A 57310-nucleotide genomic window follows, 5' to 3' on the forward strand; every position below is an offset into this window, starting at 1 on the left:
ACCGGGAAGGGCCGAGCACGCTGGGCCACCCGCTGGAAGCCAGCCCTAAACGCCTTCGCCATCACCTTCGAAGGACGCCTCAACTAAAAAAGCGCCAGACCAGATACACCGTTAATCAGACACTCCCTACCTCGAGACCACACCGAATGTAGAACCCCGCTCTCAATGTCCTTGCATCCCTAGTAAAACCTGGCGGTCGCGGAGTGGAGTGGGAGGAGACCGTTACCCAGGGCGATGTTCTGTTGAATGAGGGATGAGTTCGTCAGTGGGGTCGACGACCCACGTGGTGGCACACCCATGAACCATTCAAGTAGATGATCAGGTGGAGTCTCGGTCGATCAGTTGCGGGCGCAGCGTGGTCTTGGAGAGGGCATTGGTGGGCTTCCGCATGCGCTCGCGCAGGAGCCGGAGTCCTTCAGCACCGCTGTGGGAGAGCGGTTGGCTGATGGTGGTCAGTTTGAGGGCGTCTGCTGTCTCGGTGTCGTCGTAACCGATGACGGCGAGGTCGCCGGGCACAGATAGGCCGAGTTGGTGTGCCGCGTGGATGACTGCGGCGGCCAGCAGATCGTCTGAGGCGAAGACGGCGCTTGGCTTCTCGGGATGGTCAAGGAGTTCTCGTGCGGTTCTTCGGGCTGCGTGGAGGTCTCGGGGAGCCCAACGAGTCAGCTCAGATTCGAGGCTGCACCCATTATCGCGCAGTGCCTGGCGGTAGCCGTTGAGTCTGCGGCGGGCAGGAGGGGTGTAGGCGTCTTCCGTCTGTGCTTCGCCGAGGAACGCCAGGCGACCATGTCCGAGTTCGAGAAGGTGGTTCCCGGCGAGCTTGCCGCCGGCTTCGTCGTCGATAGTCACAGAACTGAGCCGTTCATGTTCAGTGTCGATCAGGACGGCCGGAAGTTCGAGCGCGATGATGCGCTCGATGATCACGTCATCGAGCGGCAGACTCACGATGAGCAGACCGTCCAGACGCCCGGTGCGCGGCAATCCGGCCAACAGCGGGGCAGGACTCGTCGCGGCTGAGGGCTCATCGAAGACTACGACGTCCACAGACTCACCTCTGGCTTTGGTGAGGATGCCGGACAGTCGTTGCATCGCAGCCGGATAGCTGGCGAACGGGCCGATGACGCCCACACGTTTCGCGCTGCGCCGAGCGCGGGCGATCGCCTGCTCCTTGGGAACGAACGACAAAGCGTCGGATACGGCCAGAACACGTTCCCGGGTGGCGGCACTGACGCGATCGGGGTGATTCAGCGCGAGTGAAACCGTGGACACGCTCACCCCGGCTCGTGCCGCCACGTCCCGGATAGTGATTTTCCTACTTGGCCGAATCATGCCGTTAGACTAGCATTCGAACTGTTTCGATCGAAGTGAGGACTCATTCGGAGATGAAGAGAAGTGGCGCGACTCATGCGTGGCCTGCTGCGGTAGCGTTCGCGGTCAACGGCGGTCTTTACGGCGGGATGCTGAGCCGCTACGCCGAGATCGCCGCAGGCGCCCACGCCGAGGCGGTCGCCTTCGGGGTGGCGTTGACTACAGGGGCGCTCGGCGGGCTGGCCGGGTCGATCCTGGCACCGCTGGTCATGCGAGTCTGCAGCGAGCAGATCACTATGGTGATGGTGGGTCTGGCCTATGCGGTGTTCAGCGTGGCGCTTCCGCTTGCGCCCAACCCAAGTGTGCTGGCGGCGGCGTTCTTCATGATTGGCGCCGCTGACGGTGCCCATGACGTGTCGATGAACGCGCTGACGGTGCGTTATCAGCAGCGACTCCGACTGCCGTTGATGGGACGCTTGCATGCCCTGTGGTCGCTGGCCCTGGCCGCCGGGGCGGCCCTTGGCGCCGCTGCAGCAGCGCTCGGCGTCGCCCCGGCCCTGCATCTGGGGATCGCTGCGGCGATTCTCGGCACCACTCAACTACTCGCTAGCCGTTCCACACGCTGCACCGGCAGCATCATCGATGAACCCGGCGCGGCCATAGAGCCCGGGGCAGGCAATGCTCACCGTTTCACTCTGGCGGGCGCACGCGGGCTGCTCGTCATGATCGTCGTGGCCGCGATCGCTGCCAGCTACATTGAAGGACCGGGGCAGGACTGGAGCGCCATCGTCCTTGCCGATGCCTTTGCCGCTGACACCGGGACCGCTGCAGCTGCCCCGTTTGCATTCTCTCTGGGACTCCTCATCTCTCGGCTCCTGCTAGACCCCCTACGCCGCCGTTTCAGCGCATCACGGATCGCGACCGCTGCCGCGGCTTTGGTAGCCGTAGGCGGTCTCAACGGACTTCTCGCCGCTCACCTGCACGCACCCGCACCGCTCGCCCTAGCGACACTGGTGCTGATCGGGTTCGGCGCCGGACCCATCTATCCGATGCTCTTCGACACCGCCAACACTCTCGGCTCACGCCACCGCATCAGCCCGGCGACCACCGCCGGCATCATTTCCACCTGTTCTCGCATCGGCGCTATCACCGCGCCCGTCCTCGTCGGCCAACTTGCCCACACCGCTGGCCTCGGGGTCGTCCTGACCGTCATCGCAACAGCCGGCATCCTCTCCCTCATCACACTTCCACGAGCCCTACGCCCTTGACGCAACAAGGACGGCAATCAACCACTGAACCGCTCCGTTTGGCGGAGACTCTCCACAAACCCCGGCGCGGTTCACACAGTGAATACTGCGAGCACTCACATCCCATCAGGCGCATGCACCCGCCTTTAGAATCGGTTGGTGAGCGGACCGAACCCCATGCACTTCGAAAGCGTCGCTGTTGAGTACGCAGCAGCTAGGCCGCCGTACCCGGCGTCGCTGTGGCGAGACGTCATGTCAACCGGTCTGGTCGCGCCCGGCCGCCGAACTCTTGATCTCGGTGCCGGCAGCGGACAGGTCACGAAAGTGCTGCTAGAGCATGGGATGGATGTCGTTGCGGTTGAGCCTGGCGCCAATTTGGCGGCGATCATCAGGCAAGAGCTCCCGCGCGCAGCGGTGATCCAAGCACGCGCCGAGGACATCGAGCTCGAAAGCGAGTCGTTCGATCTTGTCACTGCCGCAACTGCGGTGCATTGGATGGATCTGCGCATCGTTTTGCCGACAGTCCACAATTCGCTGCGGCACGGCGGTCGACTACTCGTGTGGCGCAACGTATTCGGTGATGCTTCGGCCCAGGTCACCCCGTTCCGCCGCGAGATGCAGCGCATTATCGAAGGCCGCAAGGCACCGCGAGCAGGCAAGCCTGACGATGCCCAGGCAAATGCAGACGCGATTGCTCAGACGGGACTGTTCACGGTTGAGCGGGTCATCCGGTACAGGTGGGTGGTCGAGCTCACGACGGATCAAGTCAGTGCCTTGTTCGGCACCTTCAGCGATTGGACAGCGGCTGAGGTGGAGGAGGTGGCCTCTGCCGCGGACCGGCTCGGTGGATCCGTGTGGGAGCATTACACTTCCTGGCTCATTTCGGCCGCCCCTCGACGGTCTCAGTAGACTCCGCACCTCCAGCCGGAACAACCGGACGCCGCCGAAGAACTTCAGAACCAAGGCCGCGTCAACGGACGTGCTCTACGCACTGGGGAGAATCGGCAGCCTGAGAGTTTCATTGCGGTATCCAGGCAAACGCGTGGCACAGCAAAAGTACACCTGCTTTTCACAAGTACACGGCGTTATATGGACGTGTAGATGTGATTTCGGGGTGTAGTTGTGGCTGGTTCCGTGCAGACTCAGCGGGTCTGGCTGATCTCGGAGAACTCCAGGCGCTTACCGCGCGGGAACTGGGCCTGCTCATCCTCGGGGTTCGGAGCGTGGCCCACGTTGACCACGGCAATGGCCTTCCAACCGTTCTCAGTGTGGAAGGCGGCATCGATCCCTGCGGCGTCGATCCCGGTCATCGGACCAACCTCCAGGCCGTAGGCGCGCAGGGCCAGCAGCAGGTAGCCGAACTGGATGAACGCATTGTCCCGGCCCATCGCATGCCGATTCTCCGGCTGGGAAGCCAGGTTCTCCCTCACCCCAGGTACCGCAGGGAACAGCTCGTCCATGTTCAGGTGCCAATCGGGGTCATAGGCCACCACAATGCTCAGCGGGGCCGCCTCAGTCTTGGCCTTGTTCCCGTCCATCATGTGCTCCACCAACTTCAGCCGGGGCTGCCCCTTCTCCACCAGGGTGAGCCGCAGCGGCTGGGAGTTCATGGAGATCGGGGCGAAGCGGGCGTCGTCGTAGGCTGCCTGCACCAGCTTGGCATCTACCGGAATGTCGGTGAAGGTGTTGGTGGTGTGCCGACCGGCGAACAGGGAATCAAGGGCTCGGCGGTCAAGAGTCTTCTGCACAGTCTGAGTGGTCACAGGTGCTCCTTCATCAGGGACGTCAGGGGGTCACCACTGCGAACTTCAGCAGTTGCCCGGTTCTTCCGCAGTGTCAGCAGGATCACAACGACGCCGCCCCTGCCCTAGCTCTACCGGTAGGCGCGTTCATACTGGCCGGGAAGGTAGTCCGGCTTATAGCCCAAGTGCTGGGCAGCGTGCAGCGCGAAGTGCGGATCGCGCAGTGCTTCCCGCCCGATCAACACCACATCGGCCTGGCCGGTGAAGACGATGTGCTCAGCCTGGGTGGGATCGGTGATCAGCCCGACGGCTGCCACGGGAATCCCTGCCTGTTCTCTGATGCTGGTAGCCAGCGGCACCTGGTAGCCGGGGCCGATGGGGAACCGTACCGGGGCGTTGCCCCCGGAGGAGACATCGATCAGGTCTACGCCGCGGTCCTTGAGCCAGCCCACCACCTGTACGGTCTCACCGAGGCTGAGACCCTGCTCAGTCCAGTCAGTGGCTGAGACCCGCACCAGCAGCGGGATTTCCTCCCCGATGCGGGCGCGGACCGCTTGGCTGACTTCCAGCAGGAACCTGGCCCGGTTCTCCAGGGAACCACCGTAGGAGTCAGTCCGCTGGTTGCTCAGCGGAGAGAGGAACTCGTGGAGCAGATACCCGTGTGCGGCGTGGATCTCGATCAGGTCAAAGCCGGCCTGAACGGCACGTTCGGCAGAGTCGGCAAAAGCCTGGGTGATGGCGGATATTCCTTCCGGGCCCAGTGCCTGGGGCTCGGCGAGTCCGGGGTAGGCCACAACCGAGGGCCCCACGGTGGTCCAGCCGCCCTGGTCCTGCGGGACATTGCCTGATTCCTGCGCAAAGGGCCGGTAGGTGGAGGCTTTGCGTCCGGCATGGGCCAGCTGGATACCGGCTGCCGCGCCCTGGGAGTGCATGAAATCCACAATCCTGGCCAGAGCCTGGGCCTGCGCATCGTCCCACAAACCCAGGTCCTCCGGGGAGATCCGCCCCTCCGGACTCACACCGGTGGCCTCCACAATCACTGCCCCGGCCCCTCCCCGGGCGAAGGTACCCAGATGCGCAAGGTGCCAGTCGGTGGCCACCCCGTCCCGGTCTGCAGCCGAATACTGACACATCGGCGGGATCCAGATCCGGTTGCGCACAGTGAGACTGCGCAGGGTCAGCGGCTCAAACAGTGCAGGCACAGAGTGCATCGCAGAGTGCTCCTTCCGTCTTGGGGCTCCACCCAGGTCTAATCGCCTCCGTGCTGTCTGCATTCCCGGGCGGAAAGCTCAGAACCTTCGAGCAGCCGGCAAACGGCTGGCGCAACCTGGTCGGTGAGCAGCGGAGCCAGATCCTCGGCCGGGGCCAGCTCAGCCAGAGGAATCCAGCGCAGCTGGGCAATCTCGGCAGCCGGCTGCAGCTGGTTCAGGAGGTCGGTAGCGGCGTCGTCGTACTTCACCAGAAAGTTGCGGCAGACCACAGTGGTGTCCGATTCGTTGGCTGCCGGGGCGGTGAACTCTCCCATATCGGTGAGCTGGTACGGTGCGATGGTCAGCCCGATCTCCTCGGCCACCTCGCGGAGAGCAGTCTGGGGCGCGGACTCCCCCGGCTCGGGCTTGCCGCCAGGCTGCATGAACCGCTGTGTGCCACGTTTGCGGACGGTGAGCACCCGATGGCTGCGGTCCAGAATGATGACTGCTGCCACAGTGACTGTCTTCTGCTCTGCCGGCGGCGCCATCTACAGCCCCTGGCCGGCGTCCCAGAGGCGCTCAGAGGTGCCGGTGAGCAGGGCGTCCAGGGAGGTGGCCTGAGCGTCGGTGAGCGAGGCCACGTAGTCGATGATGCCCCGGCCCACTGCCTGGCGGCGCAGGGTGGGCTCATCGGCGGCGTCCAGCAGCTCAGGGGACTGACGGCGAAGGCGGAAGATATCCAGCTCGGCCAGCTCTACCAGGTCCAGGAGCCGGCGGGGTGCGCGGCGGATATCGTGGGAGTCCTCCAACCAAGCAGAAAAGCCGCGGACGATGCGCTCCAGCAGGCGTGCCTGGCCGCGCTGATACACGGTGAGATCGGGCCGGTCCAGGATGAACCGCTCATGCAGGAACTTCAGTACCGCCACCTCATGCCAGGCCGCCTGGCTGAGTCTGATGTGCCCGGAACGCACATGCGGTTCGGCATGGACCTCCACCGAGCTCTGCAGGCGGTTGATCCAGGTGGCGGTGAAGGCGCCCAGCGCCCGCTCCGACTCCCGGGACCCGTCGAAGGTGACCGGCAGCAGACCCTCCACCACATCTTCGTTGACCTTCTCCACCGCTGCCGCGAAGGCCTCCGGATCAGCGATCCAACCATCCTTGGTGTGCAGCCGACGCCAGAGCAGCTCCAGGGAGCGGCCGGGGATCCGCATAGTGCGCACCAGCTCAGCGCGTTCCAGCACAGCAAGCTCGCTGCTCTCAGTACGCCAAGCCTTGAACTCTGCGGAAATCGCGGCCTGGTTGAGGAGTCCGGCCCGATAGAAATCGTCCAGGTCGTGCAGGGAGTAGGCGATGTCATCGGCGATGTCCATCACTGAGCACTCCACGGTCTGCTGGTGTTCGCTGATACTGGGATAGGCGGAGCGGGCCTGAAGCATCTGATGCCGGTCCAAGGTGTAGCAGGAGAACTTCCGCGCCCCGGCCTCATCTGGGGAGAGCCCCCGCTCGGTCTGCGGGCCCTCAGCACGGCCGATGCCCTCGGCACGGATCCACGGGTACTTCAGCACCGCAGAACGCACCGCAGCAGTGAGGTTCAGCCCGGCATCCGCCCGGTGGTGCTGGTCCAGCCGGGTCAGGATCCGGAAAGACTGGGCGTTGCCCTCGAAGCCCTCGGAGAGCCCGAACAGCTCCCGGGCCAGCCGATCCAGGGTCTGCTCCCCCAAGTGCCCGAACGGTGGGTGCCCCACATCATGGGCACAGGCCGCAGCTTGGACCACCACCGGGTGGCAGCCGCCCAGAGCGTTGAGGATCTCACTGGTCTTGCTCTGCGCAGCCGAGAGTGAGACGGCGACCGCCCGGGCTACTGCGGCCACCTTCAGCGAATGGGTCAGACGGTTATGGATGGCCAGCCCAGCACCAGTCTGCGAGATAACCTGAGTGACTGCTGAGAGCCGTGAGAAGTACGGGGAGAACCGGATCCGTTCCAAGTCGGCGCGGAACTCCGGGAGGCGCTCCACACGCTGCAGCTCATCAAGAGTCTCCGGAATATGCCGGGCAAGGCGGGCATCACTGTGCTGATCACTCATCACCTCACGAGTCTATGCGCTGCCCCCTGTGCTGCTGGATGTCTGGCTACTGTAGATCCATGGGACAGCGAATCTACGTGGAGACTCTCATCCGTGCCCCGCTGGAGCAGCTCTGGGAGCACACCCAGGACCCTGCCGTGCACGCCCAGTGGGATCTGCGGTTCGGCCAGATCGTCCCGACCGGGCACGACGCCGCCGGGCAGAAGCATTTCAGGTATGCCACCACTGTGCTGCCAGGAGTCACTGTGGCCGGTACCGGTGTTCACGCTGGCCAGCGCCGCAAGCCCGATGGTTCCGCCACCTCAGCTCTGCGCTTCGGCTCCGAGCAGCGGCTCTGCCTCATCAAGTCCGGCTCAGGGTACTGGCGGTACATCCCGCAGCACGAGGAAGCGGTGAGTTTTCTGACCGGGTACGACTACACACCCCGCTGGGGGTGGGCCGGAGAGCTGATCGACTCGATGATATTCCGGCCGACCATCGGCTGGGCCACCGCATTCAGCTTCGACCGGCTGCGGCTCTGGCTGGAGTGTGGGATAACACCTACGCGCTCGCGCAACCAGGCAGTGGCTGAGGCTGCAGCACGGGCGCTGGTAGTGGGCGGCGTCGTCCTTCTCATCAATTGGAAGGTGGGACTGGCGGCTGGTGCTGCCGCGGTACTGGTGCCGCCACTGCCCAGCACTGCGGCGGCGAGGAGGTGCCGGCGCAGACCGACAGGACAGGAGCCGAGGGTGGATGTCTCTGCTTTGGGCAAGGATGGGAAGGGCGCGGGAGAGGAACGGAAATGACATCAGCAGATGCTGCATCTATGTTCGAGCGAGTGATGGGCGCTGAGTTCTATCGGCTGCATCCGCAGCTGCAGCGCCGGTTCTCGGTGGGCCTGGGCTCCGGCGTTGCTGGGATCGGCACTGGGGTGATGGAGGAGGTCTGGCATACCGCCGGGTGGGTGCGGCCCTTTCTGCTGCTGGGCGCCACCAGGAATATTCTGGCCCCGCGGCGCGGCAAGAATGTGCCGTTCCAGATTGAGAACGTGCCCTATACCGACAGCTTCGGGCGGGAGACGGTGAGCTTTGTGCGCACCTTCGGCTATCCGCGAGGCACCAAACGGTTCGACGCCCAAATGGTGATTGCTCCCGAGCAGACGCACATCATCGACTATCTGGGCACCCATCAGCATCTGGAGACTCCCCTGTACTTCTCTGCGGAGGAGGACGGGTCACTGACCATCCGATCGCAGGGGCTGCGCTTCCGCGAAGGCCCGGTGGATGTCACAGTGCCCGGATTCATCTCCGCCGACGCGACGATCCGCGAGCAGTTCGAGGAGCAGACCGGGCGGCTCAGGATCTCGGTCACCGTGGCCAATGACCGGATAGGACCGCTGTTCGGCTACCGGGGCTGGTTCGAACAGGAGTACTTCGAGGTGGCCAAACTCAAGGTGCGCCCGGGGCTGCGGCCCAAGCGGGAGCATAACCCCACTGATCGGTGGTGAAACATACCGGGAATCCCGGCTATGGGAGCATGAACGGATGACTGAGATGTATGTGGGCTCTGAGGTGGGCCAGCTGCGGCAGGTGATAGTGCACCGGCCGGGCACTGAACTGCTGCGGCTGACTCCGGAGACCAAGGATCAGCTGCTCTTCGACGATCTGCTGTGGGTACGCCGGGCCCAGGAGGAGCATGACCAGTTCTCTGCGGCACTGGAGTCCGCCGGGGCTGAGGTGCTGCATCTGGATGCCCTGCTTCGCCAGACACTTGCAGTGGCTGAAGCTAAGGACTTTGTGCTCGACCACACCTTTGACGAACGGATCTACGGGCCGGCTGCCGCACCGCTGCTGCGCCAGGTGGCCGCCAGACTCGACGACGCCGCCCTGGCTGAGCTGGTCATCGGCGGTCTCACCAAGCGAGAGCTGCTGGAGCTGACCGACGAACCACGCTCAGTGATGCTGCACTCCCTGGGCCCAGATGATCTGGTGGTGGCCCCGCTGCCCAACCACCTCTTTGCTCGTGACGCCTCCTGCTGGATCTATGACGGGGTAGCGGTGAACTCCATGCAGAAGCCGGTCCGGATGCGGGAGGCAATCACCTATGAGGCGGTCTACCGGTGGCATCCGCAGTTCGCCGCAGCAGAGTTTGCTCGCTGGTCCGATGGGCTCAACGATGGGCAAGCCACGGTGGAGGGCGGCGATGTACTAGTGCTGGGCAACGGTGCGGTGCTGGTGGGAATGAGCGAGCGCACCACCCCGCAGGGTGTGGAGCGCCTGGCCAAGCAACTCTTCGCCGCAGGCTCCGCGGACCGGGTAGTTGCCCTGGATCTGCCCAAGGCACGGTCCTTCATGCATCTGGACACAGTGATGACCATGGTGGATAAGCGTTCCTTCATCGAGTACGCCGGGCTGGGTGAGCTGGCCTCCTACACGCTGACCCCGCGCAACGGGCAGGCTGATCCGCAGCAGGTGGAGCTCAATATTGCCGATCATCCACCTGGCGGAGCGCACCGGGCGATCGCGGAGGCGCTGGGGTTGCACGGGCTGCGGATCCTCACCGCGGAGCAGGATGTGCATTCTGCCGCCCGGGAACAGTGGGATGACGGCTGCAATGCCCTGGCAGTAGCCCCAGGAGCAGTGATCACCTATGACCGCACACCAACCTCGAATGCATTCCTGCGCGAATCCGGGATCGAGGTCATTGAGGTACCCGGCGGGGAGCTGGGGCGCGGGCGCGGCGGTCCTCGGTGCATGAGCTGTCCTACTCTGCGCGAGCCGCTGAAGTGAGAAACCACGCAGATTCACAGTAAAGTCACAGAAACTAAGATCACAGGATGATAACGCCCTTGGATCCCTGTGATTCCGGGGTTCTTGTGGTTTCCACCGAGTCTCCTGCACAGTTGACGTGATCATTTTGAGACTCTTTACTGGACTGCGGACATTCCGAAGTGATGTTTATGTGACCTTCCCGTCGCGTCACAAGCACCACTCAGCAGTTTCAACAACCTCAGTGAGGAACCAAAGACTTATGAAGAACACCAAGACTTTCAAGAAGCTTCTGGGCAGCTCCGTGGCCGCCGCGGCTCTGGCCGGCGGCGCCGTAGTGGCCCAGGCTCCCATGGCCAATGCCTCCAGCGACTGGGACCGGCTGGCCCAGTGCGAGTCCGGCGGAAACTGGTCCATCAACACCGGCAACGGCTTCTACGGCGGACTGCAGTTCATGAAGGCCACCTGGGATTCCATGGGCGGCCAGCAGTACGCCGAGTACCCGCACCAGGCAACCCGGGACCAGCAGATCGCTGTGGCCACTGAGCTGCAGGCGCGCTACGGCTGGGGCCAGTGGCCGGCATGCTCGGCCAGCCTGGGTCTCTCCGGCAGCCCGAACAGCGGCGGCAGCAGCACTCCCGCCCCGCAGCCTCAGCAGCAGGAGACTCAGCAGTCCCAGCCGCAGCAGCAGGAGACTCAGCAGTCTCAGCCTCAGCAGCAGCAGTCCCAGCCTGCCCCGCAGTCAGCACCTGAACCTGAGCCGGAGCCGGAGACCCCCTCCTGGCAGTGGGCCGGGGCTTACTCCGCTGAGCCCAACACCGATGTGGAGGTCTCTGAGGAGACCTACGAAGTGGAGTCCGGTGACTCCCTGGCATCCATCGCTGAAGAGCTGGAGATCGACTGGGAAGACCTGTGGGGTGCGAACTACGATGAGATCGAAGACCCCAACCTCATCTATGTGGGTGACGAGCTCAAGCTCCCGGTCCTTGATGATGAGGATGACGAAGACGACGAGTCCGAGGAGGGCTGAGCCCTCACCGGCTGATTGACTCAGCCTCCAGCAGCCCCTCACCGGTCAGGCTGAAGACCACGGTGCCGTGCAGATCGGTGCGGTACACCGAGGCTTCCAGCTGGTGGAGCATCTGGAGAATCTCCTCTGCCGGATGTCCGTAGCTGTTCTCTTGGCCCACCCCCATCAGAGCAGCGCCAGGGGCTGTGTGCTCCAGCACCTCAGTGCCGCCGTTGGCCGCCCCATGGTGGGCCACCTTCAGCACATCGACATGCTGAGGGAGCCCGTTCCGGGAGACCATCAGCCCAGCGATCTCTTCTTCGAGATCACCCAGTGCCAGCAGGCGCAGCGGATTGTTCGCGGATCCGACTGCGCCTGCTGGCATCTGTACATCCCAGAGCTCAAAGACCACTACCAGTGAATTGTCATTGGGGTTGCGGTGATAGTCCGGCGCTGACCACACAGTCCAGCTGACCGGATAGCGGCCCTGGTGCTGGCCGGTCTGGCCCAGCTGGGCTCGGTGCTCAGACACATCGAGAACACTGTCCGCTGTCTCCTCCACCGCCTCCAGGACGCTCCAGCCTGCTGTACCTGAGTAGAGAATCTGGTGGGTCTGGGCGGCGTCGTACACCCCCGGGGTCCCACCGTAGTGGTCCAGATGGTCGTGGGTGATCATGAGAGTCTCCACCTGCTCGATCTCCAGGTGCTGCAGGCACTGGGCAGCAGCCTGGGGTTCCTCCCCGGCGTCCACCACCACTGCGGCGTTCTGAGCGGTGCGGATCACCAGCATGTCGCCCTGGTCCACATCGCAGAGGGCGAATCTCCAGTCCTCCGGCACTGCGCCGGCTGTCAACCAGGCCCAGACTGCGGTGCTGGGGATGATCACGGCGGTCAGCCCGCCGCAGGCCGCACTCAGCAGCAGGCTCTCCCCTGCTGCCGGACGCCGCCGGGAAGCGATCACCAGCCGGCAGAGCACCACCGCTGCTGCGGTGTACAGCCCTGCAAGCGCCCATCCCCATTGCCCCTGAGGCCAGGGGGCCAGCGCCTGAGGAAGGGCTGCAGCAGCTCTGCCCACCACAGCGATCCCGGCTGCCGGGAAACCGGCCAGCCACAGCAGACTGAGGGAGAGCCAGGGCAGGGCGGTGGAGACCACCGCAGCTAAAGTGCCGGGCACAGTGACCAGAGGAAGCAGCGGGCCGGCCAGAATATTGGCCGGGATGCTGTAGAGAGTCACTCCCTCAGCCACCGGCAGCAGCACCGGTGTGACGAACAGTTGGGCCGAGACGGCCAGGGCCAGCGGCCCGGAGACGAATCCGGGCAGCTTCTGCTTGAACCACTCGTTGAGCCGGGCACCGATGAGCACAATGCCTAAGGTGGCTGCCACCGAGAGCTGGAATGCCGCCTGCACCGCGAACCAGGGTGAAGCGATGAGCAGGATGATCACGGTGAGGAACAGCAGTGCCGAAGAGGCCCTGCCGCGGCCGGCGAAGACAGCCAGGGCGCCGATCGCCCCCATCACCGAGGCGCGGATGACACTGGGCGCTGGCTGCACCAGCATCACGAAGAGCACCAGCCCGGCCAGCAGCAGCGGTACAGTCCCCCAGCGGGGCATCCGCAGTATACGGGCGATACCCAGCAGGGCACCAAGGACCAAAGAAGTATGGGTTCCGCTGACTACGGTGAGATGTGTGAGCCCAGAGACCCGCATGGCTTCGGTCAGTTCTTGGCTCATCCCGGACCGGTCGCCCAGGATCACCCCGGGCAGCAGAGCCGGTGACTCACCGATACTGTGCCTGGATTGGTCCCTGGTCGCACTGCGCAGCTGATTGAACAGCTCATGTGCCCGACTGCGAGCATCTGGGGGCAGCTGCTCGATGTGCCCAGCCCCGAGACTGCGCAGCAGAGCTGTGCTGCGGTCTCCCGCATCGGTGGGCGAGGCGGTGACCAGTGCCCGGTAACGCTGCCCGGCCTGCAGCTCAGTCTCAGTGAAGATGGTCACCTCGGCCCTGACAGCCTTTTCCTGACCGGCGGCTGGGCTGCGATGGGTATGCACCACGGCCTCGGTGCGATAGTGCTGTGGCTGCTCACCCCGGGGAGCAAAAGGGTGAGGGTCGCGGGTCACCCGGAAAGTGACCTCCATCGGGGCTTCAGATTCCACTGCGGCGTTCCAGCCGGAGGCCTGATGACTGTGCTGGGTATGGACTGCCGAGAGCACCACCGCCGCGGCGAGGCCAGCACAGAGCAGAATCTGCAGCAGCACTGCGCTAAGCCGTTTTCGCCTTCTGCCCAGGGGTAGGCAGAGCAGGCCCAGAACGGCTGCGGCTGCCAACCCAGCTGCCGTCTGAAGAGCGCCGGAGGCTGTGCTGTGCACCACCAGCAGGGCTGCCGTCCAGCAGGTGATGGCAGCCGGCAGCAGGCGCAGGTCCAGGGGCTCTCGCTGGAGGGTCATCACCAAGTGACCTGATCGGCGATGTTCTCAAGGATGGCCGGGCCGATCCCGCTGACCGCCGCGAGCTCCTCCAAAGAGCTGAACTCCCCGTTGGCCTGCCGGTAGGTGATGATCCGCTCTGCCAGCGCTGGACCGATGCCCGGCAGCTTCTCCAACTGGGCAGCCTCGGCGGTGTTGAGGTTGATCAGCTCGGCTTGGCCTGCTTCCCCCGACTGGTCCTCCCCGTTGCCGGTGGCCGGTGGGTGGTCTCCGGATTCCAGCTCCTGCTCCGTGGGCACATAGATCAGGGAGCCGTCCTGGACCTCAGCCGCCAAGTTGATACCGTGCCGAGCGGCCTCATCAGTCAGTCCCCCGGCAGCATCCACAGCATCGGCAGCCCGGGCACCGGGAACCAGCTCCACCACCTGGGGCTCTGTCACTGCCCCGGCCACGTGGACCATCACCGTGCTGGGTGCCTGCGTTCCATCTTCGCTACTGTCTGCTCCAGCATTTCCGGGATGCTCCCGGGGCCTGATCTCTGAGGAGCTATCCAAGCCCGGCGGATCAGGCAGCGGCTCGGTGCCACCACGCCCGGTCACCCAGGAGACAGAGGTCCAGCTGAGAGCGGCAACAACCACCACGGCGACTGCACCGGCGCGCAGGCCGATGCGTGCCGGTGCAGCATGATCACGCATCCGCTCGGCACGCAGCCGGTCACGACGAGTCAGCAGTTGGCCAGAATCAGGATCTGCAGCGCCGAAGTCCTCGCTGAAACGGTTCTCCTGCATGGCCCATACGCTAAGGGCGCCTGGGCGGGCCGTGCCGCGAAGTCAGCGTTCTGTGGATGCCCCGGCGTGTCCCAGCATGGCAGGGCTCAGCTGGGGAAAACTCTAGCTGCTGGTGTTCCGCGGCCCTGGCAGCTCTGTCACGGAGATTCCCAGAGCTCCAAGCCCCAGGTGGGCGGCCAGTCCGGGGGGCAGCTCCACCACCGGGACCGGTTGGGTTGAGTGCGGCTGCAGTGCCTGGGCCAGCTCTGCGGCCGCCTCCGGGTTTCCGCAGCAGTGCACCCCGATCACCGCTTTCTCCGAGCTGCTGGCCCGCTCTGCAGTCAGCGCCTGCATTCTGGCCGAGGCCCGCGGCATGGAGTGTGCTCGCTCCAGCAGCTGGATCTCTCCCTCACACAGCTGCAGGACGGGCTTGACCCGCATCATGGTGCCGAACAGGGAGGCCAGCCGATTGATCCGCCCGCCCCGGCGCAGCTGCTCCAGACTGGGCACTGCGAAGACTGAGTTCGACGCCGCGGCCGCAGCTTCAGCAGCCTGAGCCACCCCCTGCAGGTTCCCGCCCAGCCTGGCTGCCAGCGCTGCCTGGATCACCGCCTGCCCTAAGGCCAGGCCGGCCTGCTGGGAGTCCAGTACGGTGACCGGCAGCGGTGCCTGCTCTGCGGCGAGCCGGGCGGCGTCGTAGGTGCCGGAGAGCTTAGCGGAGAGGTGCACTGAGACCACCCCGTCGAAGCCTTCGGCGTGCAGGCCCCGGTAGGTCTCAGCGATCCGTCCAGGGGAGGGTCTGGAGGTGCGCACCGGCAGGCCCTGAGCCAGGGCCAGTGGGAGGTCCCGGGTCAGCTCAGCGGAGTACTCCGGGTACATCTCGCTGCGTTGCCCGCCCTGCGGTCCCTGGTCAATCATCACCGGGATCGGCACCACTTCAACCTGCTCACCGAGCAGACCCAGCCTCAGCCTGCCGGTGGCAGCATCCACCGGCAGTGCACAGGCGGCGTCGGTGACCACAGCGATCCGGCCCCGGGTGCGCCGCAGGTGAGGCTTCCGTCCCGGCAAGGCAGCACGCCGGGCATGCAGCTCCGCGTCCAGCGCCTGAACCCACTGCTCAGTACGCATAACTGCACTCACAGGACCACTCAACCGGTCACGACGTTGATGAGTTTGGGAGCCCGGACGATCACCTTGCGGACCCCGCCGTCCTCGTCGATATAGCGCTGGATCTTAGGCAGAGCCAGTGCTTGGGCCTCCAGATCCTCAGCACTGATATCGACAGGCACCTCCAGCTTGTCGCGCAGCTTGCCCTTGACCTGGACCACCGCGGTGATGGTGTCCTGAACCAGCAGCGCCTCGTCATAGGCCGGCCAGGAAGAGTTCGCCACCGAGGGCTGGTGGCCCAGCATCTGCCACATGTCCTCGGCGGTGTAGGGGGCCACCAGGGAGAGGATCTGGGCGGTGACCTCCGCGGCCTCCCGCACGGCCGCATCGGCGGCCCCGGCACCGGAGTCGATCTCCTTGCGGGCAGCATTGACCAGCTCCATGATCCGGGCGATGACCACGTTGTACTTCTGATCCTCCAACAACGCCTGGGACTCCGCAATGGTGCGGTGGGTGACTGCCCGCAGTCCGGCAGCACTAGTGGACGGATCGGTCCCCGGTGCGCTGGTGACATCCTGGGCCAGGCGCCAGGCGCGGCCCAGGAACTTCTGGCTGGCAGCCGGTGAGACGTCTGCCCAGTCCACGTCATCGGCTGGCGGTGAGGCGAAGACCATGGTGAGCCTCACGGCGTCGACCCCGTATTCATCCATCTGCTCGGCCAGGTCCACCCCGTTGCCCAGTGACTTGGACATGGCTTTGCCGCCGTTGACCACTTGGCCCTGGTTGGTCAGTGCGGTGAAGGGCTCGGTGAAGTTCACCAGGCCCATGTCGTAGAGCACCTTGGTGAAGAACCGGGAGTAGAGCAGGTGCAGAATGGCATGCTCTACCCCGCCCACGTACTGGTCCACCGGCAGCCACTTGTTGACCGCCTCAGTGGGGAAGGCAGCATCGGTGCCCTTGGGGTCCAGATAGCGCAGGTAGTACCAGGATGAGTCCACAAAGGTGTCCATAGTGTCAGTGTCCCGGGTGGCGGGCTTGCCGCAGGCGGGGCAGTCCACGGTGACCCAGTCGGCCAGTCCGGCCAGCGGGGCCTTGCCCTTGGGGGTCAGATCCTCGCCCTTGGCCTCGGTGGGCAGGGCCACCGGCAGCTGGTCCTCGGGCACCGGGACCTCACCGCAGTCGGGACAGTGGATCACCGGGATGGGTGCGCCCCAGAACCGCTGGCGGGAGAGCAGCCAGTCACGCAACCGGTAGTTGGTGGTGGCTCGGCCGGCTCCCTGGGACTCCAGCCAGTCGATGATGGTCGACTTGGCCTCCTCCACCTCCAGCCCGTCCAGGGAGATCTCGGCATTGGCGGAGTTGATGGCCGGACCCTGGCCGGTGTACGCCTCGCCCTCGAAGTCTGAAGGGGGCTGCACAGTGCGGATGATGGGCAGATCGAAGGCGGTGGCGAACTCCCAGTCGCGCTGGTCCTGACCGGGAACACCCATCACCGCGCCGGTGCCGTAGTCAGCCAGCACGTAGTCGGTGGCGTAGACCGGCATCTTGGCCCCGGTGGCCGGGTTGGTGGCGTGCACGCCCAGGAAAACCCCAGTCTTCTTCCGGTCAGCGGACTGACGCTCGATCTCAGAAACCGATTTCAGCTGCTCCCGGTATTCCTCCAGGGCTGGCCGCTGCTCCTGGGTGACCAGCTGTGCAGCCAGCTCGGCGTCGGCGGCCACCACAAAGAAGGTGGCCCCGAAGATGGTGTCGGGCCGGGTGGTGAATACGGTGACGGTGTGCCCGCCTTCTACCGGAAAGTCCACATGGGCGCCCTCGGAACGGCCGATCCAGTTGCGCTGCATGGCCAGCACCCGCTCGGGCCAAGTGCCCTCCAGCTGCGCCATATCGTCAAGCAGCCGATCGGCATAGTCGGTGATCTTGAAGTACCACTGGTTCAGCGACTTCTTGGTCACCGGGGTGCCACAGCGGTCGCAGACGCCCTCGCCGACCACCTGCTCATTGGCCAGCACGGTTTGACAGGAGGGACACCAGTTGACCGGAGAGTCCTTGCGGTAGGCCAGTCCCCGCTCATAGAACTTCAGGAACAGCCACTGGGTCCACCGGTAGTACTCCGGGTCGGAGGTGTGCAGCCGGCGGGTCCAGTCCGTGCTGATTGCGTAGCGCTTGAAGCTGGCGGCCTGGGTCTCAATATTGGTGTAGGTCCACTCCGCCGGATGCGCATTGTTTTTGATCGCGGCGTTCTCCGCAGGCAGCCCGAAGGAGTCCCAGCCGATGGGGTGCAGCACGTTGTATCCGCGCAGCCGGGCGTAGCGGGCGGCCACATCACCGATCGCGAACGCCTCAGCATGGCCCATATGCAGGTCACCGGAGGGGTAAGGGAACATATCGCAGACATACTTCTTAGGCCGCTCGTCGGCGGTGTTGACCACAAAGGTCCCGTCCTGCTCCCAGAACGGCAGCCATCTGGCCTCGATAGTCCGAAAGTCGTAGGACTGCTTTTCAGCGGTTTCGCTCACAGGTGCCCACCTCAAAGATTCACGGAAATTTCAACTCACACAGTCTAGTGCTTCAGCGGAGTCGTTACCCTGATCCTGATGGGAAATACACCAACGACGCCGCCCCACCCCCGATTTCTGCCCACTGAGGGAGCCGCGACATCCGGGACCCCTGAAAGTGCGGACCCCCTTTTGCGGGCCATGTCGGGCAGGGTAGGGTATCCGCACCGGGAGCCTGAGCAGCTCACTGTGCCGGTGAGTTTTCAGCTGCACGGACAGCAGGTGGGCACCGAGGCGGCCGTATGGGTATATGAGCCCTCCGCGGCGTCGTTTCGCTCACGGCCTTCAATCGCCTCGGAAGACTCGCGGCCATCTCCAGTCTCCTCACGGCACAATCGGGCGTCGTCGTTGTCTGCTCCCCGCATTCTGATGGTCCACGGGTTCCGGGGGGATCACCACGGGATGCAGCTGATCGCTGATGCGCTGCCGGAGTTCGCAGTCTGGGTCCCGGACCTGCCCGGCTTCGGGATCACCGCCCCGCTGCATACCCCCGCCGGGGAGCGGGTGGAGCACACAGTGGAGGTCTATGCCGAGTTCGTGGAGGCGCTGGCCGGACAGCTGGGGCTGGGCGAGGGGGACACTCTGCTGGGTCACTCCTTCGGCACCATCGTCTGCGCGGCCCACCTGGCGCAGCATGGGCGGGGGTGGTCCCGCCTGGTGCTGAGCGCACCGATCAGCGATAGCGTGTTCCGCGGCCGGCTGCTGCCCGGCGCGGCCGTGGTGGAGGCCTACTACCGGCTCTGCCGGCTGCTCCCGGAGTCTGCGGCCGATGCTGTGCTGCGCTCCGCCGCTGTGCTTCAGGTGATGAATCTCACTCTGGGGGCGGGCTGGGACGCCGGGCTGCGGGCCTTTGTGGAGGATCAGCACCGGCGGTTCTTTGGGCGCTATTCGGACCGGCAGACGCTGTTGGAGGCCTACCACGCCTCGAGCAGGCATACTGTGGCCGACTACGCAGGGCAGCTCCGACTGCCAGTGCTGCTGGTTCCCGGGGCTAAGGACAATATGAGCACTCCCCCGGGTCTGCGAGCACTGCGGGGCACGCTGCCTGATGGGCGACTTGAGGTGATCCGCGGCTCCGGTCATCTGATCCACTACGAGAAGCCAGCTCAGCTGGCCCGAGCGGTACGCCGGTTCCTCAGCTAAGTCCGGTCAGCTAAGTCCGGTGACCGGTCCGCGCGGGTTCCCTCATCGTCGACGACGCTGGAGATGTCGCGCCGAGCCGCGCTGGTGGGACTGCACAACATGGTCATGGGGCTGATGTAACTTGGGCTCAGCCCGCGGCCTCTGGTGCGTAGCAGAAAGCTCAGAGCAGCCCAGCGGCACGAAAGGCACGGTCGTAGATATCGCGGATAACACGCTCTTTGCGGGCGTTGTACTGCATCACATGCTCGCCGGCGTCGTTGGCGGCCTCGGCAGAGGAGAGCTTGGCCTGCTCATAGAGTGCACGATCGTCCGGATGCTCGATCAGCCAGTCGCGGAACATCCGCTGCCGCACCGGTTCGGCAGCGTCGGGACCGTAGACGTGCAGGTTCGACCGCGGCTCGGTGTGCACCAACGCCCTGTGCTCGTACCACCATGGTTCACGGATGACCAGGTCGAATCCTGCAGCCTCCAAGTCAGGGACCCAGGCGTCCTCCTCCGCGGGGTCGGCGACGATCAGCGTGAGGTCTATGACCGGTTTCGCCGCCAGCCCTGGCACCGCCGTCGACCCGACATGGTCGAGGGCAAGCACGCGACGGCCGAGTGAAGCCCGCACACGCTGCTGAAGCACCTGGTACGCCTCTGGCCAGCGGGAATCGTACCGCACCACCTCAACCCCAGGCCTCGGCTCCTTGCCGGGGAGGAATGGCGACTGTCCGTGCGGCGGTTCAGCGGGTTTGTGCTCGACGATCTCATGTGCAGTGGGCATCCGTACCAGTATGCCCACCTCGGCCGACGACGACCAGTTCGGGACCACGGCTCAGACCTGGAGAGCGGTGGTGTCGTCGACAGCGATGCGCAGGGCGCGGCCTGAGCCGGAGTGCTGGGCCGATCCGCTGCGGCGGACTCGGGAGACTTCGGCGATCAGCTCTGCGGCCTGGGCAAAGCCGAAGAAGAGCAGCCAGCGCTGGGCATCCTGTTCAGCCGGGGCCGGGCCCACCCAGTCCAGTCCTGCTGGCAGGCGGATCTGGCGCAGCAGCGGCTCAGCCTCTGCGGGATGACCGGTGATGCTCAGCATCCGTACGGCCGGCGGGAGATTCAGCTCCAGGCGTCGGTAGAGCTCGCGGCGGGCGTAGCCGGCAGGGTCCCAGCGGACCAGGGCGCCGGTGAGCTCCGGGTCCTCTGCAGTGACTACCACTGCCCCCTGCTCACCGCGAGGGCGCACCAGTGATGCCGCCCGGAACCAGCGGGCCAGCACCCGTCGTGGCACATCCAATCCCTCCCGTGAGAGCTGGGCGTCCCCGTCCAGCAGCAGGGCTGCGGCGTAGCCGCTCTGCGCTGCCGGCTCCACGCCGGGGGTGCTGATCACCAGGGCAGGCCTGTCCCTGACCTCGGCTACTGGATGATCGCCGGTGGAGGAGATCACCGGGATGTTCGGGAAGGCCCGGCCCAGTTCCTGGGCGGTGCGGTCTGCGCCCACTGCGCCGGCGCGGAAGGATCCGTTGCCGCATTCGGCGCAGTGGTGGCCTCTCTGGTGCAGTCCGCACCAGCGGCAGCGCAGTGTGTCAGACTGTTCGAAGTGTCCGGGCAGGGTCAGCGGGCCGTGGCATTCCGGGCATTCTTGGCGTGACCGGCAGCGTTGGCATCGCACTGCGGGGATGAACCCGGCACGGCCCACCTGGATGAGTACCGGTCCGCGCTGGAGTCCCTCACGTGCAGTGCGGTAGGCCACCTGGGGCAGCCGGGCTCGGCGGGCGTCCGGGTCACGCTCCTGCTGGTAGGAGTCGCTGGAGGCGGTCACCAGCGGAGCCGCTGAATTCCGGGTGCTGCGCTCCGAGACTCGCTCAGTCAACCATCCGCGCTCCACCAGTCGCTGCACCTCCAGGCTGCGGTGGGTGGAGATGAATTGGATTCCGGCACCGGTGGCCACGCTGCGCAGTAGGGCAACTTCCCTGGTGTGCTGATAGGGGGCGCGTGGTTCCTGGTGGCTGGGGTCGTCGTCGTCCACCACGATGATCCGGCTCAGTCCGGCCACTGGGGCGAAGACGGCTGACCGGGTCCCTACGGCCACCTGGACTTGGCCGAAGCGCAGCCGCAGATAGTTCCGGTAGCGGGGTGTGGGACCCATGCTCGCGCTCAGCGCGGCCACAGCCTCGGCGCCGAGCTCTGCTTCAAGCAGCGGGAGGATCTGGTCCACATCGCGCTGGTCCGGCAGCACTACCACGGCTCCTCCTCCGGCCTGCCAAGTCTCCTGCACGGCGGAGACCACCAGCTGCGGCCAGCCTTGAGGCCCGTAGGACTTCAAAGCCAGCATTGCCTCCCGAGGGCCAGAGCGTTCGGGCTTCGAGGCAGTGGCGGGGGCGCTGTGGCCGGCGAACTCCTTCTCCACTCTGGCCACCCGCTGGGGTACGGCCGCGCGGATCACATCAGCGGTGACTCCGGCATAACGCTCGGCCACCCGGCTGCAGAGGTCCAGCGCTTCAGGGGCCAGCAGCGGCAGCGGGGTGACCACTTTGCGGATCAGGGCCAGCCGGTGCGCCTCGGTGGTGGCGCTGCGCTGCAGCACCCAGCCGGTCATCTCCCGGCCGGAGAACAGCACTTTGACTCTGGCTCCAGCCATGACCTGTTCATCCAGGTCCGCCGGCACCGCATAGTCGAAGGGCCGGTCCAGATGCGCCACGCCGGACTCCAGGAGCACTGTGGCAATAGGGTCAGCTCCGGCAGATCCGACCGGAAGGGCTGCGGATGAAGGGGCCGGGGAGTCCAGCAGAGCAGGCTGCTCCGCATCATGCTGGCTCATGCGCCGACCACCTCCTTCATCAGCTGTGATCGTATCCCGCCGCCGGGACTTCCCAACAGTTCGCCGAACCCCACCGTTGACCGCCATTGACAGAGAACACGAATCATGAGTCGAGTTGACTAAACAAATTCATAGCAGGGCAGAGGTTGGGTGGAGAACCCATCAGTATGCATCAGGCCAAGACCCACCTGTCACAGCTGGCTTATGGTGCGCACAGCGGCGAGGAGATCGTCTTGTCCAAGGCTGGCAAGCCTTGGGCTTGGCTGGTGCCGCGCAGCGCCAGTGAAACCGGTGAGCCCAGCGGCATAGCAGTACCCGCTCAGCAGACATCCCTCAATCCTGCCGCGGCTGTTCAGTGGAGGTGGCGGTCACTAAGCAGCATGGAGTCCTTGAGAAGCTCATTGCCGGTTACGTGCACATCCCAGTCAGTACGGTTGAACTCCTGATTGGCCAGCAGGAGATGCAGTTCCTCCTCGACAGCCTTGCCATAGGCATCCACCCGCCGAGCATGTCCCACGATCCGGTAGCCCAGAGTCGAGGAGACCCTCCGTGAGGGCTTGTTCCAGGCGATTGAGTTCGGCGTCGAAGTGGTCGAAGGCCCGCAGAAGCACCGCTGCCCACATCTCCTTACCCAGGTCCTGGCCCTGATGGTCGCGGCGCATAACGCGAAAGGGGGCCACACGCTCTCCAACGACAGTGAGGGGGCGTCTTTGGAAACCTTGAACTCTGTGATGTAGCGAACCTTGCTGGGGTCTTGAGAGGTGAAAGGGAGATGATCACCATGACACTGCCTACTATGAGGCTGCTCGAAGCCGAACTGCCACCAAGGAAAGCCGCAGTGACCATAGGGTAGTTGGATTGCAAGAAATCTCTAGCGTGTGCTTGAAAGTCAGAAATATCGACCACTTAGGACTCTTTTGCCGTCCTGTCACCGTCAGGGTGTGGGACTGTTCGATATGCATACAGTGATGCGCCGGCGAGCCACACGAATCCCATGACCACTGCGATCCATAGCAGAAGGACGCCGGCTGGCATCGTGCTCAGCGTTGCCCCACCAACGAATCCTAGTGTCACGACGAGACCGGCGAGGATGGAGAGAAGCCTGCCGCGTCCTGACTCTCGAGACTGGCACCACGAGGAGAAGACGACGGCAGCAGCGGCCAGCATCAGGAATCCGATGCCGCCGAAGGCTAGGTGCAGTATCCCACTGGTCGAGACTGCTGCCTCGGCTCCGGGCAGGAACCCCTCCACAGCGTCCGGGGGGAAGAGGCCACCGCCGATGAGGCTAGCTCCGTAAGCTGCAATCAGAATCAGCAATGTACGTGCCCTTGCAGGGCCCTCGACACTGCGCCCCATTCCCCATGCAGCGAAAATGACCATGATGCCGGCAAGAATCAGATTGATTCTCTGGATCCATCCCGTCTCGGTCAGCATGAGCAGGCTGAGAGCGTGTTGAGAAAACTCAAACTCCGGACGAAGGAGCGCGTGAACCACCCCGACGAAGATGTAGAACGGGCCTGCGACTATCCCCCACCCCAGCATTGATCGGGTGATGGCGGCGCGCGTATTGAATGTGGGCGATGTGGCCATGGTTGTTGCTTCCTCCTGTTACACTCGTAAGTGCAGAAATACACTAGTTAGTTTCCGTAAGAATTCGCAAGGGGAGCATGTCCGGGAGTTCTGATGCCGACCCAAGGATCGAACGATCTCGATCCCTGATCACCGCAGCGGCGATCAAAGAATTCTCAGTCCACGGTTACATCGGGGCCAGCCTCGATGACGTGGCGAAGCGGGCGGGTGTCTCGAAGAAGACGATCTACAACGTCTTCCGGGACAAAGAGCAGTTGTTCCGTGATGTGGCTGCAGACTCGATTCGAACTGCCGAAACCTACGCATCCCGTACTGCCGAGACGCTTTTGAAGGTTCCTGAGGTGGAGCCTCACTTGCGGGAAGCGATAGTTGAGTTAGCGATCACCGTGCTCACCGGCCAGGTGGTCCCGATTCGACGGCTGGTGATAGGTGAGATCCATCGTTTTCCAGAGTTAGCAGAAGAGTACTACGAGCGTGCCCCGGGGCTGGTGATGCGCACCCTTGCCCGAGTGCTTGCCCGACTGGACTCCAGCGGGGAGCTTGATGTCCCGGATGCTCATTTGGCCTCCGAGCACCTGGCTTTCTTGGTGTTGGGCCCAGGCATGGACCGTGCTCTCTTCCAGGCCCCAGAGCTGATGGATGTGAGTGTCGAGGGGGTGGAAGCCAGAGCACATGCTGCATTCGATGCGTTCCTCGCCATCTACCTCCCAAAGCGCAGTACATAACCCAGCCTCAGACAGCAAAAAGTGGTCACGACTTCCTCTATAGGAAACTGGATTCCTCAGTGGTTGACCTTGCCCCTGGGGAAAGCATTTAACTGAGAGCAGGGGGCGAATCCATCACCGTTACTCCTCACGAAAGGATGATCACTATGTCAATCGAGATCTCGGCCCAAGAACGAAAGGCCACTGCTTATGTTGGTCTCCCTGTTAGTGCCCACTTGTCCGAGTTCGGGGCACCTGGTGGACCGAACGAGAAGATTCCACGGGTCTACCAGTGGCTCGCGGAGCACGGCGTCTCACCTTTGGGTGGACCCATGTACATCTATCGTCACCTGGACGAGCATCGTCATGACCCGGCAGATCTGACCGTCGGAGTTCCGATTGCAGAGCCCGTCGTGCCGACCAGCGGCCTCGTGTTCGACACCCTTCCTGAGGGTACGTACATCGTTGGCCGTCATGTGGGGTCACCAGACACCATTTCAGCCTCTATCAGACAAGTGCGTGAATGGGCGGAGGTACACAGGTATCTTCTCCCAATGACTCAACGACACAAGGGAACACTGTGGACAGGTTTCGTTGAGCATTTCCTCACCGATCCCAGCGAGGAGCCCGATCCCTCTAAATGGATAACCGAGCTTCTATTCAAAACTGCCTGAGTGCCGTCGCATCTCACAGCGTTCGAAGCCGTGCAACTGTGTGCCTCCCAGCTCGGCCTCAGCCCTGTCGCCCCCCTAGAGAGGTCTACTCCGCCGAGCCTGAAGACTCGATGCCGCGTTGCGAAGTGACCCTTCCGGTAGCTAAGAAACCCGACTAGAAGCAATCTCAGCTACCGTTGCAATTGGGTCCTCTCATCAAGCCGGTTAAGCTTTCGTGGGTTTCCTATGGAGATAATCTGTTTCACAATATGCAGAAAGTTCCTTGCGCATGCAAATTCTGGGCCACCTATCCAGGCCGAGGTCTGCTTCCTTACGACGGATTGCGGCCAGGCCAGGGGTGACATTCTCTACCCTGAGCTCCACGAACCCCAGACGCCTGTAGTACGGCGCGTTCCATGGAACTTCAACGAACGTTGTCAATGTCAGCCCATCGTAGGAGTTCGCAACTGCGCACTCGGCAGCTTTCTCGATGAGTCGGCCACCAAGCCCTCTCCGCGAAAAATCTGTGTGTACTGACACCTGCTCAATATGCAGTGCTCCGTCCACAGGCTCGGCTAAGAGATAGGCAACTGGTACATCGAACTCATTGGGCGCAACCAGCGCCCAGCCTGCCCTTCTGTACCTGTCGAGTTCCTCAATGCTCGGAGGAGCGTCGTCTGCAACCTCTGACATGCCCACAGAGTGAAAAACCTGACCTGCAACTCGTTCAATCTCCTGGAGCTCGGGCAGATCATCGACCACGGCCGTACGAACGGGAATCACCAATCGTCCTCCACATCAGTTATGAAAATTCAGAGGGCAGGGCCGACACAGAACAACTCCTTCAACTTCACCAGCCAAGAGCTATTCAAGCCTTGCTAAGGAGCAAGTGCGGGCATGCCAAAGAGAGACGAGGCCCTGACACCGCACACATTGTACAATCTAATGGTTGTATTTTTTGATACCCAACCACGCTGTCCCAAGCCATCATGTCTTCCTCCGAACGCGCATGTAGACCTTGGCGGTTCACGGTATCGTTCAGTCCTCTACTAGTAAGTGGTACGGGAACTTCACCACTGAGCATCACAACCCTTTCGACAGGATACTGACAGCGCAGAGTCAGGGCGAAAAACTTCCCCTGATCACAAAGGATCTTGCTTTCACAGAGTTCGGCACTGCCACACTGCGATGAGGGCCATAGACGGCCCGAAGCCGCCCTCGGTGTTCAGAACCTGGCCGACCATCCGGCGGCCCTCGTCGGAGACCAGCCAGGCAATAAGCCGCACCGAATCGTCCGGCTGTTCCTCCCGATCAGAGCCGTCCGTCGGTCAGCTCAGGCATTGAAGAAGGACTTCAGGGCCTCGACCCGGTTCAGCTGCTCCCAGGGGAACTGATCCTGGCCGAAGTGACCGTTCTTAGCAGTCTCAGTGTAGATGGGTCGCTTGAGGTCGAGGTCCTCGATGATGCCCAGCGGGCGCAGGTCGAAGACCTCGCGGATCGCACTGCTGATCGCGGCAGGGTCTACCTGTTCGGTGCCGAAGGTCTCTACGTATACCCCCACCGGCTGGGCCCGGCCGATGGCGTAGGCGATCTGAATCTCAGCTCGGTCGGCGAGTCCGGCGGCCACCACGTTCTTGGCCACCCAGCGCATGGCGTAGGCCGCGGAGCGATCCACCTTGGAGGGGTCCTTGCCGGAGAAGGCCCCGCCACCGTGCCGGGCGAAGCCCCCGTAGGTGTCCACGATGATCTTGCGGCCGGTCAGACCAGCATCACCCACCGGTCCGCCGATCACAAAGGGCCCTGAGGGGTTGATGATCTCCTGCAGCCCGCCCAAATCGAGCCCGCTGGCCTCCACCACCGGCGTGATCACTGCCGCGGAGATGTCTGCCCACAGCTGGGACTGCTCAATCTCGGCGATGTGCTGGGTAGAGACCACCACGGTGTCCAGACTGACTGGGCGCTCCCCGTCGTAGCCGATGGTTACCTGCGTCTTGCCGTCGGGGCGCAGGTACTCCAGCTCCCCGTTCTGCCTGAGCTCGGTCAACCGTGCGGAAAGTCTGTGCGCCAGGGCGATCGGGGTGGGCATAAAACTTGCGGTCTCATTGGTGGCGTAGCCGAACATAATGCCTTGATCCCCCGCGCCCTGGGCATCCCGGGGATCCTCGGCCTCTGCAACGGGCTTGAACACGCCCTTGAAGATTTCCGGGGACTGCTGCCCAATGCTGATGTTCACCCCCACCCGCTCACCGTCGAATCCGTTGGCGGAAGAGTCGTAGCCGATGTCGACCAGGGTCTGCCGCACAATCCGGGGAATCTCCACATACCCGCTGGTGGTGACCTCTCCGGCCACCTGGACCAGTCCGGTGGTGGTCAGCGCTTCTACCGCCACCCGGGAGTCGGGGTCCACCGCCAGCAGGGCGTCCAAGATGGAGTCGGAGACCTGGTCGCAGATTTTGTCCGGATGCCCGATAGTCACCGATTCGGAGGAGAACAGCCGCAGCGAGTCAGAGTTGGTCACCGGCTCATCCTAACCCCCAGGCCCGAACTCTCAGGCTGCTTAAGGTCATCTGTGTTCATGTGCTGGGAGGGAGACTGCTGAGCAGCGCAGTCGCAGAGCGTACGACGACGCCCGCAGCCTCCTGTTTGCCCCCAGCAAAGTGCACTGGTTGGTCTTGGTCCAGGGCTGATTGGGCGGTCTCGGAGGCGAGGATGTGGATCTCAGTGTCCTCCTGGCCGAAGACCAGGTTCTCCCCCACCCGGTTGAGCACCAGCAGGTCACAGCCCTTGCGAGCCAGCTTCTGCTGGGCCAGTTGGAGAGGCTCAGTATTCTCATCGCCGGTCTCGGCAGCGAAGCCGACAATCACAGCGGGCCCGGTGCCGGTCTGGGCCCGGCGCTGGACAGTCTCGGCGAGGATATCCGGGTTCCGGACCAGGGTGATGGTGGGGGCGGCGTCGTCATCGGTCTTCTTGATCTTGGCAGCGGCGTAGTCGGCGGGCCGGAAGTCAGCCACGGCGGCGGCCATGATGAGCACATGGGCCTTCTCGGTCTCAATGCGGACTGCGCCCTGAAGCTCAGCGGCGGTCTCAACGGGGACGACCTCGACTCCGCGGAGTTCAGGCCCGGGGGCCTGATCCATCACGCCGGCGATCAGAGTGACCTCGGCCCCAGCGGCACGGGCGGCACGGGCCAGGGCGAGGCCCTGCTTGCCGGAGGACCGGTTGCCCAGGTAGCGCACCGGGTCCAGTGGTTCACGGGTTCCGCCGGCGGTGACCACGACTTTCCTGCCCAGCAGCGGAGGCTGTCCCGCGTGGTCAGGGGCGTAGAAGGTGCCTGCTCGCGGCGCATCGGCATAAGCGGGGCGGCGGGGTTCCAGCAGCTGGTCGATCCGAGCCTTGATCTGCTCGGGCTCGGGGAGCCGGCCGGGGCCGGAGTCCTTGCCGGTGAGCCGCCCGGAGGCAGGCTCCATCACCTCGATGCCGCGCTCTCGCAGCACCGAGACGTTCTCCTCAGCAGCCGGATTGCGCCACATTTCGGTGTGCATGGCCGGAACCAGCAGTTTGGGGGCCTCGGAGGCCAACAGGGTGGAGGTGAGCAGGTCGTTCGCCATGCCGGCGCGAATGCGGGCCAGCAGGTCTGCGGTGGCTGGTGCCACCACGATCAGATCGGCCTCCTGGCCCAGGCGCACGTGCCGGACTTCATCGACCCCCTCAAACACCGAGGTGGTGACCGGCCGACCGCTGATCGCCTCCCAGGTGGCCCGTCCTACAAACTCCAGCGAGGCCGGAGTGGGGATGATGTCTACCTGGTGGCCGTCCTCAGTGAGGAGCCTGGCCAGCAGCACCGCCTTATACGCAGCGATACCGGCCGAAACGCCTAGGACGATGCGCATACTCTGCGCCTAGTTAGGCGGCGGCCTCAGAGATCGGCCTGGAGACCAACAGATCTTCATTCACTTCGCGCAAAGCGATGGACAGCGGCTTCTCATTGAGCTTGGTGTCCACCAGCGGGCCGATGTGCTCGAAGAGACCCTCGTGCAGCTGAGCGTAGTAGTTGTTGATCTGGCGGGCCCGTTTGGCGGCGAAGAGAACCAGGGCGTACTTGGACTCCGCCTTGGTCACCAGGTCATCGATGGGCGGGTCAATAATTCCTTCAAGCTGCTCAGTCACAAAGTTCCTTATGCGTTGGTGGTCAATTCTATGCCCATACGGGCGATAAGCTCTCTCGCGGCGCGGTCCACACTGTCATTGATAATGGTGACATCGAACTCCGATTCTGCCGCGAGTTCTATTCTAGCGGTTTCCAGCCGACGCTGCTGCTCCTCCTCAGATTCGGTGCCTCGGCCGATCAGCCGGTGCACCAGGTCATCGAAGGTAGGCGGAGCCAAGAACACGAACTGGGCCTCGGGCAGCTTCTGGCGGACCTGGCGGGCGCCCTGCAGGTCAATCTCCAGCAGCACGTTCTTCCCCTCAGTCAGGGCTTCCTCCACGGTGGAGCGCAGGGTGCCGTAGCGGTGCTTCTTGTGCACCACGGCCCATTCCAGGAAGGCATCCTCGGCCAGCAGCGCATCGAATTGCTCCTCGCTGAGGAACAGGTAGTCCTCTCCGTGGATCTCACCGTTGCGGGCTGGCCGGGTGGTGGCGGAGACGGAGAAGTGCACCTGGGGGAAGGTGGTACGGATGTACCTGCTCAGGGTGGATTTTCCCACCGAAGTGGGACCGGCGAGCACAGTGACTCGCGGTGTGGCATCAGTGTTCGGCATCAAGCCAATTCTGCCAGATACTCCGCAAGGGCTCTGCACTGTTTGACGCCGAGCCCGCCGAGCCGGCGGTTGACTGAGATGCCCAGATCTTCCAAGATTCTGGTGGCGGTAACCCGCCCCACACCGGGCAGGGCTTCCAGCAGTTCGATGGTCTTGAGCCTTGCCACCGCATCTGAGCCCTCTGCCCGTTTCAGCACCGCTTCAAAGCTCAGGGTTCCGGCGCCGAAGCCTCGTTTGACCTCGGCGCGCTCAGAGCGTGCCGCCAGCGCCTTCTTCCGCGCAGTGTCTCGCTCTTCCTGGGTCAGTTCTCGCAGTGCCACTACCTTCTCCTTCACTTGCGTTGCGCCCAGCCGGACATTCCTATGTGCCAGAATCTAGCGGCAATTTGTGAATGGGGCAATAGGGAGTGACACTGATGCAGCTTTTTTAGCCGGTGTCATCCCAGGTCAGCGCGTGATGACTCGATGGCTGAGACCAGATCTGCCTGCTGCGGGCCGGCGGCGAGAATACCTCTGGATGAGCTGACCAGCACCTGGGGCCAGGCTGAACCAAAGCCTGTGCGCAGCTGCTGGGCAATAGCACCCTGGACCCCGTAGCCCGGTGCCAGCAGCGGGGGTCGGCCGGCAGTGAGGTCAATACCGTGCTGACCGGCCAGATGTGCGGTGGTGGCCCCGACCACAAGTCCGATGCTGCCCAATGGCTGGTCGGCATAGACAACGTTCGACGACGCAGCCTGCTCCACTATCTGCCCAGCCACTGTGCTCTGCCCCACCTCAGTGCGAGAGTGCCCCTGAGCCAGCTGCACCTGCTGACCCTCCGGGTTGGAGGTCAGAGCCAGCACAAAGAGGCCGGCACCGTAGCGGTGAGCAGCCTGCACTGCAGGGCTCAGCGACCCGAATCCCAGATAGGGGCTCACGGTGAGTGCGTCCACGGCGAAGTCCTTCTCCGGGTTCAACCAGGCTTCGGCATAGGCAGCCATGGTGGAGTCGATATCCCCACGTTTGGCATCACCCAGCACCAGCAGGCCCGCTGACCTGGCGGAGGTGATGATCTCCGCCAGAGCCTGCATCCCAGCTGCCCCATAGTTCTCGAAGAACGCAACCTGGGGCTTGACCACCCCGACCCGGCCGGCAGCAGCCTCAATGATCCGCTCGCCGAACTCTTTCAGCCCGGCGCCGTTCTCGGGCAGCCCCCAGTCTCGGAGGATCTCCGGGTGCGGGTCGATGCCCACGCAGAGGTGGCCGTAGCGGTCTAACGCCTCGGCGAGCCGGGCTCCGAAAGGTGGGCGGGGCGGCGTCGTCATTTTGCTCCTTCCACTGCCAGGCCAGCCTGATGAAGGGCCGCGGCGTGCTCCTGCAGTGAGGCCACCGACCAACTGTGGGTGCGCTGAGCCTCGATCGCCTGGACTGCGGCGCCGAACTCGGCGATTGTGGTGATCACCGGAACCCCCAGACTGGTGGCCGCAGCTCGGATCTCGTAGCCGTCGCTGCGGGCGTCCCCGCCGGTGGGAGTGTTGATGATCAAGGCGATCTTACCGGACTCCACCAGGGGCAGCACAGTGCCCTGCCCCTGCGGAGTGTCAGCGATCTTGTCCACCACCTCGCAGCTGATGCCGTTTCGGCGCAGCACATCGGCGGTGCCGCCGGTGGAGACGATGGAAAAGCCCAGATCGGTGAGCCGCTTGACCGGCATGATGACTCCGCGCTTATCCCTGTTGGCCACAGAGACGAAGGCCTTACCCGAGGTGGGCAGGGGGTTGTTGGCCGCCAGCTGGGACTTGGCAAAGGCGGTGTCGAAATGGGTATCGATGCCCATCACCTCACCGGTGGAGCGCATCTCCGGGCCCAGCAGGGAGTCCACCACCCGGCCCTCCGGGGTGCGGAACCGGGCGAAGGGCAGCACAGCCTCTTTGACGGCCACCGGTGCCGCAGGAGGCAGCAGGGAGCCATCGCCGGTGACTGGCAGCAGGCCTGCGGCGGTATGCCCGGAACCAGCCCGCAGCTGGGCTATGGTGACCCCGGTGCCGATCAGTGCGGCGGCTTTGGCCAGCTGGACCCCGGTGGCCTTGGAGACGAACGGCACAGTGCGGGAGGCCCGTGGGTTGGCCTCGATCACGTAGAGCACATCTGAGGCCACTGCGAACTGGATATTGATCAGGCCGCGCACCCCCACTCCTTCAGCGATGACGGCGGTGGCCTCACGGACCCGCTGGAGCACATCGGGACCCAGAGTGATCGGCGGCAGTACGCAGGCGGAGTCACCGGAGTGGATGCCTGCCTCCTCGATGTGCTCCATGATCCCGCCGAGGTAGAGGTCCTGGCCGTCGTAGAGGGCATCCACGTCCACCTCTATAGCGTCCTCCAGGAACCGATCCACCAGTACCGGGTGCTCGGGGGTAACCTCGGTGGCGTTGGCGATGTAGCGCTCCAGGCCAGGCTCGTCGTAGACGATCTCCATACCGCGCCCGCCCAGCACATAGCTGGGGCGCACCAGGACGGGGTAGCCGATGGTATCGGCCACCGCTTTGGCGTCCTCAAAGCTGACCGCAGTGCCGTTCTTGGGAGCGATCAGGCCTCCTGCCTGCAGCACCTGGTCGAAGCGCCCGCGCTCCTCGGCGAGGTCGATGGCCTCCGGGGAGGTGCCCAGAATCGGCACCCCGGCATCGGCCAGCTGCTGAGCCAGCTTCAGCGGAGTCTGCCCGCCCAGCTGCACGAAGACTCCGGCCACTCCCCCGGTGCGCTGCTCGGCGGCGATGACCTCGAGCACATCCTCCAGGGTCAACGGCTCGAAGTAGAGCCTGGTGGAGACGTCGTAGTCGGTGGAGACGGTCTCCGGGTTGCAGTTGACCATGACCGTCTCGTAGCCGGCCTCGCGCAGGGCCATCGTGGCGTGCACGCAGGAGTAGTCGAACTCGATGCCCTGGCCGATCCGGTTGGGCCCGGAGCCCAGGATGATCACCGAGGGCTCCTCATGCGGTTCGATCTCGTCCTCCAGGTCGTAGCTGGAGTAGTGGTAAGGGGTGAAAGCGGGGAACTCGGCGGCGCAGGTGTCCACGGTCTTGAACACCGGCCGGACCCCCAGAGCGTGCCGGACTCCGCGCACCACTGCTGGGTCCATCTTCCGCAGCTGACCGATCTGAACATCAGAGAAGCCATGCCGTTTGGCGGTGCGCAGGGCTGCCTCATCCAGGGCGGGGGCAGCGCGGAGCTGCTGAGCAGTCTCATTGATCAGCTGGATCTGGTCCAGGAACCAGGGATCGATGGCGGTGATCCGATGGATCTCCTCCAGCTCCGCTCCGGCCAGCAGGGCCTGCTGCACCTGGTAGAGCCGCTCGGTGGTGGCGGTGGCCATCTTCTCCAGAAGTGAGGGAAGAACGGCGGCGTCCGTTGGCTCGCTTCCTGAAGAATCCGACGGATCCCCAGCTCGCTCCCTTACCTCGAAGGAGAACTGACTGCCGCGCTGCTCCAAGGAGCGCAGCGCCTTCTGCAGGGCCTCGGTGAAGCTGCGTCCGATCGCCATCGCCTCGCCCACCGACTTCATCGTGGTGGTCAGGGTGGGATCGGCCGCCGGGAACTTTTCGAAGGCGAAGCGCGGCACCTTGACCACCACGTAGTCCAGGGTGGGTTCGAAGCTGGCCGGGGTCTTCTGGGTGATGTCATTGGGGATCTCGTCCAGGGTGTAGCCCACCGCCAGCTTGGTGGCGATCTTGGCGATGGCGAAGCCGGTGGCCTTCGAGGCCAGCGCGGAGGAGCGGGAGACCCGGGGGTTCATCTCGATGACCACCACCCGGCCGGTATCAGGCTCCACGGCGAACTGGATATTGCAGCCTCCGGTGTCCACCCCGACCTCACGGATCACGTTGATCGCGATATCGCGCAGCTTCTGGTACTCCCGGTCGGTGAGCGTCATGGCCGGGGCCACGGTGATCGAGTCTCCGGTGTGCACGCCCACCGGATCGAAGTTCTCAATGGAGCAGACCACGACGACGTTGTCATTGGCGTCGCGCATCATCTCCAGCTCGTACTCCTTCCAGCCGAGGATGGACTCCTCCAGGAGCACCTCAGTGGTGGGTGAGTACTGCAGGCCGGCGCCGGCGATGCGGTGCAGATCCTCCTGGTTGTAGGCCATTCCGGAGCCGAGTCCGCCCATGGTGAAGCTGGGCCGGACCACCACCGGGTACCCGAGGTCCTTGACCGCCTCCAGGGCCTCCTCCATGGAGTGCACGATGGCGGATTTGGCGGACTCCGCCCCGGAGCGCTCCACCACGCCTTTGAACTTCTCCCGGTCCTCACCGAGTTCGATGGCCGCGATATTGGCCCCGATCAGCTCCACCCCGTACTCGCCCAGAGTGCCGTTCTTATCCAAGGCGATCGCGGTGTTCAGAGCGGTCTGCCCGCCCAGGGTGGGCAGCAGGGCGTCGGGGCGCTCCTTGGCGATGATCTTGGCCACCACTTCGGGGCTGATCGGCTCCACGTAGGTGGCGTCGGCGAACTCCGGGTCGGTCATGATGGTGGCCGGGTTGGAGTTGACCAGGATCACCCGGATGCCCTCCTCCTTGAGCACGCGCAGCGCTTGTGTGCCGGAGTAGTCGAACTCGGCGGCCTGGCCGATCACGATCGGCCCGGAGCCGATGACCAGCACGGAGTTGAGGTCAGCGCGCTTAGGCATGGGCGGATGGTCTCCTGTCGCTCGGGGGAAGGGTGTCAGCTCCGGTGGCGTCCTGGCCGGCCTGGTGCGCCTGGATGAGCCCCACGAACCGGTCGAAGAGGTAGGCGGAGTCATGCGGCCCGGCTGCAGCCTCCGGGTGGTACTGGACGCTGAAGGCGGGGATGTCCAGGCAGCGCAGGCCTTCCACCACGTGGTCGTTCAGGGAGCTGTGGCTGACCTGGACCCGGCCGTAGCGGGATTCCGGGGCGGTCACCATCTCCCCCACTGGGGCGTCCACTGCGAAGCCGTGGTTCTGGCTGGTGATCTCCACCTTCCCGGTGGCATGGTCCATCACCGGTTGGTTGATGCCGCGATGGCCGAAGGGAAGCTTATAGGTGCCGAAGCCCAGGGCGCGGCCCAGGATCTGGTTGCCGAAGCAGATGCCGAAGAACGGGGTGCGGGAGTCCAGCACCTCACGCAGCAGCCCGATCTGGGTGCTGGCGGTGGCCGGATCGCCGGGCCCGTTGGAGAGGAACACTCCGTCAGGGTTCAGCGCCTGGATCTCAGCGAATCTGGTGGTGGCCGGCAGCACATGCACGCGCAGCCCTCGTTCGGCCATCCGCACCGGAGTCATGTTCTTCAGCCCCAGGTCAATGGCAGCCACCGTGCCCAGCGGCTGGCGCGGGGTTCCATCGGGCTCAGCCCATCCGTGGTCAGCAGGATCGATCACATAGGCCTGCTCTGCGGTGACCTCCTCGGCCAGGCGGGCGCCGAGCATATCGGGCTGGGTGAGCACTGCGTTGAGCAGCTCTGCGGCCGGACGTGGGGCTCCGGCGTCGTCGTAGAGAGCCTCGCCGGAGAAGATGCCGGCCTTCATCGCGCCTCTGTCACGCAGGTGCCGAGTAACCGCCCGGGTGTCCACATCCTTGATGCCGACGATGCCCTGGGTCACAAGCTCATCCTCCAGGCTGCGCACACTGCGCCAGTTCGAAGGGCGGCGGGAGGCATCGCGAACCACATAGCCGGCCACCCAGATGCGGCGGGATTCGGGGTCCTCGTCGTTGATGCCGGTATTGCCGATATGCGGTGCGGTCTGCACCACGATCTGACGGGCGTAGCTGGGGTCGGTGAGGGTCTCCTGGTAGCCGGTCATCCCGGTGGAGAAGACGGCCTCCCCCAGGGTCTGACCGGCAGCTCCGTAGGCGGTGCCCTCATAGACTGTGCCGTCCTCCAGCACCAGCAGCGCAGTATCGGTTCCAGCGGCGCCGGCCTTCACGCCTAAAGTCGTCATGCGGAAGTCTCTCTTTCGGTCAGTGCTGTCAGCTCGGCCATCAGGGAGCGGGCCTCCTCGGCGCGGCGCGGTCGGAAGCCGGTGTCCAGGGCATGCTCGCCCAGGGCCCAGCCCAGAATGATCGCCCCGTCCTTTTCCACGAATTTGCCGACCATGCCCCGGTCAGTCCGCGCATAGGCGAGATCTGTGGCGGGGATGAAGAGGTTGCGGGCCCCGGCACGGAAGATCGCCACCCCCTGGTCGTGGACCTCCACCCGGCCGGTGGTGCGCAGGCCCAGCTGGTGAACCGCAATCCGGTCTAGGTACTCGCCACCGGTCACGGTGCCGATCACCATGCCCTCAGCTGCTGCTCGGGGTTCAGCCTCCAGCAGCTCACCGGGGACATCCTGCGGCTCGGGCACATCAGACTGGCGGCGCTTGCGGTTGCGCCAGCCCAGCCAGAGCGCCAGACAGAACAGCACGACGACGCCCAGCGAGATCCACAGATAGTTCAGGTAGGTGCCGGTCATCTCCAGGTTGCGGGTCAGGGCTGGACCCTGAGGCATGAGGGCTGAGACATGATGAGTCAGTGCCGGCAGCTGGTGAGTCACGGTGCGCTCCTTCCGCTGCGGCTTATGGTCAGCTCCCCCTGGTGGAGCACCTGGTGCCCGCCGAGGAAGGTATGGATGACCTGCCCGGGAAGCTCCAGACCGCGGAAGGGTGAGTTGCGCCCCTTGGTGGCGTGGTTCTCGGGAGTGATGGTGATCCTGGCGTTGGGGTCTACCAGGATGAGGTTGGCCGGTTCGCCTGCTTCCAGCGGCCGGCCCTGACGGCTGTGCCCGTAGATCTCGGCAGGACGGGTGGAGGTGATCTCGGCAAAGCGACGCCAGCTGATCAGTCCGGTCTCCACCATGGCGTGCTGCACGGCGTTCAGGGCGGTCTCCAGACCGGTCATGCCCATGGCGGCCTGGGCCCATTCGCATTCCTTGGCCTGATCGGGGTGCGGGGCGTGGTCGGTGCCTACTGCATCGATGACACCCTCGGCCAGGGCTTCGCGCAGGGCCAGGGTGTCGGCCTCGGTACGCAGCGGCGGATTGACCTTATACACCGGGTTGTAGGTGGCGACCAGGTCATCGGTGAGCATCAGATGATGCGGGGTGACCTCTGCGGTGACCTGGATGCCGCGGCCCTTGGCCCAGCGGAGGATCTCCACTGATCCCTTGGTCGATACATGGCAGATATGCAGCCGTGCTCCCACATAGTCGGCCAGCAGCACATCCCGGGCGATGATGGCCTCCTCGGCCACAGATGGCCAGCCGGGCAAGCCGAGGGTGGCGGAGACCCTGCCCTCATTCATCTGGGCGGGGTGCTCGGTCTCCCATGCAGTGAGCTCGGCGTCCTGGGCGTGCTGGGCGATGAACCCGTCAATGGTCTTCACATATTCCAGGGCGCGGCGCATCAGCTGGGCGTTGTTCACACACTGCCCGTCATCGGAGAACATTCGGACAGCGGCAGCCGATTCGGCCATTGCGCCGAGCTCAGCCAGAGTCTTACCGGCCAGTCCCTTGGTGACCGCGCCCACCGGGTAGACCTCGGTCCAGCCGGAGTCCAGTCCCAGGCGGTGGACCTGCTCCACCACTCCTGCGGTGTCAGCCACCGGAGAGGAGTTGGCCATGGCGTGCACTGCGGTGAACCCGCCCTTGGCTGCGGCCCGGCTTCCGGTCTCCACGGTTTCGGCGTCCTCACGGCCGGGTTCGCGCAGATGGGTGTGCAGGTCCACCATGCCGGGCAGGGCGATCAGTCCGGCGGCGTCGATGACCTCCGCCTCAGTCTCCTGAAGACTCTCCCCCACCTGGGCGATGATTCCGTCGCGGATCAGCAGGTCCTTCGGCGCCTCGCCGTAGGGCTTGGCGCCAGTGATCAGATAAGCGGTCATCGGGGGTCTCCTGTCAGCAGAAGGTGGAGCACTGCCATGCGTACGGCCACCCCGTTGGTGACCTGTTCGGTGATGCGGGTCTGTGCGGAGTCAGCTGCCGCGGCAGAGATTTCAACTCCTCTATTCATCGGCCCCGGATGCAGGATCAGCGCTGGGGCTTCGGTTTCGCCCAGCCTCAGCTGCTGCACAACGGTGAGCCTTTCATCGGTGAGTCCCCAGCGTCGGCTGTACTCCGCGGCAGTGGGGAAGAATGCCCCACCCATCCGTTCGGCCTGAACGCGCAGCATCATCACTGCATCCGGGGCCGCGACCAGGGCCTCATCCAGGTTGTAGTGCACGGTGACTGGCCAGTGCTCCACGCCCAGCGGGAGCAGGGTGGCAGGTGCCGCGAAATGCACCTCGGCGCCCAGGGTGCGCAGCAGCCAGACGTTGGAGCGGGCCACCCGGGAGTGCAGGATGTCTCCGACGATCAGCACCCGCATTCCGCTCAGGTCTGTACCACGGGGGCTGGCGCTGCCGTGGGCTGCTGCCCAGTCCCGGCGCAGGGTCAGTGCATCCAGCAGTGCTTGGGTGGGATGTTCGTGAGTGCCGTCCCCGGCGTTGATCACTGCGGCCTCAGACCAGTCGGAGGCGGCCAGTTGGGCGGCGGCGCCGGCTGCCGAGTGGCGGATGACGATCGCATCTGCACCCATCGCGTCCAGAGTCTGCACGGTGTCCTTGAGCGACTCGCCCTTGGAGACTGAGGAGCCCTTAGCGGAGAAGTTCACCACATCGGCGGAGAGGCGTTTGGCGGCGGCCTCGAAGGAGACCCGGGTGCGGGTGGAGTCCTCATAGAAGAGGTTGACCACGGTGCGTCCGCGCAGGGTGGGGAGCTTCTTGACCTCCCGTGAGGTGACGGCGGCCATCTCCTCTGCGGTGTCCAGGATGGCCAAGGCGTCGTGGTACTTCAGCCCCTCGGTGGCGAGTAGGTGCTTCACCGGTTAATCACCACTTCCTCGGCTTCCGGGCTGATGCCGTCGATCTGGGCGATGCGCACGGTGACCCGTTCGTGGCGGGCGGTGGGGATGTTCTTGCCCACGTGATCGGCGCGGATGGGCAGCTCGCGGTGGCCGCGGTCCACCAGGACGGCGAGCCTGACCACTGCGGGGCGGCCGTAGTCGGCCAGGGCGTCCAGGGCTGCGCGGATAGTGCGTCCGGAGTAGAGCACATCGTCCACCAGCACCACGGTGGCTGCGTCGATGCCGGCGGCTGGCAGCGTGGTGGGTTCAGGTGTACGTGCCCCTGAAGTGCGCAGGTCATCCCGGTACATGGTGATATCCAGTGCGCCCAGGGAGTGCTCTGGGTCGAAAGCGGGATCGATGGTGCCCAGTTTGGCGCCCAGTCGCTGGGCCAGGGGGACGCCGCGGCGCGGGATGCCCAGAATGATCAGGCCCTCGGTGCCGCGCTGGGCTTCCACGATCTCGTGGGCAATCCGGGTCAGGGCACGGTCAATGTCCGATGCTGCCATGACCTGGGCAGTCTCAGATGAGTGACTCATCGTATTGACTCCTTCCTCGCCTCACAGGACGACCTTTAAAGGAGCGGCGCTAGTTCCGGCGGCGCGCGCATGTCGCGCTCGCCTCACCATGAGGTGGCCTGCACAGCCGCTGGAACGTCTGCACGGGTCCCAGACCTCGTGGTTCCTGTTCCGCTGACGCGGAACTTCACGTCTAAGGTCGGCATATCGCTACGCTCGTGCCTCAGCCGTAAACTTTACCCACCTTATCAGCCCAACGTGGGTTTGAGCTTCTGCAGGCGACCGAGCAGACCGTGCACAAAACGCGGGGAATCGTCGGTGGAGAATTCTCTGACCAGGGCGACTGCCTCGTTGACGGCTACATCGTCAGGGATCTCCTGGTTGTGCAGCAGTTCCCAGGCGCCGATCCGCAGTGCCATCAGGTCCACTCGGGGCATCCGGTCCAGGGTCCAGCCGCGGGCGTAGGTGGCCAGCAGCTCATCAATGTCTTCCTGGTGCTCGCTGACTCCCGCCACCAGAGTGCGCACGTAGGGGTTGAAGTCGATTTCGCCCTTCTGGGCCCGGTTCTCCAGCACCTCGAGCGCGTCCGCTTCCCGGCGTTCGGCCTCGAAGAGCACCTCCAACGCACGCTGCCGGGCTTTGGTCCGGGTCTTCTTCCCAGGGTTGTTTCCTGCGGTGGGCGGCGTCGTGCCCTTTCCCTGATCAGTCGGTGACACGGCCGAGGTATTCGGAGGTGGAGGTGTTGACCTTGACTTTGGTGCCCTGCTCCACGAACAGCGGCACCTGGATCTCGTGGCCGGTCTCCAGGGTGGCCGGTTTGGTACCGGCCTTCGAGCGGTCCCCCTGCAGGCCCGGGTCGGTCTGGGTGATCTCCAGGACCACGGAGGGCGGCATCTCCAGGTAGAGCGGGGTGCCTTCGTTCATGGCGATGGTGACCTCCTGGGACTCCAAGAGGAAGTTGGCGGCCTCGCCGACAACCTCTGCCGGCACGGTGATCTGGTCGTAGTCGCGCAGGTCCATGAAGACGAAGTCCTCACCGTCCTGGTAGAGGTACTGGTAGTCAGAGCGGTCCACGGTGGCGAACTCGACCTTTGCGCCGGCATTGAAAGTCTTGTCGACCACCTTGCCGGAGGTGATGTTCTTCAGCTTGGTGCGGATGAAGGCCCCGCCCTTGCCGGGCTTGACGTGCTGGAACTCCTGGGTGTTCCACAGCTGGCCCTCCAGCTTGAGCACAGCACCGTTCTTGATGTCGTTCGAAGTTGCCACGTTTGGAGCTTCCTTGTTGTCCGTCAGCGATTCACCAGCAGACCATCCTACCCTCTCCCCGCTAACGGTCCCACCGCGGTCACCTCCCCACCAACGGTCCCACCGCGGTCACTTCCCCGCTAACGGTCCCGCCGCGGCCACCTCCCCGCACTTTTCATAGGGGTATCGGGATTTCATGATCCTATAGCCCCATGAAATCCCAAGATCTACATGAAAGGTGAGCGGTCAGGCGATCCGGGGCACACCCGCTCGGGTCAGCAGCCTCACCAGCCGACGGCGGCCTGGCTCCATCAGGTCCTCCCAGTAGAGTCGGACCACTGTGCGTCCCGTACTGCGAATGGCATCTTCACGGATCTTCTCTTGCCGAAATAGCGCATCAGGTGTCGAGCTCTCCTGCCGATACTTCAGCCATCCGTCAAACTCGATGACGACGCCAACCTCTTCCCAGCAGAAGTCCAGCCGATAGGTGCTTCCGTCAACGTGCACCAAAACCTGGAGCTGGGGCGGCGCAAACCCGAGCTCATGAAACCGCACTCTAGCCAGAGACTCACCAGGTGACTCCGACAGTGGCGAGGCGAAATCCAGCAGATCCTCAAACCGCCGGAGCTTGCGCTGCGAATTCAGCTGCTCCTGCGCCATCTCGCCAAGATGAGCCGGATCGACAGGAGGCCGACAAGAGCCCCCGCGCAGCGCGGCATCCAGCGCCACGATGGCTCCAGCAAACGGCAGTCGGGGTGCTGAGTCGATAAGACTCCCCTCCAGCGGTTCCACGTACACCAACCTGCGCAAGTCACGATCCTGCTGAGTTCCAGCCGCTGGAATGATCAGCCTCTGCTGCTCGCAGCCAAATGTGCCTCTGCTATCCAGATGCCTGACTGTAGCGAAACCCCGCAGCATGCGTGACGAGCCCTGACTCCTCTCGAGCGCGGCAACCTGCTGAGCACGCCGCAGGAATTCTGCAGCGGAAAGAGAACCGGTCATCGAGATCTGCGGACGGGTACGCACAGACCCTCGGTTCCGCACTCGCAGATGAACCTGAGCCGGCACGGCCAGCAGCGGGATGTCGTGGATGCTCAGCGCGGACTCGCGGCAGAAGACTGCATTGGGGTTCTGAAGACTCTCGGCGGCGATGGCCAGGCGATATCGGTCGGAGGGAAAGCTCTTCATCCACGCCTCCGTGGGCACATAGACACCACGCCGCAGTCGCAGCATCTTACCTTTGCGCAGGGCCACAGAGAGTGACTCAGATGAGTGGCTGCCGTCCTCTCGAGGGCAGGCAATCTGCAGTGGAATGACGTTCTGCTGTGTGTTCATAGCACTCAGCATTGCGCGCTTTAGAATCTTCTGCAGAGGATTTCCACAGATTGTGGATAACTTCAGAAACGTCCAGTTCTCAGCAGTAGGATGGCTGTGTACCCGTTGAGTCCCCACCCGGATCAGAGATTAATGGCGGTCTCGTAACGGAAGATCTCACCGATCAAGCTGGACTGCCCGCCCGTAAGGAAGTAAGCCTGTTCGATCGGTAACCAGAAGCTCTCGTTGGCTACGGGATCCCCTCCGCCGGTGGGGGTGATCTTCCAAAGACTCCCACCGCTCGGGAAGATCTTCGTCCGTCGCCATCAGGAAGAAGCGACGCGCCTCCACATTAAGCATCGGGGAGGAGTCAATAGCTGTCGGTGCCGAGATGACCCACTACGACGGCATCTACCCCTGTCTCCTCCTTCACTTCGCGAACGGCCGCTTGCTCGGTCTTCTCTCCATCTTCAACGGTGCCGCGGGCGTCTGAACGCCAGTCGCTTCGAGTAGGAGATCCCGGTGTCGGAATACCAGGAGTCTGCCGTTCTTCACCACCTAGCACACGACTTTTCGGGCGAAGCCCCGTGGGACCGACTTCGGCCGCTGCTCGCGTTCATGCTCTGACTTCGCCTGGGTCTCTGCACTTCGCCGACGCCCATCTTCGGGGACGTCGTCAATGGTGGAGAGGCGGCCTTCGGTGAACCGGATGCGATGCTCCACCCAGTCGTTCTCCTCGTCTTTAGGCACGAACCCGGTATAGATGCGGAGGTCGCCGTGCACATTAGGAACGTCCTCCCACCAGCTGCGTATGGAGCGGGATTACCCGCCGAGCAGGGCCTCGGCATCCTTTACCCACTCTCGCTCGTGCTTCTCCGCATGAAGATGACCGTCCTCAGTGACCTCATAGCGGTCCAGAAACTCACCGACCGCCTCCCGGTGGACCAGTCTGGCGAGATCCTTGGTCTGGAACGCCTCGTCCTGGGCTCGCGGCAGCGGATGCTTGCAGCGCACCTCATCGAACATTCCCACAGCGGCTCCCTGCTGCCCGACCTGTCGAGTCTGGTGCGCGATCTTACCCATGTCACGTCACCGCACCCACATCAGACGCCAGTGTTCATGTACTTCCTGAATAGTCATGCACCTATAAGTCCCTGAATCCCCGATAAGTACAGGAAAAGCGAGTCGCAGAAGGGAACAGCTGGGGTGGCAAGGTGCGGCCGGCAGATGATGAAGCAGAGGAGGGGGCAGGGGTACGCGAGCCGCCGCGCTACAGGGAGATGGTGGGGCTGGCCGGTTCTGCAATCTCCTGGTAGGTGGCGTAGAGGATGGAGGGATCGGGGATCTCCACAGTGGCGGGCTTGCCGATTCCGGCCAGCAGCACAAAGCGAAGAGTCTCTCCGCGGTTCTTCTTATCCCGGCGGATGCCCTCCAGCAGTTGGTTCCAGCGGTCGTCGCGGTAGCTGACCGGCAGGCCCAAGCTGGTGAGCACCTCACGGTGCCGGTCAGCATCAGCCTCGGAAAGCCGCCCCAGGCTGCGGGCCAGTTCAGCGGCGAAGACCATACCTACCGAGATCGCTGCGCCGTGCCGCCACTGGTACCGCTCAGCGTGCTCGATGGCGTGCCCCAGGGTGTGCCCGTAGTTCAGCGACTCGCGCAGACCCGCCTCACGCACATCCTGACCCACCGCCGATGCCTTGACCCGGATGGCCCGCTCGATCAGCTCACGCAGCTCGGCCGACTCCGGGTTCTGTGCGGCCTCAGGATTTGCCTCGATGATCTCCAAGATCCGTTCATCAGCGATGAATCCGCATTTGACCACCTCGGCCAGACCGGCCACCAGCTCATTGCGGGGCAGGGTGGCCAGGGTGTCCAGATCGGCCAGCACACCGGCCGGCTGGTGGAAGCTGCCCACCAGATTCTTACCCTCTGCGGTGTTGATCCCGGTCTTACCGCCCACTGCGGCGTCGACCATGCCCAGTAGGGTGGTGGGCATATGCACCACCCGCACTCCACGCAGCCAGGTGGCGGCCACGAACCCAGCCAGATCGGTGACCGCTCCCCCACCGACGGAGACCACGGCGTCGGTACGGGTGAAGTCGTTCTGGCCCAGCACCTGCCAGCAGAAGGCGGCCACCTGAATGTGCTTGCCCTCCTCTGCATCAGGAATCTCTGCTGTCACCGCCTGGTAACCGGCCTTCTCCAGGTCCTCCCTGACCACATCACCGGTGGCCCGCAGCGCACGGGGATGGATGACCAGTACCCGCTCAGTCTGGGTGCCCACCAGCTCGGGCAGCCTGGCCAGCAGGCCATTTCCGACCACGACGCCGTAGCCCAGCTCCTGACCGCCGGTTCCACTGCCCTGCCCTACCGTGATGACGGTGGTCTCTGCTGCTGCGGGAGCGGTCTCTGCTGCTGATTCACTCATTTGTGCTCCGTACGTCCTTTCCGCATGGCCTCAACGATGGTATCGACTCTGTCTTCAATACTTGCTTCCTCGGCGCTGACCACCAGATCTGCCAGCTGCCGGTAGAGCGGCTCACGCTCTGCGTAGATCCGTTTCCAGCGCTCGATAGGCGGGTCCTGAGTGCCTTCGGTGAGTACTGGTCGGGTGGCGGCGTCGCCGATTCTCAGCTCTGCCTGGGCTGCGGTGACATCGAGCAGCACCACAAAGTGATCGGCCAGCAGGCTCCGGGTGGCCGCAGAGGTCACTGAGCCTCCGCCCAGGCTGATCACCGAGGGACGCGGGGCGTCCAGCAGCACTGCAACGATCCGTTCCTCTTCAGCCCGGAAGGCCTGCTCCCCGTGGGTGGCGAAGTAGCGGGGAATGGGCCCGTTGCGAGCCACGAAGAAATGGTCGGTGTCTACATGGGGGCGGCTGAGTCGGCGGGCCAGGGCAGCGCCCACACTGGACTTCCCCGACCCCATGGGTCCGATGAGGACTACGTTGCCGGGCATCACGGCTGCATGGCGGCCGGGGCTTGGAGAGGATCTCCCTCGTGGCCGGCGGCTGCCGGATCGGTGCCGAGCTCAGGCAGCGCCTTCAGGTAGCTGGCCAGGTTGCGCTGCACCTCGGTGAGACTGTCACCGCCGAACTTCTCCAGCACTGCTTGGGCGATGACCAGCTGGACCATGGCCTCGGCCACCACTCCGGCTGCTGGTACCGCGCAGACATCACTGCGCTGGTGATGGGCTGTGGAAGGCTCCCCGCTGGCGATGTCTACGGTGCCCAGCGCGCGCGGGACGGTGGCGATGGGCTTCATCGCCGCCCGGACCCGGAGGCTGTCGCCGATGCTCATACCGCCTTCTATCCCGCCGGCGCGGTTGGTGCTGCGGCGGATGCCACCGTGCTCGTCGAGTTCGATCTCGTCATGGGCTTGGCTGCCGCGACGGGCCGCGGTGCGGAAGCCGTCACCGATTTCGACCCCTTTGATGGCCTGGATGCCCATCAGGGCTCCAGCCAGCCGGGAATCCAGCCGCCGGTCCCAGTGCACATAGCTGCCCAGCCCCGGGGGCACTCCGTCCACTACTACCTCGACCACCCCGCCCAGGGTCTCTCCTGCTTTGTGGGCGGCGTCGACCTCAGCCACCATGGCCTCCGAGGTTTCAGCATGGTGGCAGCGCAGCGGGTCGGCGTCCAGGGTCTCTACATCTGCGGCGGTGGGCACCCGGGCATCCTCGGGCACGGAGACACTGCCGATGGCCACGGTGTGCGAGACGGTGCGGATGCCCAGGGCAGCGAGCAGCTGGTTGGCTGCGGTGCCCAGGGCCACCCGGGTTGCGGTCTCTCTGGCGGAGGCGCGCTCCAGCACCGGGCGGGCCTCCGCGAACCCGTACTTCTGGATGCCGGGGTAGTCGGCGTGGCCGGGCCGGGGGCGAGTCAGCGGCGCATTGCGGGCCAGGCCCTCCAGCTCTTCGGCCTCCACCGGGTCGGCGGACATGACTTTCTCCCATTTGGGCCATTCGGTGTTGGCGATCTCGATGGCCACCGGCCCGCCCATGGTCAGTCCATGCCGGACTCCGCCCAGCAGCTGGACCTGATCCTGCTCAAACTTCATCCGGGCCCCGCGCCCGTAGCCGAGGCGGCGCCGCGCCAGGGCAGCCTGGACATCGGCGGTGGTCAGTCCGATCCCGGCGGGCAGCCCCTCAACGATGCCGACAAGGGATTTGCCGTGGGATTCTCCGGAAGTAAGCCAGCGAAGCATGGAGTTCATCCTAACCCGAGGGCCGCCCGCATGGCCCGGACCATCTTCCGGTGTTCGCTGGGGCTCTGCGCTGCAGCGGGACTGTGCGTGTGCTGGGTGAACAGCTCCACCTGTTTCACCGCCTGGTGCAGCAGCATCTCCAGGCCGCTGGTCACCGCCCAGCCACGCTGCTCCCAGGCCGCGGCCAGAGCAGAGGGCCAGGGGTCATAGGCGACATCCAGCAGCACGGGGGCGGCAGGGTGCCTGTCAGGAAGATCACCCACCAGCGAATCAGCGGCCCGGGGCGGCAGAGTGGAGACGACGACGCCGCAGTCGGGCTGGGCGATATCCTCACCGAATGTGCCCAAGGGCCTGATCCGCAGGCTGAGACCCAACTGTTCAGCAAGAGGTGCGGCGGCAGCGGCACGCTGGATGCTGCGCGCATAGACCACAGACTGGCTGAAGCCCAGCTCTTTGGCTGCGGCCAAAGCCGCGGCGGCAGTCCCACCGGCGCCGAGCACGGCGAAAGTCCCTGCTGCTGTGTGCGAGCGGCTCACCCCTTGTTCCTGCAGGGCTGTGACGATGCCGTCCACATCGGTGTTCTCTCCATGCAGAGTACGGCCTGCTGGGCCAGCAGCTCCGACCTGCACAGTGTTGAGCACCCCAAGGGTCTCTACCCTGGGGGAGACTGTGGTCATCTGCGGCACCATAGCTGCCTTCAGCGGCATGGTCACCGACCACCCTGCCCAGTCAGGCTCAGCCCCTTCTCCGGTGAGAAAGTCATCCAGGGTGGTCTCGTCCACCTCGATCCGGCGGTAGCTGATACTCACCCCCAGATGCTGGTAGGCGGCAGCGTGCAACTGCGGGGATCTGGAGTGGCTGATCGGTGAGCCGAGGACGGCTGCCTGCCAGCCTGCCGCTGGGCGGCTCATTCTTCGAGCTCCTCCTCGGCGGACTCCACATCGGCGGGACCGCAGGCTCCCGGGTTCTCCTGACAGAACTGCAGGAACTCCTCAGTATCGGCCACATGGTCGTCATACCACTGATTGAAGCGGGTCTCACCGGTCACAGGGTTCACCGTCACCCAGAAGTAGGCGTCAGTGTCGGCCGGGTCGGCGGCTGCCTCAATGGTGTCTGCTACCGGGGCGCCGATCGGCCCTGGCGGCAGGCCCGGGTGCACATAGGTGTTGTACTCGTTGTCCTCATTGAGCCGCTCCTCCTCCGGGAAGTGCAGGTCTCCGGTGAGGCCGATGCCGTAGTTGACCGTAGCATCGATCTGCAGCAGGCCGCCGATTCCCTCGTGGCTCGGGTTATTGATGCGGTTTTGGATGGCCCCGGCCATGATTCGATAGTCCTCGAAGCGTTCTTCCTGGCTGCGTTCCTCGGTGAGGCTGTTATTGGCCTCTGCCGTGATGAGGGAGGCAACGATGATGGTCTCCCACTGCTCCTCGGGATCGGTGACTCCCGCATCTTCCAGGCGTTGGAAGGTGGGGGCTACCACCTCCTCGAGGATCTCTTCAGCACTGGCCTCCAGCTCCGGCTGGTACTCCCCTGCTGCGATGAAGCCTTCAAGGTCTTGGGCTTCTTCCGGCAGACCGAACTGCTCAGGGTTCTGGCTCAGCTCCTGCAGCTCCTCCAAGCTCACCTCAGTCCCCGGTGCTGCGGCGATGACCTCGAGGATCTCGTCCAGGTGATAGCCGGGGTTGATATTGAAGTAGGTCACCGGCGGACCGTCTTCCAGGAGTATGTCCAGGGCATCAGCGGCAGGCATCTGTTCACGCAGAATATAGGTGCGGGCATGGTGGGTGGTATCGCCGTCGTAGTCCTCAAGCGCCTGTTGGAACGCTTCCGGGCTGGCGATGATCCCCTCGTCCACCAGCCGATGCTGCACTGAGGCCAGGCCCTCATCCGGATAGATCTCAAACTCAACGGTCTCACCGGCCACCTGGTCGTAGTCGGCGATCTCTTCCTCTGCGAACAGGCCCTGCAGGAAGCTGAAAAGCCAGAACAGCACGCCGGCGAAGGCCAGCACGATGATTCCCAGAGTAATGTTCCTGCGCCGGCGTTTAGCCTTACGCTGCTTGAGCAGGCTGCGGCTCACGCGTCCCTCCATCGGAGCAACGGTCTGGTACCCGCGCCCATATCCGGAAGCACCCACCAGAACAGGGGTGCCGTCTTCGTCGTATTCGTGCTCCTGGTAGTCGCCTTCCCAGTCAGCCTCGTGATAGTCGTGAAAGTCTTCGTACTCCTCGTACTCAGGCTCATAGTGCGCCTCCTCCGGTTCTGGGGAGGCGGCCGAATGCGGGGCGACCACATGTTCGAAAGGTGTGGCGGGGGAAGTGGCAGAAGGGAGTGGGGTCGGCTCCGCTTCAGGCGCTGCCTCCCCGGTGGGAGGCTCTTCAACCCGTCCAGGAGGTGTCTGAGGCTGCTGCGGTTCAGCGGTCGGCGCATCAGCTGGAGCTCCGGCAGGCGGGACTGCCTGGTTCTGCTGGGTCTCTTCAGATGTAGAGGCCGGCGCCGCTGCAGCCGGTCGAGCCCCGGGCGGGGTTGCTTGAGGCGGCCCACTTGGCTGCTCGACATCCGCGTGGGTCTCAGATGTCAGAGGCCCACCCCCGCCGGTGGGAGTACTGCGTCGACGGCGCTCACGGCGTGAGATGAATCCCTGCCCCGCGGAGGCCGAGGAGGACGCCGATGCTACAGAGGGTGCCGAGCTGGTCTGCTGCCGGGGTGTCGGACCGGCCTGAGGTGAACCGGCAGGTGCCGAACTGTCCTGGGGAGTGCTGCTTTGGGCCGGCTGTTGGCGGAGGCGGCGGCTGCGCCGCTGGTCCTTGGGAGTGGCTGTCTCCTGGTCGAACAGTGCCGGAGCATCAGTGCTCTGCTCCGGCTGAGCCTGCTGTCCTGTGCCGCGGCGTCCGCTGGAAGTGGTGCCGGCCGTGGATGAGCTGCTCAGCCGGCGTACTGCGGATTCACGCTCCTGCTGGGCGGCGCGCTCACGTTCCCGTGCTTCGCGAATCTCCCGGCGGCGGCGCCGGGACCCCACCTCCGGGGGCTGTTCATCGCTCACGCAGTTCCTCGCTGGGCAGGTTGACGGCAGGACGGGTCACAAATAGATAAACATCTATCCATAGACCTAACGATTGTAATCTATCCGTTATTCAGCTCGAGGTGAGCATCTGCAGCCAGCTCCGGCGTGCCGCCAGGGCGTCCTCGGCCTCTCGTCTGCGCTTGTCATCTCCGCTTGACTGCGCTTCAGCCAACTCTGCTTCCAGGCCAGCAATAGTGTCCTCAAGCTGAGAAATCATGTCTGACTGCCGGTCACTGCGAGCTGATTCACGCGGACTGCGAACAGTTCCTTCCGCTTCACGGAATGCGTCTTGAACCTCAGCAATTGCCTTTTCCATACGCTTGACATCAGCACGGGGCACTTTGCCTGCGGCATCCCATTCATCGAGCAGCTTGAAGTAGCGGTCACGCACGGCTGCCGGCTTGGTGAAGGGCATCAGCTCGTGGAGTTTGCCGAGAATCTCTTCCTTCTTCTTGAGGTTCTCAGCGTATTCGGCGTCGATCTTGGCATTGGCTGCATCGCGTGCTGAGAAGAAGACATCCTGGGCGGCGCGGAATCGCTTCCACTGGGAATCTTCGGTCTTGCGCGGGCCTCTGCCCAGCGCTTTCCACTGATCCATCAGCCGGTGGTAGGCCTTGGTGGTGGGTCCGTACTCAGTGGAGCCGGAGAGCTTCTCCGCCTCGGCGATGAGCTCGTCCTTGGCTCGTTTGATCTCTGCGGCCTCCTTATCGCGGCGGACAAAGAATGCCTTGCGGCTGCGCTCGAAGCTGCTGCGCGCATCCCTGAACCGCTTCCACAGCGGATCCTCTTGGGCTTTGGTCAGCCGGGGCGGGGTGCGCTGCTCAGTCTTCCACTGCTCGAACAGCTCGTTGAGCTGCTCCTGGGCGGACTTCCAATGGGTGCTCTCGGAGTCACTGACGGCCAGGGCTTCGGCAGCAGCCACGATCTCCTCGCGCTTGGCGATCTTGGCCTCCACGGCGGCCTGCTGCTGCTTATCCTCCTCGGCGGCAATCGCTGCGATGCCGGTCCCCACCTCGGTGAGCAGCCCGCGCAGGTCCTCCACATCGCCGAGCCAAGTGCCGTTCTCCAGCTCTTTGACCAACTGCTGGCGGCTGAAGCGCAGGTGGGCTGCAGAGTCAGCGTGGGTGGCCACCCGGGCAGCCAGCAGCAGCGCCCGGTTGTAGAGGTCGTCGAACTTGCGCACAAAGTACTGCAGCGCCTGATCCTTGTCTCCGGCGGAGTACTGGCCGATGTGGACCTCTTCGCCGCCCTCCTCAGTGGGCAGAGCATAGACATGGCCCTCGTCATCGACCCGGGCATGGTCCCGGATCGCTTCCAGCGGGGTCTGGTGATAGTTCGGCTTGACTGCAGCAGGACTCATGCATCCAAGCGTACCGTGATGTCTGCCTGCGATGCGTATGATGGGGTGGTTTGGCATATAGCCTATGACCCCCACCTGTTCAAGGAGTGTTGAGCACCTATGGCGAGAACCGCCTCTCTCTCCGGCTACCTCGAGCTGCTTCCAGCCGAGCGGCTGGTGGAGCTGCATATGCTCGACACTCTGCGTGAGGTCTTCGAGGCCCACGGCTACTCCAACCTGGAGACCCGTGCCGTGGAGACGGTGGACACCCTGCTGCAGAAGGGTGAGATCGACAAGGAGATCTACGCGGTCTCCAGAATTCACGACGACGCCGGCTCCGGCAGAGAGCCCAAATTGGCTCTTCGCTTTGACAACACGGTGCCCTTCGCCCGCTATGTCACCGAGAACGCCGGATACCTGACCTTTCCCTACCGCCGATACCAGATCCAGAAGGTGTGGCGGGGCGAGCGGCCCCAGGCCGGACGGTTCCGCGAGTTCACCCAGGCCGATATCGACATTGTGGGCGACGGCGCCCTGAGCACCCGGGCTGATGTGGAGATCGCTGTGGTGATGGCAAAAGCCCTGGATGCCTTGCAGATCGGTGAGTTCACCCTTCGAGTCAACAGCCGTAAGCTTTCTGAAGGCTTCTACCGGGCAATCGGCTTGGAAGACACCGCCGCGGTACTGCGCGCGGTGGACAAGCTGGAGAAGATCGGGGCGTCCCGAGTCGCCGTAGAACTGGCTGAGACCGCCGGCGCCACTGAGGAGCAGACGCAGAAGGCGCTGGCCCTGGCACAGATCCGCACATCAGACACCTCGTTCGCCGATCAGGTCCGCGCTCTTCTGACCGACGGTGCCGACCCGGCAGCTCTGGACACTTCGCTTCTGGAGGAGGGCCTGGCCGAACTCACTGAGGTGATGAGTGAACTCAACGTCAGGGTTCCCGGCCGCGCCGAGGCTGACCTCTCGATCGCCCGCGGCCTGGACTACTACACCGGCACGGTGGTGGAGACGGTGCTGTCTGGACACGAGGAGCTGGGCTCGATCTGCTCCGGAGGCCGCTACGAGTCCTTGGCGAGCAAGGGCAAGCGGACATTCCCCGGCGTCGGGCTCTCCATTGGGGTGACCCGGCTGCTGAGTGCCCTGATCGATTCAGGTGAGTTGGCGGCGTCGCGCTCTGTGCCCACTGCGGTGTACGTGACTCTGCGCTCAGACGAAGACTGGGCTGCGGCACAGGACGTGGCCGATCAGCTGCGCGCCCGGGGCATCAGCGCCGAGGTCGCCTTCAGCGCGGAGAAGTTCGGCAAGCAGATCAAGTACGCTGACCGACGTGGCATCCCGTTCGTGTGGTTCACCGATCAAGACGGCAGCCACGAGATCAAGGACATCCGCTCCGGTGACCAGGCACCGGCCGATCCGGCCAGCTGGGCCCCGCCGGCTGAAGACATCATCCCCAAGATCGTTCGTAAGACTGAAGGACTTTAAGGAAGGACGCTGTGCTCCGCACACACACCACCGGCGAGATCAACGCCGAGCTGATTGGCCAGACCGTGACCCTGACCGGATGGGTGGCCCGCCGCCGAGACCACGGCGGCGTGGCATTTCTGGACCTGCGTGATGCCACTGGCATCGCCCAGGTGGTGGTGCGTGATGAGGCTGACTTCGATCCGCTGCGCAATGAGTGGGTGCTGAGGATCCTCGGCACCGTGGAGCGCCGTCCGGCCGGCAATGAGAACCCGAACCTGTCCTCGGGCGAGGTGGAGGTCATCGCTGAGACCGTTGAGGTGCTCAACGCTGCTGCCGCGCTTCCGTTCCAAATCGATGCCCATGTGGAGGTCGGCGAGGAGGCCCGGCTGCGTCACCGCTACCTGGACCTGCGCCGTGCGGGTCCGGCCAAGGCGATCCGGCTGCGCTCGGAGGCCAACCGGGTGGCCCGCGAGGTGCTGCACAGTGAGGGCTTCATTGAGGTGGAGACTCCCACGCTGACCCGCTCCACCCCTGAGGGGGCACGTGACTTCCTGGTCCCGGCACGCCTGGCACCCGGTTCCTGGTACGCACTGCCGCAGTCCCCGCAGCTGTTCAAGCAACTGCTGCAGGTCGGCGGGGTGGAGAAGTACTACCAGCTGGCCCGCTGCTACCGCGATGAGGATTTCCGAGCCGACCGGCAGCCGGAGTTCACCCAGCTGGACATTGAGGCCTCCTTTGTGGAGCAGGCCGATGTGCTTGCTGTGGGCGAGAAGGTCATTGCCGCGCTGTGGAAGCTGATCGGGGTTGAGGTGGCCCTCCCCATCCCGCACATCACCTATGCCGAGGCCATGGCGAAGTACGGTTCGGATAAGCCGGATCTGCGGTTCGGCCTGGAGCTGACCGAGCTAACTGAGTATTTCAAAGACACTCCGTTCCGGGTGTTCCGGGCCCCCTATGTGGGCGCTGTGGTGATGCCTGGCGGCGCCTCCCAGCCGCGGCGCACCCTGGACGCCTGGCAGGAATGGGCCAAGCAGCGTGGCGCCAAGGGCCTGGCCTACGTACTGGTGACCGAGGACGGTGAGCTGGGCGGCCCGGTGGCTAAGAACCTCTCTGATGCGGAGAAGGCCGGGCTGGCTGAGGCTGTGGGAGCTAAGCCCGGTGATTGCATCTTCTTCGCCGCCGATGAGACCAAGTCGGCCCGGGCGCTGCTGGGTGCGGCCCGCAATGAGATCGCCGAGCGGGTGGGGCTGATTGAGCCCGGCTCTTGGTCCTTCGTATGGGTAGTGGATGCCCCGATGTTTGAGCCTGCTGCGGATGCCAAGGCAGCCGGCGACGTCGCTGTCGGTTCTGGCGCCTGGACCGCTGTGCACCATGCCTTCACCGCACCGAAACCTGAGTGGGCTGACACCTTTGACCAGAACCCGGGTGAGGCGCTGACCAATGCCTTCGACCTGGTGTGCAACGGCAATGAGATCATCGGTGGCTCGATGCGTATCCACCAGCGTGAGATGCAGGAACGGGTGTTCCGAGTCATGGGGATCTCCCAGGAGGAGGCGCAGGAGAAGTTCGGTTTCCTGCTGGATGCCTTCAAGTACGGAGCTCCCCCGCACGGCGGCATTGCCTTCGGCTGGGACCGGGTGGTGGCACTGCTGGCCGGGGAGGAGTCGATCCGGGAGGTGATCGCCTTCCCGAAGACCGGTGGCGGCTACGATCCGCTGACCGCCGCTCCGGCCCCGATCACCCCGGCGCAGCGCAAGGAAGCCGGGGTCGATGCCAAGCCGGAGCCGAAGAGCGAGTAGCCCAGGAGGCGCATCTTGCGCCTTCGAGCTTGGTCAGCCAGCCTGTCCAGCGGGTCTCTGCTGCTGATTTCCTGTGCTGAAAACGGCCCTGAAGCCGAAGACGGATCTGGGGGCGGCGGGGACTCCCACCGTCATGCATGGCACCACCAGCCCGACAGACGGGCCGAGTCTCCCAGCACATCGCTGCCTGCGGTATTGAGTATGATGGACAGCGGCGATGCGCCTCGCCGAACCTTCTGCACCTGATGCTCGCGCTGTCAGGGGCCGCGTAAGCGGCGGAGGCAAAGGGGACCATGAGTGCTCGGCGTGCGGAACAACCGGACACCCGTTGACAACAGGCACATGTCCTGCGGGCGCGAGCCGCTGACCTGCGCCTGTAGAGACGGAGAAACCGATGACCGCCCAAGAATCTCTGAAGAAGCGCATCCGCGCCCGGATGGCTAAGACCGGCGAGCGCTACACTGCGGCACGGTCCGCACTGCTCGCACAGACCGATCCCGCACCCGCCGGCTCCGGCTGGGTCTCCTCCCCCGATGTCAGCAGCAAGAAGATCCGTGAGAACACCGGCAACGGCTGGGACGAGTGGGTTGCCCTGATCGACGCCGGACCAGGGCGGGAGGCCGGACACACCGCCATCGCCGCCTGGGTAGTTGAGGAGCACGGCGTGGACGGCTGGTGGGCCCAGGGAGTGACCGTCGGCTATGAGCGGATCACCGGCCTACGGCTGCCTGGCCAGATGAAGGATGGAACCTTCACCGTTTCGCGCACTAAGACACTCGACCTGGCGGGCACACAGTTCCGCGCGATGCTCAACGACGACGACGCCCGCGCTTCACTGCTGCCGGGACTCACCTCAGCAGCCCGCTCCAAGCCCACCACCAAGGCGCCGAAGTTCTCGATCGCCGATGCGGATTCCGGCGAGACCCTCGGCATCCTGCAGTTCCGTGTGGAGCCGGCATCATCAGGATGCAAGCTCGTGGTGACTCACGAGAAGCTTCCAAACCCGCAGGGAGCCCAGGCCTGGAAGCAGTACTGGAGTGACTGGCTCGAGGACCTTGCCGCTCAGGACTGAACTCGGCGCCGATCAGAGGTTCCGCCGGCAGACGCTGCCGTTGTGGGCATGTGCGAGGGTGCGTACTGGGCAAGTCTGGCGGAGTGGAGCACATCCCGGAGGCATATGTGACCGAGCCAGGCGCAGAACCGGGTAGGTATCAGCGTGCGGTGCAAGAGAGCGGGCCGCGGACCGAGACCACCAGATCCTCACCGCTGGCGCCCACCTGAATCTCCAGGTCGAAGGGGTACTGCTCAGTCTCTTGAAGCTCCTCACCGGTGTGGTGATGCAGGGCCTGGTAGCTGATCTCTGCGCGCTCTGGTGTGGGGGACGGCAAGTAGGCTTGGACCCATGAGTGGCGATCTCTTCTCCGCACCCCAGGAAGACAACGACGCCGTCCCCTCGCCTGAACAGGTGGAGGGGCGGCGTCGTCATACTCCGCTGGCAGTGCGGATGCGGCCGCGCTCCCTGGATGAGGTGGTGGGCCAGCAGCATCTGCTGAAGGGTGGCTCCCCGCTGCGCGTGCTGGCTGAAGGGACCAGTGGACCGGCTGGGCCCAGCTCAGTGATCCTCTATGGGCCCCCGGGCACCGGCAAGACCACCATCGCGCACGTGATCGCCCGGGGCGGCACCCGGAAGTTCGTGGAGCTCTCAGCGATCCGGGCCGGAGTCAAGGATGTGCGCCAGGTAATGGACTCCGCCCTGGCGGACCGGGACCTGCGGGGACTGACCACCGTACTGTTCCTCGATGAGATCCACCGGTTCAACAAGGCCCAGCAGGATGCGCTGCTGCCCGGGGTGGAGAACGGCTGGGTCATCCTGGTGGCCGCCACCACGGAGAATCCCAGCTTCAGCGTGGTGGCGCCTCTGCTCTCCAGGTCCCTGCTGCTCACCCTTACCTCCCTGAGCCGGGAGGATCTGGACGGCCTGGTGGACCGGGCCTTGGTCGAAGAGCGCGGACTGGCCGGGAAGTTCAGCCTGGCGGATACGGCTCGGGACCATATTCTGCGCGTCTCTGGAGGAGATGGCCGCCGGGTGCTGACCACTCTGGAGGCTGCCGCCGCAGTCGCCGCCGGCCGGGATGCGGAGACCATCACCGCTGATGATGCCGAACAGGCCGCAGACTTTGCCGTACAGCGCTACGACAGGGACGGCGATCAGCACTATGACATCATCTCGGCGTTCATCAAGTCGCTGCGCGGCTCCGATGTGGATGCCGCGCTGCACTACCTGGCCCGGATGATCGTGGCCGGGGAGGACCCCCGGTTCATCGCCCGTCGGCTGGTGATCGCCGCCAGCGAGGAGGTGGCGATGGCGGACCCGGCTGCTCTGCAGACTGCGGTGGCTGCCGCCCAGGCGGTGCAGCTGATCGGGATGCCCGAGGGCAGGATCATTCTGGCTCAGGCCACAGTGCATATCGCCACCGCCCCGAAGTCCAACGCCAGCTACAAGGCCTTGGATGCGGCGATCGCTGATGTGCGTGCGGGCAAGGGAGCACCGGTGCCAGCGCATCTGCGCGATACGCACTACAAGGGGGCGGAGCGATTAGGACACGGCCAAGGCTACGTGTACGCACATGACGCTCCACACCATGTGGCAGCCCAGCAGTACGCCCCAGACGATCTGCTGGGCGTTGATTACTACTCGCCCACCGGCAACGGTAATGAACGAACCCTGGCCGAGCGCCTGGCCAAGCTGCGTAGCATCATCCGAGAGGAAACCGACAGCCCGCGGTAGAGTCGCGATGAGGGTTCCCGCCTCAGTCAGCGCCCTGCCTGCACCTGCTTGCGCGCTCGTCGCGCCGCCACAAACATACAGTGGTCACCTACGACGACGTGCTGGACTGTTTTCAGGCCAAAATATCGTCGCAAGAGACCACCGAATGAGAAAGCGCTGCTCGGCGCAGCCGAGCGAGACAGACCCCTACCGTCAGGCAGCAGAGGTCTGCGGTACCTGGACCCTAGTGCTGTTCGATGGCACCGCGGGACTGGGCGGCCTCTAGCCCTTCGGAGTGGTCATCGTGGCCGTGGTGTTCTAGAGCCTCCAAGTACTCTTCACGGGTCACCGGCTCCACACGGTCCTCGAACCACATGCGGTTCAGCCGGGCACGCAGCTTCTCTGTCCGGGTGACCTTGCCCTTGGCATTGGTCTTCGGGCCGCTGGGTTCGGGAGCCTCGTAGGAGACCAGGGTCCAGAACTCGTACTCGCTGGGCAGCTTGTGCTTCTCGCTGAAGCCGCCCTCGGGGCTGACCTCGATCACACCGGCCTCGTGGCCGTGCAGGGCGACCTCCCGGTCCTTGCGCTGCAGAGCCAGGCAGATCCGCTTGGTGAGGATATAGGCGATCACCGGCCCCAGGAAGAACAGCACTCTGGACCAATAGGTAATGTCGTTGAGACTGAGTCCGAAATGGGTGGCGATCAGGTCATTGGACCCCATGCCCCACATGATGAGGTAGTTGGTCATCACCGCGGCACCGAAGGCGGTGCGGGTGGGAGCATTGCGTGGACGGTCCAGCAGATGATGCTCCTTCTTGTCCCCGGTGATCCAGGCCTCGATCCAGGGCCAGATGAACATGCCCAGGAAGATCAGCGCCACCGGGATCATCGGGATCAGCACCGGGGT

Annotated in this window: 53 protein-coding genes (1 of these 53 cut by a window edge); 13 read left to right on the top strand and 40 right to left on the bottom strand. The window is 64.5% G+C overall.

Going from position 1 to position 57310, the window contains the following annotated elements; translation table 11 throughout:
- Nucleotides 1-318 precede the first annotated feature (318 nt).
- The gene (locus F0311_RS15420; protein ID WP_150462847.1) at nt 319-1329 is read right to left on the bottom strand and encodes a LacI family DNA-binding transcriptional regulator; all 1011 of its coding nucleotides are present in this window, start codon (nt 1327-1329) and stop codon (nt 319-321) included.
- A gap of 53 nt (nt 1330-1382) precedes the next feature.
- Between F0311_RS15420 and F0311_RS15425 the strand changes: the two genes are divergently transcribed.
- Together F0311_RS15425 and F0311_RS15430 are read left to right on the top strand one after the other, a co-directional pair.
- Nucleotides 1383-2576: an MFS transporter gene (locus tag F0311_RS15425; RefSeq protein WP_150462848.1), complete on the top strand. Its 1194-nt coding sequence runs from the start codon at nt 1383-1385 to the stop codon at nt 2574-2576.
- Between the two features lie 138 nt (nt 2577-2714).
- Entirely contained in the window at nt 2715-3464 is a 750-nt protein-coding gene (locus tag F0311_RS15430) for a class I SAM-dependent methyltransferase (protein ID WP_223881415.1), read from the top strand.
- Between the two features lie 233 nt (nt 3465-3697).
- Here F0311_RS15430 and F0311_RS15435 read toward each other — a convergent pair whose 3' ends face one another.
- The 4 genes from F0311_RS15435 to F0311_RS15450 all read right to left on the bottom strand — a co-directional run bounded on the left by F0311_RS15435 (nt 3698) and on the right by F0311_RS15450 (nt 7571).
- Nucleotides 3698-4318 (bottom strand): malonic semialdehyde reductase, encoded by a 621-nt coding sequence (locus F0311_RS15435; protein ID WP_150462849.1) that lies wholly within the window; start codon nt 4316-4318, stop codon nt 3698-3700.
- 110 nt (nt 4319-4428) lie between these two features.
- Nucleotides 4429-5508, bottom strand: coding sequence for an NADH:flavin oxidoreductase/NADH oxidase (locus F0311_RS15440; RefSeq protein ID WP_150462850.1), 1080 nt, complete (start codon nt 5506-5508; stop codon nt 4429-4431).
- Between the two features lie 38 nt (nt 5509-5546).
- Nucleotides 5547-6035: an NUDIX hydrolase gene (locus F0311_RS15445; protein WP_150462851.1), complete on the bottom strand. Its 489-nt coding sequence runs from the start codon at nt 6033-6035 to the stop codon at nt 5547-5549.
- Nucleotides 6036-7571 carry a deoxyguanosinetriphosphate triphosphohydrolase family protein gene (locus F0311_RS15450; RefSeq protein ID WP_150462852.1) on the bottom strand — a complete coding sequence of 512 codons (1536 nt, stop codon included), beginning with the start codon at nt 7569-7571 and terminating at the stop codon, nt 6036-6038.
- Between the two features lie 59 nt (nt 7572-7630).
- Here F0311_RS15450 and F0311_RS15455 point away from each other — a divergent pair, with 59 nt between their 5' ends.
- From F0311_RS15455 to F0311_RS15470, 4 genes are all read left to right on the top strand, one after another.
- Nucleotides 7631-8356: a hypothetical protein gene (locus F0311_RS15455; RefSeq protein ID WP_223881416.1), complete on the top strand. Its 726-nt coding sequence runs from the start codon at nt 7631-7633 to the stop codon at nt 8354-8356.
- Nucleotides 8353-9057 (top strand): DUF4166 domain-containing protein, encoded by a 705-nt coding sequence (locus F0311_RS15460; RefSeq protein WP_150462853.1) that lies wholly within the window; start codon nt 8353-8355, stop codon nt 9055-9057. The genes F0311_RS15455 and F0311_RS15460 overlap by 4 nt, the downstream gene beginning before the upstream one ends.
- 37 nt (nt 9058-9094) lie before the next feature.
- Nucleotides 9095-10339: an arginine deiminase gene (locus tag F0311_RS15465; RefSeq protein WP_150462854.1), complete on the top strand. Its 1245-nt coding sequence runs from the start codon at nt 9095-9097 to the stop codon at nt 10337-10339.
- A 241-nt stretch (nt 10340-10580) separates the two neighbouring features.
- Nucleotides 10581-11348 carry a LysM peptidoglycan-binding domain-containing protein gene (locus F0311_RS15470; protein WP_150462855.1) on the top strand — a complete coding sequence of 256 codons (768 nt, stop codon included), beginning with the start codon at nt 10581-10583 and terminating at the stop codon, nt 11346-11348.
- A 4-nt stretch (nt 11349-11352) separates the two neighbouring features.
- On the opposite strand, the gene F0311_RS15475 is transcribed toward F0311_RS15470, so the two are convergent.
- The 4 genes from F0311_RS15475 to leuS form a co-directional block, all read right to left on the bottom strand.
- The gene (locus F0311_RS15475; RefSeq protein ID WP_150462856.1) at nt 11353-13776 is read right to left on the bottom strand and encodes a ComEC/Rec2 family competence protein; all 2424 of its coding nucleotides are present in this window, start codon (nt 13774-13776) and stop codon (nt 11353-11355) included.
- A complete protein-coding gene (locus F0311_RS15480) occupies nt 13776-14543 on the bottom strand; it encodes a ComEA family DNA-binding protein (RefSeq protein ID WP_150462857.1) in 768 nt (255 codons plus the stop codon). Before F0311_RS15480 ends, F0311_RS15475 begins: the two co-directional genes overlap by 1 nt.
- A 102-nt stretch (nt 14544-14645) precedes the next feature.
- On the bottom strand, nt 14646-15662 hold the full coding sequence (locus F0311_RS15485) for a DegV family protein (RefSeq protein WP_223881417.1): 1017 nt from the start codon (nt 15660-15662) through the stop codon (nt 14646-14648).
- A gap of 8 nt (nt 15663-15670) precedes the next feature.
- A complete protein-coding gene (gene leuS, locus F0311_RS15490; protein ID WP_396897457.1) occupies nt 15671-18163 on the bottom strand; it encodes a leucine--tRNA ligase in 2493 nt (830 codons plus the stop codon).
- A gap of 63 nt (nt 18164-18226) precedes the next feature.
- On the opposite strand from leuS, the gene F0311_RS15495 reads away from it, so the two are divergent.
- Nucleotides 18227-19330 (top strand): alpha/beta fold hydrolase, encoded by a 1104-nt coding sequence (locus tag F0311_RS15495; RefSeq protein WP_150462858.1) that lies wholly within the window; start codon nt 18227-18229, stop codon nt 19328-19330.
- 160 nt (nt 19331-19490) lie between these two features.
- Here the strand turns inward: F0311_RS15495 and F0311_RS15500 are convergent, their stop codons facing one another.
- From F0311_RS15500 to F0311_RS15515, 4 genes are all read right to left on the bottom strand, one after another.
- A complete protein-coding gene (locus F0311_RS15500; RefSeq protein ID WP_150462859.1) occupies nt 19491-20096 on the bottom strand; it encodes a GrpB family protein in 606 nt (201 codons plus the stop codon).
- Nucleotides 20097-20147: 51 nt separating this feature from the next.
- Entirely contained in the window at nt 20148-22127 is a 1980-nt protein-coding gene (locus F0311_RS15505; RefSeq protein ID WP_191089971.1) for a primosomal protein N' family DNA-binding protein, read from the bottom strand.
- A gap of 352 nt (nt 22128-22479) precedes the next feature.
- On the bottom strand, nt 22480-22644 hold the full coding sequence (locus F0311_RS18180; protein WP_191089972.1) for a hypothetical protein: 165 nt from the start codon (nt 22642-22644) through the stop codon (nt 22480-22482).
- 389 nt (nt 22645-23033) lie between these two features.
- A complete protein-coding gene (locus F0311_RS15515; protein WP_150462860.1) occupies nt 23034-23717 on the bottom strand; it encodes a DUF998 domain-containing protein in 684 nt (227 codons plus the stop codon).
- A gap of 77 nt (nt 23718-23794) precedes the next feature.
- Between F0311_RS15515 and F0311_RS15520 the strand changes: the two genes are divergently transcribed.
- The gene (locus tag F0311_RS15520; protein ID WP_150462861.1) at nt 23795-24442 is read left to right on the top strand and encodes a TetR/AcrR family transcriptional regulator; all 648 of its coding nucleotides are present in this window, start codon (nt 23795-23797) and stop codon (nt 24440-24442) included.
- 146 nt (nt 24443-24588) lie between these two features.
- Complete coding sequence (locus F0311_RS15525; protein ID WP_150462862.1) at nt 24589-25095, top strand: GyrI-like domain-containing protein; 507 nt, start codon at nt 24589-24591, stop codon at nt 25093-25095.
- Nucleotides 25096-25299: 204 nt separating this feature from the next.
- On the opposite strand, the gene F0311_RS15530 is transcribed toward F0311_RS15525, so the two are convergent.
- The 25 genes from F0311_RS15530 to F0311_RS15650 all read right to left on the bottom strand — a co-directional run bounded on the left by F0311_RS15530 (nt 25300) and on the right by F0311_RS15650 (nt 50391).
- Nucleotides 25300-25767, bottom strand: coding sequence for a GNAT family N-acetyltransferase (locus F0311_RS15530; protein WP_150462863.1), 468 nt, complete (start codon nt 25765-25767; stop codon nt 25300-25302).
- Between the two features lie 640 nt (nt 25768-26407).
- Nucleotides 26408-27592: a methionine adenosyltransferase gene (gene metK / locus F0311_RS15535; RefSeq protein ID WP_150462864.1), complete on the bottom strand. Its 1185-nt coding sequence runs from the start codon at nt 27590-27592 to the stop codon at nt 26408-26410.
- A gap of 55 nt (nt 27593-27647) precedes the next feature.
- Nucleotides 27648-28964, bottom strand: coding sequence for a bifunctional phosphopantothenoylcysteine decarboxylase/phosphopantothenate synthase (locus F0311_RS15540; RefSeq protein WP_150462865.1), 1317 nt, complete (start codon nt 28962-28964; stop codon nt 27648-27650).
- Between the two features lie 13 nt (nt 28965-28977).
- Complete coding sequence (gene rpoZ, locus F0311_RS15545; RefSeq protein WP_150462866.1) at nt 28978-29241, bottom strand: DNA-directed RNA polymerase subunit omega; 264 nt, start codon at nt 29239-29241, stop codon at nt 28978-28980.
- An 8-nt stretch (nt 29242-29249) separates the two neighbouring features.
- Nucleotides 29250-29834, bottom strand: a complete 585-nt coding sequence (gene gmk, locus F0311_RS15550; RefSeq protein WP_150462867.1) for a guanylate kinase — start codon at nt 29832-29834, stop codon at nt 29250-29252.
- Nucleotides 29834-30154: an integration host factor, actinobacterial type gene (gene mihF / locus F0311_RS15555; protein ID WP_150462868.1), complete on the bottom strand. Its 321-nt coding sequence runs from the start codon at nt 30152-30154 to the stop codon at nt 29834-29836. Before mihF ends, gmk begins: the two co-directional genes overlap by 1 nt.
- 116 nt (nt 30155-30270) lie before the next feature.
- Nucleotides 30271-31137 carry an orotidine-5'-phosphate decarboxylase gene (gene pyrF, locus F0311_RS15560; RefSeq protein ID WP_150462869.1) on the bottom strand — a complete coding sequence of 289 codons (867 nt, stop codon included), beginning with the start codon at nt 31135-31137 and terminating at the stop codon, nt 30271-30273.
- Nucleotides 31134-34502, bottom strand: a complete 3369-nt coding sequence (gene carB / locus F0311_RS15565; protein ID WP_150462870.1) for a carbamoyl-phosphate synthase large subunit — start codon at nt 34500-34502, stop codon at nt 31134-31136. The genes pyrF and carB overlap by 4 nt, the downstream gene beginning before the upstream one ends.
- A complete protein-coding gene (carA, locus tag F0311_RS15570; RefSeq protein WP_150462871.1) occupies nt 34495-35772 on the bottom strand; it encodes a glutamine-hydrolyzing carbamoyl-phosphate synthase small subunit in 1278 nt (425 codons plus the stop codon). The genes carB and carA overlap by 8 nt, the downstream gene beginning before the upstream one ends.
- Nucleotides 35769-36362 carry a PH-like domain-containing protein gene (locus tag F0311_RS15575; RefSeq protein ID WP_223881419.1) on the bottom strand — a complete coding sequence of 198 codons (594 nt, stop codon included), beginning with the start codon at nt 36360-36362 and terminating at the stop codon, nt 35769-35771. Before F0311_RS15575 ends, carA begins: the two co-directional genes overlap by 4 nt.
- Entirely contained in the window at nt 36359-37687 is a 1329-nt protein-coding gene (locus F0311_RS15580) for a dihydroorotase (RefSeq protein WP_150462872.1), read from the bottom strand. The genes F0311_RS15575 and F0311_RS15580 overlap by 4 nt, the downstream gene beginning before the upstream one ends.
- Nucleotides 37684-38664 carry an aspartate carbamoyltransferase catalytic subunit gene (locus F0311_RS15585; protein WP_150462873.1) on the bottom strand — a complete coding sequence of 327 codons (981 nt, stop codon included), beginning with the start codon at nt 38662-38664 and terminating at the stop codon, nt 37684-37686. Before F0311_RS15585 ends, F0311_RS15580 begins: the two co-directional genes overlap by 4 nt.
- A complete protein-coding gene (gene pyrR / locus F0311_RS15590; RefSeq protein ID WP_150462874.1) occupies nt 38661-39224 on the bottom strand; it encodes a bifunctional pyr operon transcriptional regulator/uracil phosphoribosyltransferase PyrR in 564 nt (187 codons plus the stop codon). Before pyrR ends, F0311_RS15585 begins: the two co-directional genes overlap by 4 nt.
- A 227-nt stretch (nt 39225-39451) precedes the next feature.
- Entirely contained in the window at nt 39452-39919 is a 468-nt protein-coding gene (nusB, locus tag F0311_RS15595) for a transcription antitermination factor NusB (protein WP_150462875.1), read from the bottom strand.
- Complete coding sequence (efp, locus tag F0311_RS15600) at nt 39906-40469, bottom strand: elongation factor P (RefSeq protein WP_150462876.1); 564 nt, start codon at nt 40467-40469, stop codon at nt 39906-39908. The genes nusB and efp overlap by 14 nt, the downstream gene beginning before the upstream one ends.
- A gap of 225 nt (nt 40470-40694) precedes the next feature.
- Complete coding sequence (locus F0311_RS15605) at nt 40695-41783, bottom strand: hypothetical protein (RefSeq protein ID WP_150462877.1); 1089 nt, start codon at nt 41781-41783, stop codon at nt 40695-40697.
- 349 nt (nt 41784-42132) lie between these two features.
- Complete coding sequence (locus tag F0311_RS18840; protein WP_150462878.1) at nt 42133-42327, bottom strand: NUDIX domain-containing protein; 195 nt, start codon at nt 42325-42327, stop codon at nt 42133-42135.
- Nucleotides 42321-42545 carry a hypothetical protein gene (locus tag F0311_RS15615; RefSeq protein ID WP_150462879.1) on the bottom strand — a complete coding sequence of 75 codons (225 nt, stop codon included), beginning with the start codon at nt 42543-42545 and terminating at the stop codon, nt 42321-42323. The genes F0311_RS18840 and F0311_RS15615 overlap by 7 nt, the downstream gene beginning before the upstream one ends.
- 39 nt (nt 42546-42584) lie before the next feature.
- The gene (locus F0311_RS15620) at nt 42585-42845 is read right to left on the bottom strand and encodes a hypothetical protein (RefSeq protein ID WP_150462880.1); all 261 of its coding nucleotides are present in this window, start codon (nt 42843-42845) and stop codon (nt 42585-42587) included.
- A gap of 187 nt (nt 42846-43032) precedes the next feature.
- Nucleotides 43033-44190 (bottom strand): 3-dehydroquinate synthase, encoded by a 1158-nt coding sequence (aroB, locus tag F0311_RS15625; protein WP_150462881.1) that lies wholly within the window; start codon nt 44188-44190, stop codon nt 43033-43035.
- On the bottom strand, nt 44187-44720 hold the full coding sequence (locus tag F0311_RS15630; RefSeq protein ID WP_150462882.1) for a shikimate kinase: 534 nt from the start codon (nt 44718-44720) through the stop codon (nt 44187-44189). The genes aroB and F0311_RS15630 overlap by 4 nt, the downstream gene beginning before the upstream one ends.
- A complete protein-coding gene (aroC, locus tag F0311_RS15635; protein ID WP_150462883.1) occupies nt 44720-45967 on the bottom strand; it encodes a chorismate synthase in 1248 nt (415 codons plus the stop codon). The genes F0311_RS15630 and aroC overlap by 1 nt, the downstream gene beginning before the upstream one ends.
- A gap of 5 nt (nt 45968-45972) precedes the next feature.
- Nucleotides 45973-46878 carry a shikimate dehydrogenase gene (locus tag F0311_RS15640; RefSeq protein WP_150462884.1) on the bottom strand — a complete coding sequence of 302 codons (906 nt, stop codon included), beginning with the start codon at nt 46876-46878 and terminating at the stop codon, nt 45973-45975.
- Nucleotides 46875-49010, bottom strand: coding sequence for an endolytic transglycosylase MltG (locus F0311_RS15645; RefSeq protein ID WP_150462885.1), 2136 nt, complete (start codon nt 49008-49010; stop codon nt 46875-46877). Before F0311_RS15645 ends, F0311_RS15640 begins: the two co-directional genes overlap by 4 nt.
- 91 nt (nt 49011-49101) lie before the next feature.
- Complete coding sequence (locus tag F0311_RS15650; RefSeq protein WP_191089973.1) at nt 49102-50391, bottom strand: DUF349 domain-containing protein; 1290 nt, start codon at nt 50389-50391, stop codon at nt 49102-49104.
- A 99-nt stretch (nt 50392-50490) separates the two neighbouring features.
- Here F0311_RS15650 and hisS point away from each other — a divergent pair, with 99 nt between their 5' ends.
- The 3 genes from hisS to F0311_RS15665 all read left to right on the top strand — a co-directional run bounded on the left by hisS (nt 50491) and on the right by F0311_RS15665 (nt 54708).
- Nucleotides 50491-51855, top strand: coding sequence for a histidine--tRNA ligase (gene hisS, locus F0311_RS15655; protein WP_150462887.1), 1365 nt, complete (start codon nt 50491-50493; stop codon nt 51853-51855).
- An 11-nt stretch (nt 51856-51866) separates the two neighbouring features.
- Complete coding sequence (aspS, locus tag F0311_RS15660; RefSeq protein WP_150462888.1) at nt 51867-53636, top strand: aspartate--tRNA ligase; 1770 nt, start codon at nt 51867-51869, stop codon at nt 53634-53636.
- A gap of 394 nt (nt 53637-54030) precedes the next feature.
- The gene (locus tag F0311_RS15665; protein WP_150462889.1) at nt 54031-54708 is read left to right on the top strand and encodes a hypothetical protein; all 678 of its coding nucleotides are present in this window, start codon (nt 54031-54033) and stop codon (nt 54706-54708) included.
- A gap of 139 nt (nt 54709-54847) precedes the next feature.
- On the opposite strand, the gene F0311_RS18185 is transcribed toward F0311_RS15665, so the two are convergent.
- The gene (locus tag F0311_RS18185) at nt 54848-55024 is read right to left on the bottom strand and encodes a hypothetical protein (protein WP_191089974.1); all 177 of its coding nucleotides are present in this window, start codon (nt 55022-55024) and stop codon (nt 54848-54850) included.
- Between the two features lie 14 nt (nt 55025-55038).
- Between F0311_RS18185 and F0311_RS15670 the strand changes: the two genes are divergently transcribed.
- The gene (locus F0311_RS15670) at nt 55039-56424 is read left to right on the top strand and encodes a replication-associated recombination protein A (RefSeq protein WP_150462890.1); all 1386 of its coding nucleotides are present in this window, start codon (nt 55039-55041) and stop codon (nt 56422-56424) included.
- A gap of 223 nt (nt 56425-56647) precedes the next feature.
- Here F0311_RS15670 and qcrB read toward each other — a convergent pair whose 3' ends face one another.
- Nucleotides 56648-57310, bottom strand: the 3' end of a protein-coding gene (gene qcrB, locus F0311_RS15675; RefSeq protein ID WP_150462891.1) for a cytochrome bc1 complex cytochrome b subunit. Its footprint extends 1059 nt past the window's final position; only the last 663 of its 1722 coding nucleotides appear in the window; the start codon falls outside the window, past its right edge; its stop codon occupies nt 56648-56650.

It is taken from the genome of Nesterenkonia ebinurensis, assembly GCF_008711175.1.
GTDB classification, from domain to species: domain Bacteria; phylum Actinomycetota; class Actinomycetes; order Actinomycetales; family Micrococcaceae; genus Nesterenkonia; species Nesterenkonia ebinurensis.

Coding starts and splice junctions, on each gene's coding strand:
- carA (WP_150462871.1), bottom strand. CDS start 35,772: ATGACGACTTTAGGCGTGAAGGCCGGCGCCGCTGGAACCGATACTGCG.
- F0311_RS15480 (WP_150462857.1), bottom strand. CDS start 14,543: ATGCAGGAGAACCGTTTCAGCGAGGACTTCGGCGCTGCAGATCCTGAT.
- F0311_RS15515 (WP_150462860.1), bottom strand. CDS start 23,717: ATGGCCACATCGCCCACATTCAATACGCGCGCCGCCATCACCCGATCA.
- F0311_RS15505 (WP_191089971.1), bottom strand. CDS start 22,127: ATGAGCCAGCATGATGCGGAGCAGCCTGCTCTGCTGGACTCCCCGGCC.
- pyrF (WP_150462869.1), bottom strand. CDS start 31,137: ATGACGACGCCGCCCCGCCCACCTTTCGGAGCCCGGCTCGCCGAGGCG.
- pyrR (WP_150462874.1), bottom strand. CDS start 39,224: ATGAGTCACTCATCTGAGACTGCCCAGGTCATGGCAGCATCGGACATT.
- F0311_RS15525 (WP_150462862.1), top strand. CDS start 24,589: ATGTCAATCGAGATCTCGGCCCAAGAACGAAAGGCCACTGCTTATGTT.
- F0311_RS15630 (WP_150462882.1), bottom strand. CDS start 44,720: ATGCCCGGCAACGTAGTCCTCATCGGACCCATGGGGTCGGGGAAGTCC.
- F0311_RS15665 (WP_150462889.1), top strand. CDS start 54,031: ATGACCGCCCAAGAATCTCTGAAGAAGCGCATCCGCGCCCGGATGGCT.
- F0311_RS15580 (WP_150462872.1), bottom strand. CDS start 37,687: ATGACCGCTTATCTGATCACTGGCGCCAAGCCCTACGGCGAGGCGCCG.
- F0311_RS15445 (WP_150462851.1), bottom strand. CDS start 6,035: ATGGCGCCGCCGGCAGAGCAGAAGACAGTCACTGTGGCAGCAGTCATC.
- F0311_RS15475 (WP_150462856.1), bottom strand. CDS start 13,776: ATGACCCTCCAGCGAGAGCCCCTGGACCTGCGCCTGCTGCCGGCTGCC.
- F0311_RS15640 (WP_150462884.1), bottom strand. CDS start 46,878: ATGAGCCGCCCAGCGGCAGGCTGGCAGGCAGCCGTCCTCGGCTCACCG.
- F0311_RS15455 (WP_223881416.1), top strand. CDS start 7,631: ATGGGACAGCGAATCTACGTGGAGACTCTCATCCGTGCCCCGCTGGAG.
- F0311_RS15450 (WP_150462852.1), bottom strand. CDS start 7,571: ATGAGTGATCAGCACAGTGATGCCCGCCTTGCCCGGCATATTCCGGAG.
- hisS (WP_150462887.1), top strand. CDS start 50,491: ATGGCGAGAACCGCCTCTCTCTCCGGCTACCTCGAGCTGCTTCCAGCC.
- F0311_RS15670 (WP_150462890.1), top strand. CDS start 55,039: ATGAGTGGCGATCTCTTCTCCGCACCCCAGGAAGACAACGACGCCGTC.
- F0311_RS15520 (WP_150462861.1), top strand. CDS start 23,795: ATGTCCGGGAGTTCTGATGCCGACCCAAGGATCGAACGATCTCGATCC.
- F0311_RS15540 (WP_150462865.1), bottom strand. CDS start 28,964: ATGCGCATCGTCCTAGGCGTTTCGGCCGGTATCGCTGCGTATAAGGCG.
- F0311_RS15420 (WP_150462847.1), bottom strand. CDS start 1,329: ATGATTCGGCCAAGTAGGAAAATCACTATCCGGGACGTGGCGGCACGA.
- F0311_RS15530 (WP_150462863.1), bottom strand. CDS start 25,767: ATGTCAGAGGTTGCAGACGACGCTCCTCCGAGCATTGAGGAACTCGAC.
- F0311_RS15465 (WP_150462854.1), top strand. CDS start 9,095: ATGACTGAGATGTATGTGGGCTCTGAGGTGGGCCAGCTGCGGCAGGTG.
- F0311_RS15500 (WP_150462859.1), bottom strand. CDS start 20,096: ATGCCCACTGCACATGAGATCGTCGAGCACAAACCCGCTGAACCGCCG.
- carB (WP_150462870.1), bottom strand. CDS start 34,502: ATGCCTAAGCGCGCTGACCTCAACTCCGTGCTGGTCATCGGCTCCGGG.
- F0311_RS15425 (WP_150462848.1), top strand. CDS start 1,383: ATGAAGAGAAGTGGCGCGACTCATGCGTGGCCTGCTGCGGTAGCGTTC.
- gmk (WP_150462867.1), bottom strand. CDS start 29,834: ATGCCGAACACTGATGCCACACCGCGAGTCACTGTGCTCGCCGGTCCC.
- F0311_RS15605 (WP_150462877.1), bottom strand. CDS start 41,783: ATGAACACACAGCAGAACGTCATTCCACTGCAGATTGCCTGCCCTCGA.
- aroC (WP_150462883.1), bottom strand. CDS start 45,967: ATGCTTCGCTGGCTTACTTCCGGAGAATCCCACGGCAAATCCCTTGTC.
- F0311_RS15650 (WP_191089973.1), bottom strand. CDS start 50,391: ATGAGTCCTGCTGCAGTCAAGCCGAACTATCACCAGACCCCGCTGGAA.
- aroB (WP_150462881.1), bottom strand. CDS start 44,190: ATGAGTGAATCAGCAGCAGAGACCGCTCCCGCAGCAGCAGAGACCACC.
- F0311_RS15470 (WP_150462855.1), top strand. CDS start 10,581: ATGAAGAACACCAAGACTTTCAAGAAGCTTCTGGGCAGCTCCGTGGCC.
- F0311_RS15460 (WP_150462853.1), top strand. CDS start 8,353: ATGACATCAGCAGATGCTGCATCTATGTTCGAGCGAGTGATGGGCGCT.
- F0311_RS15495 (WP_150462858.1), top strand. CDS start 18,227: ATGGGAAATACACCAACGACGCCGCCCCACCCCCGATTTCTGCCCACT.
- F0311_RS15440 (WP_150462850.1), bottom strand. CDS start 5,508: ATGCACTCTGTGCCTGCACTGTTTGAGCCGCTGACCCTGCGCAGTCTC.
- F0311_RS15620 (WP_150462880.1), bottom strand. CDS start 42,845: ATGGGTAAGATCGCGCACCAGACTCGACAGGTCGGGCAGCAGGGAGCC.